The organism is Komagataeibacter diospyri, assembly GCF_043995075.1.
GTDB lineage: Bacteria > Pseudomonadota > Alphaproteobacteria > Acetobacterales > Acetobacteraceae > Komagataeibacter > Komagataeibacter diospyri.
In genome coordinates this window covers 2,089,069-2,146,739 of sequence record NZ_CP171836.1, presented here as the reverse complement: position 1 = coordinate 2,146,739, position 57,671 = coordinate 2,089,069, and the positions used below count along the sequence as shown (strand labels likewise).

The 57,671-nt window shown below is 62.3% G+C and carries 47 protein-coding genes, 3 tRNA genes and 1 pseudogene (2 of these 51 only partly in view); 29 read left to right on the top strand and 22 right to left on the bottom strand.

The window, feature by feature from the left end; all coding sequences use genetic code 11:
- The 3 genes from ACE2AA_RS10085 to ACE2AA_RS10075 all read left to right on the top strand — a co-directional run.
- Window positions 1-99, top strand: partial view of a Rieske 2Fe-2S domain-containing protein gene (locus ACE2AA_RS10085; protein ID WP_395369642.1) — the 3' portion only. The gene continues 567 nt to the left of window position 1, outside the view; the window shows 99 of its 666 coding nt (coding positions 568-666); its start codon lies beyond the left edge, outside the window; the stop codon is at window positions 97-99.
- A complete protein-coding gene (locus ACE2AA_RS10080; protein WP_141261253.1) occupies window positions 96-713 on the top strand; it encodes a glutathione S-transferase family protein in 618 nt (205 codons plus the stop codon). The genes ACE2AA_RS10085 and ACE2AA_RS10080 overlap by 4 nt, the downstream gene beginning before the upstream one ends.
- A 125-nt stretch (window positions 714-838) precedes the next feature.
- A complete protein-coding gene (locus ACE2AA_RS10075; protein ID WP_395369641.1) occupies window positions 839-1,444 on the top strand; it encodes a preprotein translocase subunit YajC in 606 nt (201 codons plus the stop codon).
- Here the strand turns inward: ACE2AA_RS10075 and ACE2AA_RS10070 are convergent.
- On the bottom strand, window positions 1,425-3,629 hold the full coding sequence (locus ACE2AA_RS10070; protein ID WP_395369639.1) for an FUSC family protein: 2,205 nt from the start codon (window positions 3,627-3,629) through the stop codon (window positions 1,425-1,427). The genes ACE2AA_RS10075 and ACE2AA_RS10070 overlap by 20 nt on opposite strands.
- Before the next feature lie 191 nt (window positions 3,630-3,820).
- Between ACE2AA_RS10070 and ACE2AA_RS10065 the strand changes: the two genes are divergently transcribed.
- On the top strand, window positions 3,821-4,312 hold the full coding sequence (locus ACE2AA_RS10065) for a MarR family winged helix-turn-helix transcriptional regulator (RefSeq protein WP_193557675.1): 492 nt from the start codon (window positions 3,821-3,823) through the stop codon (window positions 4,310-4,312).
- A 199-nt stretch (window positions 4,313-4,511) separates the two neighbouring features.
- Window positions 4,512-5,864 (top strand): gluconate:H+ symporter, encoded by a 1,353-nt coding sequence (locus ACE2AA_RS10060; RefSeq protein ID WP_395369636.1) that lies wholly within the window; start codon window positions 4,512-4,514, stop codon window positions 5,862-5,864.
- 94 nt (window positions 5,865-5,958) lie between these two features.
- Here ACE2AA_RS10060 and ACE2AA_RS10055 read toward each other — a convergent pair whose 3' ends face one another.
- Window positions 5,959-6,285, bottom strand: coding sequence for a hypothetical protein (locus ACE2AA_RS10055; RefSeq protein WP_395369635.1), 327 nt, complete (start codon window positions 6,283-6,285; stop codon window positions 5,959-5,961).
- Between the two features lie 312 nt (window positions 6,286-6,597).
- Window positions 6,598-6,672 (bottom strand) — tRNA-Thr (locus tag ACE2AA_RS10050).
- 95 nt (window positions 6,673-6,767) lie between these two features.
- Between ACE2AA_RS10050 and ACE2AA_RS10045 the strand changes: the two genes are divergently transcribed.
- Genes ACE2AA_RS10045 through ACE2AA_RS10035 form a run of 3 tightly spaced genes read left to right on the top strand, consistent with a single transcriptional unit; the run spans window position 6,768 to window position 10,568 of the window.
- On the top strand, window positions 6,768-8,261 hold the full coding sequence (locus ACE2AA_RS10045) for a paraquat-inducible protein A (protein ID WP_141261248.1): 1,494 nt from the start codon (window positions 6,768-6,770) through the stop codon (window positions 8,259-8,261).
- Window positions 8,258-9,922: an intermembrane transport protein PqiB gene (locus ACE2AA_RS10040; RefSeq protein WP_141301313.1), complete on the top strand. Its 1,665-nt coding sequence runs from the start codon at window positions 8,258-8,260 to the stop codon at window positions 9,920-9,922. The genes ACE2AA_RS10045 and ACE2AA_RS10040 overlap by 4 nt, the downstream gene beginning before the upstream one ends.
- A gap of 4 nt (window positions 9,923-9,926) precedes the next feature.
- Window positions 9,927-10,568, top strand: a complete 642-nt coding sequence (locus ACE2AA_RS10035) for a membrane integrity-associated transporter subunit PqiC (protein ID WP_141301311.1) — start codon at window positions 9,927-9,929, stop codon at window positions 10,566-10,568.
- Window positions 10,569-10,719: 151 nt separating this feature from the next.
- Here the strand turns inward: ACE2AA_RS10035 and nusG are convergent, their stop codons facing one another.
- The 3 genes from nusG to ACE2AA_RS10020 form a co-directional block, all read right to left on the bottom strand.
- Window positions 10,720-11,250: a transcription termination/antitermination protein NusG gene (gene nusG / locus ACE2AA_RS10030; protein ID WP_010508943.1), complete on the bottom strand. Its 531-nt coding sequence runs from the start codon at window positions 11,248-11,250 to the stop codon at window positions 10,720-10,722.
- A gap of 8 nt (window positions 11,251-11,258) precedes the next feature.
- Window positions 11,259-11,453 carry a preprotein translocase subunit SecE gene (secE, locus tag ACE2AA_RS10025; protein WP_007397644.1) on the bottom strand — a complete coding sequence of 65 codons (195 nt, stop codon included), beginning with the start codon at window positions 11,451-11,453 and terminating at the stop codon, window positions 11,259-11,261.
- Between the two features lie 134 nt (window positions 11,454-11,587).
- A tRNA-Trp gene (locus ACE2AA_RS10020) sits at window positions 11,588-11,664 on the bottom strand.
- Between the two features lie 226 nt (window positions 11,665-11,890).
- On the opposite strand from ACE2AA_RS10020, the gene ACE2AA_RS10015 reads away from it, so the two are divergent.
- From ACE2AA_RS10015 to atpC, 7 genes are all read left to right on the top strand, one after another.
- Window positions 11,891-11,964: transfer RNA gene (locus ACE2AA_RS10015), tRNA-Gly, on the top strand.
- A 99-nt stretch (window positions 11,965-12,063) separates the two neighbouring features.
- Window positions 12,064-13,488: an MFS transporter gene (locus ACE2AA_RS10010; RefSeq protein WP_395369631.1), complete on the top strand. Its 1,425-nt coding sequence runs from the start codon at window positions 12,064-12,066 to the stop codon at window positions 13,486-13,488.
- A gap of 304 nt (window positions 13,489-13,792) precedes the next feature.
- Window positions 13,793-14,389, top strand: a complete 597-nt coding sequence (locus ACE2AA_RS10005; protein WP_110557795.1) for a F0F1 ATP synthase subunit delta — start codon at window positions 13,793-13,795, stop codon at window positions 14,387-14,389.
- Entirely contained in the window at window positions 14,389-15,927 is a 1,539-nt protein-coding gene (atpA, locus tag ACE2AA_RS10000; protein ID WP_141261243.1) for a F0F1 ATP synthase subunit alpha, read from the top strand. Before ACE2AA_RS10005 ends, atpA begins: the two co-directional genes overlap by 1 nt.
- Before the next feature lie 16 nt (window positions 15,928-15,943).
- Window positions 15,944-16,825 (top strand): F0F1 ATP synthase subunit gamma, encoded by an 882-nt coding sequence (locus ACE2AA_RS09995; RefSeq protein ID WP_141301307.1) that lies wholly within the window; start codon window positions 15,944-15,946, stop codon window positions 16,823-16,825.
- Between the two features lie 32 nt (window positions 16,826-16,857).
- Window positions 16,858-18,333, top strand: a complete 1,476-nt coding sequence (gene atpD, locus ACE2AA_RS09990; protein WP_141261241.1) for a F0F1 ATP synthase subunit beta — start codon at window positions 16,858-16,860, stop codon at window positions 18,331-18,333.
- A gap of 32 nt (window positions 18,334-18,365) precedes the next feature.
- Entirely contained in the window at window positions 18,366-18,791 is a 426-nt protein-coding gene (gene atpC / locus ACE2AA_RS09985; RefSeq protein ID WP_141261240.1) for an ATP synthase F1 subunit epsilon, read from the top strand.
- A 364-nt stretch (window positions 18,792-19,155) separates the two neighbouring features.
- On the opposite strand, the gene queF is transcribed toward atpC, so the two are convergent.
- Entirely contained in the window at window positions 19,156-19,635 is a 480-nt protein-coding gene (queF, locus tag ACE2AA_RS09980) for a preQ(1) synthase (protein ID WP_141261239.1), read from the bottom strand.
- A gap of 138 nt (window positions 19,636-19,773) precedes the next feature.
- On the opposite strand from queF, the gene rnd reads away from it, so the two are divergent.
- On the top strand, window positions 19,774-20,961 hold the full coding sequence (gene rnd / locus ACE2AA_RS09975) for a ribonuclease D (RefSeq protein WP_395369629.1): 1,188 nt from the start codon (window positions 19,774-19,776) through the stop codon (window positions 20,959-20,961).
- Between the two features lie 144 nt (window positions 20,962-21,105).
- Window positions 21,106-21,732 carry a GcrA family cell cycle regulator gene (locus tag ACE2AA_RS09970; protein WP_395369628.1) on the top strand — a complete coding sequence of 209 codons (627 nt, stop codon included), beginning with the start codon at window positions 21,106-21,108 and terminating at the stop codon, window positions 21,730-21,732.
- Between the two features lie 160 nt (window positions 21,733-21,892).
- Here ACE2AA_RS09970 and ACE2AA_RS09965 read toward each other — a convergent pair whose 3' ends face one another.
- The gene (locus ACE2AA_RS09965; protein WP_141301302.1) at window positions 21,893-22,372 is read right to left on the bottom strand and encodes a polymer-forming cytoskeletal protein; all 480 of its coding nucleotides are present in this window, start codon (window positions 22,370-22,372) and stop codon (window positions 21,893-21,895) included.
- 429 nt (window positions 22,373-22,801) lie between these two features.
- Between ACE2AA_RS09965 and ACE2AA_RS09960 the strand changes: the two genes are divergently transcribed.
- The 3 genes from ACE2AA_RS09960 to ACE2AA_RS09950 all read left to right on the top strand — a co-directional run bounded on the left by ACE2AA_RS09960 (window position 22,802) and on the right by ACE2AA_RS09950 (window position 26,330).
- Window positions 22,802-23,812 carry an adenosine kinase gene (locus tag ACE2AA_RS09960; RefSeq protein WP_395372185.1) on the top strand — a complete coding sequence of 337 codons (1,011 nt, stop codon included), beginning with the start codon at window positions 22,802-22,804 and terminating at the stop codon, window positions 23,810-23,812.
- A 188-nt stretch (window positions 23,813-24,000) separates the two neighbouring features.
- The gene (gene typA, locus ACE2AA_RS09955; protein ID WP_395369626.1) at window positions 24,001-25,824 is read left to right on the top strand and encodes a translational GTPase TypA; all 1,824 of its coding nucleotides are present in this window, start codon (window positions 24,001-24,003) and stop codon (window positions 25,822-25,824) included.
- 227 nt (window positions 25,825-26,051) lie between these two features.
- Window positions 26,052-26,330 carry a hypothetical protein gene (locus ACE2AA_RS09950; protein WP_141261234.1) on the top strand — a complete coding sequence of 93 codons (279 nt, stop codon included), beginning with the start codon at window positions 26,052-26,054 and terminating at the stop codon, window positions 26,328-26,330.
- A 247-nt stretch (window positions 26,331-26,577) separates the two neighbouring features.
- Here the strand turns inward: ACE2AA_RS09950 and ACE2AA_RS09945 are convergent, their stop codons facing one another.
- Window positions 26,578-27,843 (bottom strand): D-amino acid dehydrogenase, encoded by a 1,266-nt coding sequence (locus ACE2AA_RS09945; protein WP_395369625.1) that lies wholly within the window; start codon window positions 27,841-27,843, stop codon window positions 26,578-26,580.
- 96 nt (window positions 27,844-27,939) lie between these two features.
- The gene (locus tag ACE2AA_RS09940; protein ID WP_141301300.1) at window positions 27,940-28,965 is read right to left on the bottom strand and encodes an NAD(P)/FAD-dependent oxidoreductase; all 1,026 of its coding nucleotides are present in this window, start codon (window positions 28,963-28,965) and stop codon (window positions 27,940-27,942) included.
- 191 nt (window positions 28,966-29,156) lie between these two features.
- Between ACE2AA_RS09940 and tsaE the strand changes: the two genes are divergently transcribed.
- The 5 genes from tsaE (at window position 29,157) to trxA (ending at window position 37,406) form a co-directional block, all read left to right on the top strand.
- Window positions 29,157-29,630, top strand: a complete 474-nt coding sequence (tsaE, locus tag ACE2AA_RS09935) for a tRNA (adenosine(37)-N6)-threonylcarbamoyltransferase complex ATPase subunit type 1 TsaE (protein WP_141261231.1) — start codon at window positions 29,157-29,159, stop codon at window positions 29,628-29,630.
- On the top strand, window positions 29,621-30,382 hold the full coding sequence (locus tag ACE2AA_RS09930; protein ID WP_141261230.1) for a nucleotidyltransferase family protein: 762 nt from the start codon (window positions 29,621-29,623) through the stop codon (window positions 30,380-30,382). The genes tsaE and ACE2AA_RS09930 overlap by 10 nt, the downstream gene beginning before the upstream one ends.
- Complete coding sequence (gene addB / locus ACE2AA_RS09925) at window positions 30,379-33,429, top strand: double-strand break repair protein AddB (RefSeq protein ID WP_395369624.1); 3,051 nt, start codon at window positions 30,379-30,381, stop codon at window positions 33,427-33,429. The genes ACE2AA_RS09930 and addB overlap by 4 nt, the downstream gene beginning before the upstream one ends.
- Window positions 33,426-37,007 (top strand): double-strand break repair helicase AddA, encoded by a 3,582-nt coding sequence (addA, locus tag ACE2AA_RS09920; protein WP_395369623.1) that lies wholly within the window; start codon window positions 33,426-33,428, stop codon window positions 37,005-37,007. Before addB ends, addA begins: the two co-directional genes overlap by 4 nt.
- Before the next feature lie 69 nt (window positions 37,008-37,076).
- Entirely contained in the window at window positions 37,077-37,406 is a 330-nt protein-coding gene (gene trxA / locus ACE2AA_RS09915; protein ID WP_141261227.1) for a thioredoxin TrxA, read from the top strand.
- 25 nt (window positions 37,407-37,431) lie between these two features.
- Here trxA and hpnK read toward each other — a convergent pair whose 3' ends face one another.
- From hpnK to dxs, 5 genes are all read right to left on the bottom strand, one after another.
- A complete protein-coding gene (hpnK, locus tag ACE2AA_RS09910) occupies window positions 37,432-38,286 on the bottom strand; it encodes a hopanoid biosynthesis-associated protein HpnK (protein ID WP_141261226.1) in 855 nt (284 codons plus the stop codon).
- Window positions 38,287-38,363: 77 nt separating this feature from the next.
- The gene (gene hpnJ / locus ACE2AA_RS09905) at window positions 38,364-39,788 is read right to left on the bottom strand and encodes a hopanoid biosynthesis associated radical SAM protein HpnJ (protein WP_141261225.1); all 1,425 of its coding nucleotides are present in this window, start codon (window positions 39,786-39,788) and stop codon (window positions 38,364-38,366) included.
- Between the two features lie 106 nt (window positions 39,789-39,894).
- The gene (hpnI, locus tag ACE2AA_RS09900) at window positions 39,895-41,073 is read right to left on the bottom strand and encodes a bacteriohopanetetrol glucosamine biosynthesis glycosyltransferase HpnI (protein WP_141261223.1); all 1,179 of its coding nucleotides are present in this window, start codon (window positions 41,071-41,073) and stop codon (window positions 39,895-39,897) included.
- A 64-nt stretch (window positions 41,074-41,137) separates the two neighbouring features.
- A complete protein-coding gene (locus ACE2AA_RS09895; protein ID WP_141261221.1) occupies window positions 41,138-41,800 on the bottom strand; it encodes an ABC transporter substrate-binding protein in 663 nt (220 codons plus the stop codon).
- The gene (gene dxs, locus ACE2AA_RS09890; RefSeq protein WP_395369622.1) at window positions 41,797-43,812 is read right to left on the bottom strand and encodes a 1-deoxy-D-xylulose-5-phosphate synthase; all 2,016 of its coding nucleotides are present in this window, start codon (window positions 43,810-43,812) and stop codon (window positions 41,797-41,799) included. Before dxs ends, ACE2AA_RS09895 begins: the two co-directional genes overlap by 4 nt.
- A gap of 451 nt (window positions 43,813-44,263) precedes the next feature.
- On the opposite strand from dxs, the gene hpnH reads away from it, so the two are divergent.
- Both hpnH and ACE2AA_RS09880 read left to right on the top strand, forming a co-directional pair.
- A complete protein-coding gene (gene hpnH, locus ACE2AA_RS09885; RefSeq protein WP_141261219.1) occupies window positions 44,264-45,445 on the top strand; it encodes an adenosyl-hopene transferase HpnH in 1,182 nt (393 codons plus the stop codon).
- Window positions 45,446-45,574: 129 nt separating this feature from the next.
- The gene (locus tag ACE2AA_RS09880) at window positions 45,575-46,864 is read left to right on the top strand and encodes a hemolysin family protein (protein WP_141261217.1); all 1,290 of its coding nucleotides are present in this window, start codon (window positions 45,575-45,577) and stop codon (window positions 46,862-46,864) included.
- Between the two features lie 35 nt (window positions 46,865-46,899).
- Here ACE2AA_RS09880 and ACE2AA_RS09875 read toward each other — a convergent pair.
- The 3 genes and pseudogenes from ACE2AA_RS09875 to ACE2AA_RS09865 form a co-directional block, all read right to left on the bottom strand.
- Window positions 46,900-47,651: pseudogene (locus ACE2AA_RS09875) on the bottom strand (IS5 family transposase).
- Window positions 47,652-47,872: 221 nt separating this feature from the next.
- The gene (locus tag ACE2AA_RS09870) at window positions 47,873-49,849 is read right to left on the bottom strand and encodes a lytic transglycosylase domain-containing protein (RefSeq protein WP_395369620.1); all 1,977 of its coding nucleotides are present in this window, start codon (window positions 49,847-49,849) and stop codon (window positions 47,873-47,875) included.
- Between the two features lie 183 nt (window positions 49,850-50,032).
- On the bottom strand, window positions 50,033-50,968 hold the full coding sequence (locus ACE2AA_RS09865; RefSeq protein ID WP_141261179.1) for a uracil-DNA glycosylase family protein: 936 nt from the start codon (window positions 50,966-50,968) through the stop codon (window positions 50,033-50,035).
- A gap of 42 nt (window positions 50,969-51,010) precedes the next feature.
- Between ACE2AA_RS09865 and ACE2AA_RS09860 the strand changes: the two genes are divergently transcribed.
- Both ACE2AA_RS09860 and ACE2AA_RS09855 read left to right on the top strand, forming a co-directional pair.
- Window positions 51,011-52,828, top strand: coding sequence for a tetratricopeptide repeat protein (locus tag ACE2AA_RS09860; protein ID WP_395372183.1), 1,818 nt, complete (start codon window positions 51,011-51,013; stop codon window positions 52,826-52,828).
- Window positions 52,828-53,754, top strand: a complete 927-nt coding sequence (locus tag ACE2AA_RS09855; RefSeq protein WP_395369618.1) for a 4-(cytidine 5'-diphospho)-2-C-methyl-D-erythritol kinase — start codon at window positions 52,828-52,830, stop codon at window positions 53,752-53,754. Before ACE2AA_RS09860 ends, ACE2AA_RS09855 begins: the two co-directional genes overlap by 1 nt.
- 91 nt (window positions 53,755-53,845) lie before the next feature.
- On the opposite strand, the gene ACE2AA_RS09850 is transcribed toward ACE2AA_RS09855, so the two are convergent.
- The 4 genes from ACE2AA_RS09850 to ACE2AA_RS09835 all read right to left on the bottom strand — a co-directional run.
- Window positions 53,846-54,850: an SDR family oxidoreductase gene (locus tag ACE2AA_RS09850; protein WP_395369616.1), complete on the bottom strand. Its 1,005-nt coding sequence runs from the start codon at window positions 54,848-54,850 to the stop codon at window positions 53,846-53,848.
- Between the two features lie 146 nt (window positions 54,851-54,996).
- Window positions 54,997-55,575, bottom strand: a complete 579-nt coding sequence (locus tag ACE2AA_RS09845; protein ID WP_141301270.1) for a YqaA family protein — start codon at window positions 55,573-55,575, stop codon at window positions 54,997-54,999.
- Window positions 55,576-55,614: 39 nt separating this feature from the next.
- Window positions 55,615-56,091, bottom strand: a complete 477-nt coding sequence (locus ACE2AA_RS09840; RefSeq protein WP_141261171.1) for an OsmC family protein — start codon at window positions 56,089-56,091, stop codon at window positions 55,615-55,617.
- Between the two features lie 40 nt (window positions 56,092-56,131).
- Window positions 56,132-57,671, bottom strand: partial view of an ATP-binding protein gene (locus tag ACE2AA_RS09835; protein ID WP_141261169.1) — the 3' portion only. It continues 56 nt past the right edge of the window; 1,540 of the gene's 1,596 nt are visible here — the last part of the coding sequence; its start codon lies off the right edge, out of view; its stop codon occupies window positions 56,132-56,134.

Here is a 57,671-nt window from a genome sequence, read left to right as displayed (position 1 = left end):
GCGCTGTCACGCTGGGCCGAACGGTTGCGTGACGCGGTGGAAAGCGGGGCTGTGACCGACCGCATCATGAACGAACTGGCTATGGGAGCACTGGCATGAGCGCTGGAGTGGTCCTGTATGACTGGACGCCGGATGTGCGCTGCTATGCCGTGCGCCTTGGCCTGTCGCTTATGAACATGACGTATGAGACGCGGGCGGCTGACATGGACCTGCCCATGGGCCAGCGCCCGGCGGGACTGCGGCCGGGTGAAAGGCCGCCGGTACTGGTGGCAGGCAGCGTGAGGCTGTCACGTCCGGGTGCGATCATGCAGTTTGTCGCCCGCCAGCCTGCGGTCGCGCGGGCATGGCTGGACCCGGCGCATGAATGGATGATCCTCGACTGGCTGGATTTCGGGGCCACGGCGCTTGATACAATGGCGGCGGCTCGGGATATTGCCTTCGGCACCACGCTGCCGGTCCTGCCGCCCATGGGCGCGCTGGTGGCTGCCCTGCGCCGGATGGAAGACCATATGACCGCCCGCGCGATGGAAGGGCACGACTGGTTCGCCTCCCCCGCTCCCAGCATTGCCGATGTGGTGCTGTTTGTCGTGTTCGCGCTGACGGTGGACCTTGGGGTGGAACGCGATACCTGCCCCGCCCTGCGGCGATGGGCACGCCGGATGCGCGGCCTGCCGGGCTTTATGGTCATGCCCGGCGTTCCGGACTATGCCTGATCATCATACATCTTTGGATACATGACTGCATTTAGGGGGTATGGAATATGACGAAGTCGGCCCGGGCGCAGGCCCGACCGGCAGGGATCCATACCCGTCAAGAGACTGAGGAAAGAACAAGAAACATGGACATGAAGCTGTTTGCACCCCGCCGCGTTGCGGCGGCACTGGCCATTACCATCACGGCAGGTACCGCCAGTCTGTGTGGCGGGTCGCATGCCGCCATGGCGCAGGCCGCCCCGGTTATCGTGGGCAACCAGACGGCGACCGCAATCGTCGAAAGCGTGGACCACGATGCGGGCATGGTGCTGCTGCGTGACAAGGCGGGCAACCTGGACACCGTGCGCGTCGATCCCGACCTGCGCGCCAAGCTGCCGACCCTTCATGCCGGTGACAAGATCGGCCTGCGTATCGTGCGCACCATTGACGCCGCTATCGCACCGCCGGGCGCGCCGATGCCGGAATCGACCGAGAGTGCCGCAGGCACGCGCACCGGACCGCACCCGCATGGTATGATGGTGTCCTTCAAGCGTGAACGCGTGAAGGTGACGGGCGTGGACACCACGCGCAATCAGGTTGTGTTTGTCGATCCTGATGACATTACCCGCGTCGTGCTGGTGCGTCAGAAGCCGATGCAGGAATTCCTGAAAACCCTGAAGCCGGGTGACGAAGTGGACACGACGGTCATGGATGCGGTGTCGTTCTCGGTGCTCAGCCGGATTCCGTCCTGACGGCCGCAAGCGGCGGACGGTGGGCGGCGGGATAATCCTCCGCCCATTGCAGCGGGCCGCGCTGGTCGAGGAAGCCGGGAATATCCTGTATGATCCGCGCCGCCTGTTCCAGACACGCCATGGCTTCCACCTGCGCGGGGGGACGTAGCGTGATCGCATCGGGCGGGCACAGCACATCTGCTGCCCGCCGCAGGCCCGCCGCCGTCAGCAGCGGGTTGTGCGCCAGTTCGGAAAACGTATCGAGCGCATCGTAAATGGCGACCTGCTGCGCCCCGGTTATGTCGGGGCTTGCGGCCAGCATCCGTATCCGTTCCACCAGTCGCCCCAGTGACAGCGTGGCAAGTGCGGCATCTATGTATTCATGAATCATGGCGGGCCGGGCGAAAAAGGACAGCCGCATCGCCAGACGCAGCACTTTCTGCAGTTGCAGGTTTTCCCATACCAGCCATTCCTTGCCCTGCCGGCGTCCCGACAGCGCCAGCCTGCGCAGGCTGCGGGTCAGTGACGTGACGAGGCGGGCGGCATCCAGCCTGTGGTTGGGCGGCAGGATGACCCGAAACGACAGCACCAGCATGATGCAGCCCATAAGCAGCGCCATCCACCCGTTAAGCAGGCTGACATCGTTATAGTAATGGATCGGGTTGTTGACCTGCAGCATCACGGTCGAGAACACGCCGTAACCAAACCCGCCAACCCCGAATTTCGGATGGAACTGCAGCCATATCCCCGGCAGCAGCATGATGCATAGCGAAAGCCACAGCAGCGGGTACCCGTCTATCTGTGGCAGCAGGTAGGTATGGCACAGAAGCCCTGCCGGAACCCCCAGCGCGGTCCCTGCCGCCATAAGCCCTGCCGCGCGTGATGCGGAAGGCAGGGTGGACAGCAGGCTGGCCGCCGCCACCACATACAGCATCATGGTCGGGGCCGCAGTCCAGTGCAGGACGTACCATATCAGGCAGGCCGACATGGTGATCAGCATGCCGCGCGCACCGTTGCGCAGCGCCGTCGGCCATTCCAGATAGGGTTGCAGCCGCAGCCTGCGCCCCGCGCTGCCCCGGCGCGAAAGATCCTGCAACGCGGTTTCGATCTGGCCCAGCAGGTCCTGTATGTCGTCAAGGAACAGCAGTGATTGCGGGGAATGCGTCTCCCGTGCCTGCGTGATCATAAGGTCGCGGGTATGGCGTATGCGCGCGCATCCTTCCATCCAACTGGCTTCCAGCGTCCGGTCCGCCGTCCTGTCCATGAGGAACTGCAGCATGGACACGATCTCGGTATGCACCACACGGTCCTGTTCGGTATCGGATGCGGTGATGGTGTGAGGATGGTAAGACGCCACGATACCCGACAGGCGCGCAAGCCCCGCGCGGATTTCGCGTTCGCGTACGCTTATGTCGTAATTATCGGTGGCCGCGTATTCCACCGCATCCGACAGCCGCCCTATCCGTGCCAGCATGGCCGCCCGGCTGTCATGAAAATTGGTGGGTAGCGTGCGGAACGTGCTGCCCGGCAGGGCGTCCGGATTCCGTGCCGGCACGTTGGTGTAGCCCTGATGAAAGGCCAGGATATAGCTGACCGTATCGCGGAACAGGTCATGAATCTGCACGAACAGCGTGTCTGACCGGCGCGGTGACGTGACCATGAATACCGCCGCCGTCGTCACGATTCCCACCACCACGGCGGAAAGCCGCGACATGGCGCTGAGGAAAATGCCATCCGGGTCGTCAAAGGCGGGGGCCGAGATGATGACGATGGTATAACCCGTCAGCACGGCGGCATATGCGCGGAACAGCCGCAGGAAGGTCGCCGCCATACACGCCAGCCCCACCGTGGCGGACAGCCCCATGAAATACAGGGCCGGCGACTGCACGAACACCGCCATCAGCCCCACGCTTATGGATGCGCCGATAATGGTCCCGATCACGCGCCATACGCTTTTGGACACCAGCGCGCCCACCGTCGGGTTGGCCACGATCATGACAGTGGTGACCGAACTCATGGGGGATTGCAGCTGGAAGCTGAACGCCAGGAACAGGGCTATGGCGACTGACAGAAGCGCCCGCCCGCTGAACGCCGCCGTGGTGCGTAGCGCGGCCCATTGGGCATCATCGGAAAAATGGCGCGTAAGGCTGGAAAACATGTGGGTGCCGACTCCCGGCTGCGGCGTCTGGGGCATCTGATAACGCATGCCGCAGGAAGATAAAGGGCCTGAAACGCAATTTATTGTATGACAATTAATGCCATGTCAATTATATCCGCCCTGTATATATCGGTGCCGCCGGGCAGCCATCGCATAAATGGGTCATGATCCGGCCATGCGGGCATGCTATCGGGCACGCAGAGGACTTCGGCGGGGTCTGACACCAGCAGGGGATGCGCATGGCTGACCGTTCACCATTGCCTGATATTGAGGGCGCGGGCTTTCAGGACATGAGGATGACGTTCCTGACCATGCGGCTGGCCAATACGTGGCGGCTGGGCCTGGACCGCGCCCTGCGGCCCGAAGGCATGAGCATGGCGATGATGCGCCCGCTGGCGTACCTCATGATGCTGCCCGACCGTGTCAGCCAGCGCACGCTGGCCCAGGCCATGAATACCGACAGCTCGGCGCTGGTGCGTGTGCTGGATCTGCTGGAGGAAGAAGGGCTGGTCGAACGCCACCCCGATCAGGAGGACAGGCGCGCCAAGAGCCTTGTGCTGACTGCGCGTGGCAGGTGTAAATGCGCGACCCTGCACCGCATCTGTGCCGACATGGAGGCCCGCGTGCTGGATGGCGTTCCCGCCAACAGGGTGCAGGACATGATGGATGTCCTGTCCCGTGTGTTGCGGCAGGCGGAGAATGTGATGATGGATTCCACCGTTACGCCGTAAACCATCAAAAAGCTTCAGGGAACGCTGCGTTTTGAAAAAAGACGGCACCCCAAAACGTTGATTGTTTTGAAATGCTTTCTGACTGACCCGTATCAGTTCTTCCTGTCCGGCCCTGATATAGTAAACACCATGTCCACGCCCGCTGGCTGATGCCATGACAGGCCACGCATCGGGACATGGAACTGGAGGATAGGCGTCAATGTCGGTCGGAATGGCCCTGTTACTGGCTGTTGTGGCCATTTGCGTTGTCGTTTTCCTGATTGAGCGGATCAAGCTCAACCCGTTCCTGGCCCTGCTGATCGCCTCCATGCTGCTGGGGTTCGCCGCGGGTATGCCTGCGGCACGGGTCGTGGCGTCGTTTGAAGGTGGCGCCGGGCAGGTGCTGGGGCAGATTGCTTCCGTCATCGCGCTGGGAACCATGCTGGGCAAGATGCTGGAAGTGTCAGGCGGCGCTGACCGCATCGCCATGACTGTGGTGGCTCTTGCGGGGCCACGGCGGCTGGACTGGGCCATGATGGTGATCGGCCTGCTGGTCGGGCTGTCGGTTTTCTTTACCGTGGGCTTCGTCATCCTTGTGCCGCTGGCGTTTTCCATCGCGCGGCAGACGGGGCGGCCTATCCTGCATGTGGCGTTGCCGGTCACTGCCGCCCTGTCGGTGGTGCAGGGGTATATGCCGCCCCATCCCGGCACCATGTTCGCCCTTGCAGCCTATCATGCCGATATCGGGCGCCTGATCTGGATGGGGGCTGTGGTCAGTGTGCCGGTCGCGATCATTTCCGGGCCGGTCTATACCCGTTTCATCGTCCCATACCTGCCGGCTGATGCAGGGGCCGGGGCGGAACACGCGCACGGGCATGACGCACTCCGCGCGCAGGCGGACCTGCCGGGATTCGGCATTACCCTGTTCACCATCCTTGCCCCCATGGTCCTGATGCTGGCGGGATCGACCACCCGTTTCATGGGGACGGCCGCCAGCAGTGGCTGGGCCATTGTCCTGCGGTTCGTGGGCGACCCGAATGTGGGGCTGGCGCTGGCGGCCCTGCTGTCGTTCTGGACGTTGGGACTGCGGCGGGGGATGACGCGTGAGAGAATACTGGCCTATTCCAACGAATGCCTCGGCCCGCTGGCCAGCCTGCTGCTGATGATCGGCGCGGGTGGCGGGTTTGGCGCAGAACTTATGGATAGCGGCATTTCCGATGCGATTGCCAGCGCCGCGGTGGGCATGCATGTGCCGCTGCTGGTTCTGGCATGGGGACTGGCGGCGGGCATGCGCGTGGCGGTGGGGTCCGCCACGGTCGCCATGAGTACCACGGCCGGAATCGTCGCCCCGATCATGGCGCATGGGTCGGGCGTCTCTCCCGAACTGCTGGTGCTGGCGACAGGGGCGGGGGCCGTCATGTTCGGACCGATGAATGACTCGGGGTTCTGGCAGGTGCGTGATGCACTGGGTCTTACGGTGCCGCAGACATTGCGCACATGGTCCGTGATCGAGACCCTGATCGGGGTGGCGGGGCTGGCCATGTGCGTGATGCTGGGCTGGTGCGGCCTGTAGGATGCGGCGGGAAGCACTGCGTGCAATGTTATGAAAACAAAGCCGCCTGTATAATATAGCGGGTGGATTTGTTATGTATATATGTTTCTATATTTTAATCATGTCTCATGAATAGTTTAATTTCCAGCCCTGTGCCTTTTCTTGATATTGTAACTTTTGGGTATAGATTAATATTTTTTGTTAGATAATCATCAAAATCAACAACATAAGAATCGCCGCCTATATGAAATACAAAGCCTTCACTTGTATTCAATATAGTCCTTTCTTCCTGTTCGTATAAAAAATTTTGTAAAATATCCAATTTATCCGGAATAATTTTTCCATCTTTTGTTATGGATATTTCATCAATAGATATTTTTTCTATATAAAATGTATCTTTGTAATTTCCGAAAAAGGAATTGAGGTTGTTTATTATCCCCATGGCAGGTGCTCCTTTATATGATGCATTTAAAATACAACAAACACCCTATTGTAATTACAATTTATTATAAATAAGATATATTCTGTAAATATTGTAATGCCAATGATTGAACAGGCTGATATCCGACATGATGAGGGTTTGCGGACTGGCCAGATGATCATGATCAGGGGAGGGGGCCGAATGGCATGGCGGTTTTGTCCATGCGGAGGCACCAGCCAGACGGGACAGGCTTACCCACGCGTTGCCCTATGGAATCACGGGAACGGTTTATGAATGGGGTAAGTTTTGAAATCTTGAAAAACTGGGGGAAGGTGGTGCCGACACTCGGAATTGAACCGAGGGCCTACTGATTACGAATCAGTTGCTCTACCCCTGAGCTATGTCGGCAAACCTGTGGCGTCTGATAAACGATGGTCTGGCATGATGCAATATCTCAAATGCGGCATTCCCCATTTTAATTTGGTCTATATGCTGTGTCCGGTATGAACACGTCTTCTTCTTCCCCGCGCCTACGTTGTGATGATGTGGAACCAGGTCCCATCCGCCACGTGCGTGTTATTGGCGGGTTGTCGGAATGCCCCGGCTGCGGCCTGTACCAGCGCCTGCCGGATCTGGAGCCGGGGCAGCAGGCGTCTTGCGTGCGCTGCGGGCAGAAACTGGCGCGCAGGCGGCGCACCGCCCCACTGGCGACGCCACTTGCGTTCTGCATAAGCTCGGCTGCGTTCTATCTGGCGGCACTTGCATCATCGCTCATGACACTGGATGTGTATGGCAGGCAGCGCACCGTGGACCTGCTGACCGGGCCGATGGAACTCATGCACGAAGGGTGGGGAGAAGCCGGTGTGCTGGTCGGCGCGGTCACGATCCTGGCCCCGGCTGTAGCCATCGGGTTCATGTTTGCCATTCTGTACGCCGCGTCATCCCGGCAACTGCCCGACTGGGCGCCACGTGTCCTCGTCTGGTATGACAAGCTGCGACCGTGGTCGATGGTCGAGGTCTATATCCTCGGCATTTTCGTTGCCTATACCAAGCTGACCGACATGGCCCATGTCGATGTCGGACCTGCCGTGTATCTGATCGGCGCGTTGATGCTGACCATGGCTGCCACGGATTCGACGCTGGATACCGAAATGATCTGGCGGCATCGCCGCATCGATTCCCTGACCCGTGCCGAAGGGGATCAGGCGGTCGAGGTGGATTACGTGCATGTGGACGATGTCGGCATGCCGCCGGTGGACCATCTGGTGGCCTGCACGTCGTGCGGGCTGGTGGGAGAACTGGCGCACCCGGTATCCAACCTGACCTGCGTGGGGATCTGCCCGCGCTGCGAGCACAAGGTCTGGCGCCGTCTGCCGCAGTCACTGACACGCACCACCGCCTTCCTGATCGCGGCCATCGTTTTCTATATTCCCGCCAACCTGTACCCGGTCATGACCTTCATGCGCATGGGTGGTGGGGGTGGCCATACCATTGTCGAAGGCGCGATCGAATTGTGGGTGGACGGCATGATTCCGCTGTCACTTCTGGTGTTCTTTGCCTCCATCACTGTTCCGATGCTCAAGATCGCAAGCCTTGGCTGGATGGTCTGGCAGACATGGCATGGTGCGCGCGGGCATCTTGTGGCCCGGACCCGGCTGTTCCGGGTGGTGGATATGGTGGGCAGGTGGTCCATGATCGACGTGTTCATGATTTCAATCCTTGTAGCGGTGGTCCGTTTCAACGCCATGGCCAGTGTCACCGCCAATGCGGGCATGGTGGCCTTTGCCGCTGTCGTAGTGCTGACCCTGCTGGGGGCATGGAGCTTTGATCCGCGCATCATGTGGGATGCGGCGGGACGCAATGGGCGGGTGGTGGATGGCCTGCCCCCGTCCGTGCTGCGTGCGCAGGCCGCACGGGATCCCGGACAGATGCCCCCTTCACCTTCCCTTTCCCCGGTCGGCACCGGACCGGCCAGCATGGAGCCAGATCAGGCGTGAATGACGATTTCCTTTCCAATGACCCGCAGGGGGACGTGCCACAGGCCCGTGCGCGGCGGTACCGTTTCTCCGTGGTCTGGCTTGTGCCGATTGTCGCCATCCTGATCGCAGGTTACCTGGGCTGGCGCGGCCTGACCGAGCGTGGGCCGCTGATCGTCATAAGCTTCGATACGGCTGATGGCCTGACCAGCGGCCAGACCGAGGTCAAGAACAAGTCGGTACCGCTGGGCACGGTCGATTCGATCCGGCTGAGCGATGATCTGCACCATGTCGAGGTCGCCGTGCGCATGACATCATCGGCAGCCCGCACGCTGACCGATCATGCCCGTTTCTGGGTCGTGCGGCCACGTATCAACGGTGCCAGCGTGACCGGACTGGAAACTGTCATGTCCGGCGCTTACATTGCCATGGATGCGGGGGAGCCGGGCGGTCATTACACCACGCATTTCAAGGGGCTGGAATCGCCGCCGGGCGTGCGTTCGGACCAGCCGGGGCATACCTATACGCTGATTACGCAGTCCCTTGGCTCGCTCGGTCAGGGCGCGCCGATCTTCTTCCGCGACGTGGTGGTGGGCGAAGTGCTGGGTTACACCATGCCGCCCGAAGGCCGCGGACCGATCAAGGTGCAAATTTTCGTGCAGGCCCCGTATGACAGCTACCTGCGCACCACTACGCGTTTCTGGAACGTGTCGGGGGTGCAGGTGGGGCTTGGCCCGGGTGGGCTGAAGGTCAAGCTGCAGTCACTGCAGGCGCTGCTGTCCGGTGGGGTCGCGTTCGACCCGCCCGATGCGCGTAACGAGAAGAATACCCTGCCCAGCACCGCCGGGGAGGATACCACTTTCCTGCTGTATGACAGCGCGGAAGAGGCGAATAGCGCGGGCTACCGTGAACGCATTCCCCTTGTCACCTACCTGACCAGTTCGGTTTCCGGCCTGACGAAGGGGGGGCGCCTGACCATGTTCGGCATTCAGGTCGGCATGATCGACGATGTAAAGCTGGAGGTTGATCCCGCCACCGGCAAGGCGCATGTACGCGTGGCCATGGAACTGCAGCCCGAACGCGTGCTGGATAACCAGCAGGTTCCGCCCGATGCCATGACCGGACTGCTGCGTACGCAGGTGGCGGATGGGCTGCGCGCATCGGTGCAGAGCACCAGCATGTTGACCGGCGAATCCGAAATCGCGCTGACCTTCGTCAAGAACGCGAAGCCCGAGCAGATCACGATGGAAGGCGACGCCATGGTCCTGCCGGGTCAGGCGGGTGGCATGGCGGGCATCATGGATTCGTTGTCCGTCATTGGCGACAAGATCGCCGCGATGCCGCTGACCCAGATGGGCGACAATCTGACCAGCCTGCTGGCCCACGCCGATGCGCGGATCAACAGCCCCGATACGAAGCAGGCGCTGACCGCGCTGCGCAGTTCGCTACAGAACCTGCAGGTCATTTCGCGTGACGCCCGCAGCGAAATGCCGCAACTGCTGACCGGCATGGACAAGACGCTGAAAAACGCGAACTCGGTCCTGTCCAGCTATGGCGGCGATACCGACTTCCAGCGCAATCTGCAGCAGATGATGCAGCAGCTTAACGATGCCGCACGTTCGCTGCGCTTCCTGTCGGACTTCCTGACCCACCATCCCTCGGCACTGATTACGGGACGATAAGACCATGCGACGCCCCTTCTTCACACATTCCGCGCGGCGGGCCATGGCCGTGACTGCTGCCATGGCGGGAACGCTTATGCTGGTTGGGTGCGGGTCATCCGACCCGACGCTGTATTCACTGGCCCCGGTGGCCAGCACGCAGCCTGCCGTCGTCGGGTCGCAGGTTCCCGCCGTGATCGAAGTCCGCACCCCTGGTGTTCCGTCCACACTGGACCGGCAGACCATTGTGGGCGTGCAGGATGATTACAGTGTGACACCGCTGACGGGGGCTGCATGGAGCGAGCCGCTGGCCCTGATGCTGGGGCATGTGCTGTCCACTGACCTGCAGCAGCGCCTGCCGGGCCGGACCGTTTTTGCCCAGAATGATGCGACCACCATACCGGCGGAGGGTGCTGTCGAGGTCGAGATCACCCGCTTCGCGCGCGATTCGGCGGGGCTGGTACACCTCGCCGGCAGTCTGTCCGTGCATAGGGTAGGAGATGCGGATCACGGTCTGTCCGTGCCGCTTGACCTGAGTGCGTCACCCACCGGCACCGGCACGCGGGCCATGGTGGCGGCGTTGAGCCAGTTGACGGGACAGGTGGCGGATATGGCGGCTGAACGGTTGCAGGCGTTGCCTGTGGCGCCAGCGGCGCATCACTCCTGAACGGTAAATAAAGGTTTCTGGGTGCCACCTTTTTTCAAAAAGGCGGCATTCTTCAAAGCCTTTTGAAAAAGCTTCACCAAAAAAATTGTCAATTTCCAGTATGCAATAAAAAAGGCGCCCGAAGGCGCCTTTATCGTCGGAGGGGGAAGGATCAGACCTTCTCCACCTGATTGTATTCCAGATCCACCGGCGTGGACCGGCCGAAGATGGACACACTGACCTTCAGGCGGCCGCGTTCCTCGTCCACTTCCTCAATGGTGCCATTGAAGGAGGTAAAGGGACCATCGGCCACGCGGATCTGCTCGCCGATCTCGAAGGTGACGGACGGACGGACGCGTTCCACGCCTTCCTGCGCCTGCTTCATGATCCGTTCGGCCTCGACCTTGGGAATGGGCGAAGGACGGGTCTTGCTGCCAAGGAAGCCGGTGACCTTGGGTGTGTCCTTGACCAGATGCCATGCCTCATCGGTCAGTTCCATGTTGACCAGCACGTAACCTGGGAAGAACTTGCGTTCCGAATTGACCTTCTGGCCCCGGCGCACTTCCGTCACTTCTTCCGAGGGAACAAGGATTTCACCGAAATGATCGGCCAGGCCCTTCTGGGCGGCCTGTTCCGTGATGTGCTGGGCTATCTTTTTCTCGAAGCCCGAATAGACGTGGATCACATACCACCGCTTGGCCATGGCTGAACTCAGCCTCCCAGTCCGAAGAGTTTCCGTACGGCAAGGCCGATCACCTCGTCGACGAGGAAGAAGAAAACCGATGCAAGGCCGGCCATCGCCAGGACCGCACCCGTTGTCATCAGGGTGGCGCGTCGTGTTGGCCATGTGACCTTGCGGGCCTCGGCACGAACATCTTCAACAAATTTCGCGGGACTGACCGACACGAAATACCCTTCCTGCAACGCCACGGCGCACCAACCGGACCATTCCAGCCAGTGCGGGGCCTAAGAACCGGTGCGGACCATTGTGGCCCGACCCATCGGGTGCCAGGCCGGAAGGGTAATGCCCGACCGGAAAATGGCAGGGGTGGAGGGTCTCGAACCCGCAACCTCCGGTTTTGGAGACCGGCGCTCTAGCCAATTGAGCTACACCCCTGCAAAGCCGCCTGCATCAACCCGAAACATCATGGCGTGGCGACTGCCGCGCCGTTTCGGGCCATCCATGCGAACCCGGCACAGGAAGCGGAAAAAAGTATGACTCGCGTCGAAAGTCAAGGGGGTAGGGCATAAAAATGAAAGTTTTACCTGTTTGTCCGCCGGCATGGGTTTATGGGCTTGCCACGTGCGGGGCAGGAACGGTATAGGTTCAGCCAACCTTATGAGCGGGCGTAGCATAGTGGTAATGCAGTAGCCTTCCAAGCTTCTGAGGAGGGTTCGATTCCCTTCGCCCGCTCCATACTCCCCTTGAAATAACCAGATATTCCCGGACAGGATGCCGGATTCGTGGCCGTACGGGCTACGCTGTCGGCAGGGGGAGGGGTGACCTTACATGACAATGACCGGTTCTTCCGCGGTTCACCCGCGTATCGTGCTGGGCACGTGCTGTCTCAGCCTGCTGCTGGTCATGATGGACGTGACGGTCGTCAATGTTGTGCTGCCATCCATCCGCGCGGAAATGCATGGCAGTTTTTCCACCCTGCAATGGGTGGTGGATGCCTATACGCTGATGGTCGCCAGCCTCATGCTGCTGGTGGGGTCGCTTGCGGACCGGTTCGGGCGGCGGCGGATGTTCCTGCTGGGGATCGGGCTGTTCTGTGGCGGGTCAGCCCTGTGCGGTATGGCCCGCAGTGTCGACATGCTGGTCATGGCGCGCGCGCTACAGGGCATTGGCGGATCCATGCTCAACCCCGTTGCCCTGTCGATCCTGACCAATGTGTATGTGGAACCACGCGCCCGCGCGCAGGCGATCGGCATATGGGGTGCGACATCCGGCGTGGCGCTGGCGCTGGGGCCGGTCGTGGGTGGCATATTGGTGCACTGGGTGGGATGGCAGGCGGTTTTCTGGGTCAATGTGCCCATTGGCCTGATCGCGATCGTGCTGACATTGCGTTTCGTGCCCGAATCCCGTGGCGGGCGTGGGCGAAGCATTGACGCGCCTGGACAGTTGCTGGCCATCGTGGCGCTGGCCATGATTACGTCCGGACTGATCGAGGCCCATAATTACGGCTGGTCTTCGCCCACCATCTCCGGATTCCTCGGTTTCGGGGCGCTGTCCGTCCTGGGCTTTATCATCGTGGAACGGCGGGCGGCAATCCCCCTGATCGACCTGCGGTTTTTCCGGGCATGGCCCTTTTCCGGCGCGATCGTGACGGCGGTGCTGGCCTTTGCCATTTTTAGCGCGTTCCTGTTTCTCAATACCCTCTACCTGCAGGATGTACGTGGCCTGCCCGCGTTGCAGGCGGGTCTGTGCACGTTGCCCTTCGCCTTTGGTAGCATGACATGCGCGCCATTGTCGGGACGCCTGACAGGTCGGTACGGTGCGCGGCTGCCGCTGCTGATATCGGCTGTCGGATTCGGGATCAGCGCGCTGCTGCTGACCGGGCTGGACGCGCATACGCCGCTATGGCTGCTGCTGGTGTCCTACGGGCTGTGTGGATGCGGGTTCGGGATGTGCAATGCGCCCATTACCAATTCCGCCATTTCGGGCATGCCGCGCACGCAGGCGGGGGTGGCGGCGGCCATCGCGTCCACCAGCCGGCAGGTGGGCGCGCTGCTGGGCATAGCACTTGGCGGCGCGCTGAGTGCAGGTAGCGTGCATGCCGGGGGCGTGCAGTGGGACGAATTCCCCCAGGCCACGCATGTCGTGTGGTGGTGCATGGCCATTGCGGCGGTCGGGATTGCCGGTCTGGGGCTGGTTTCAACCGGAATCCGGGCGAAGGAAAGTGCGCGACAGGTCGCGGCGCTGCTCGATTCAAACTGACGCATTATTGATATGCGTTTAATGCATATCATTGCCTGAATGATCCTGCCGCACGGGGCGCGCCGGGGCGCAACAAAATCTCGGGTTTGCTGTTTCCGAAATGGTGTCCTGCATGTATGATCCCGCCAACCTGTAGCGGGGGCGTTCACGTGCGCGGGCAAACGGGCGGTTCAGCGGTATCTGACGATGCCAACAGGCTGCCTGATCTGTTGCGTGCGCTTACGCTGCGTGCTAGAGCCGCGCCAGCAGCGCACGGGGCCAAGGTTTCCGGGTAGGCGGCTTGTGTTTGAATCAAGATTCTGGATTGGAAAAGCGGACAGTGGATTCGGGTGGAACGACCTCAATACCGATCGCCTCCATTGCCAATGGCCTTCCCGGTCGTTATGCGACGGCGCTCTATGAGCTTGCGGCTGACCGCAAGCAGCTTGACCCTGTTCTGGAGCAGGCATCCAGCCTTGCCGGACTGATTGACGGCAATGCCGACCTGCGCACCGTTCTGACGGATCGCACGCTCGATATCCGCGACAGCCGGAAGGCGGTCGATGCCGTGCTGGAGGCTGAAGGTTTCAGCCCCCTTATGCGTGATTTTGTTGGCGTGGTGGCGAATAACCGCCGCTTTCCGCGCCTGCGTGAAATTCTTGCCGCGCTGGCGGCTATCGCTGCGGCCCGGCGCGGGGAAGTTGTGGCGGATGTCGTGTCCGCCCATCCCCTGACCGATCTGCAGCGTGTCCAGCTTCGCAGCCGCCTTGCCGAGGCCGGCTATTCCAAAGTCAATATCCAGGAGCGTGTTGACGCGGCCCTGCTGGGCGGTCTGGTCGTGCGCATTGGCGCCCGCCTGTATGATACCAGCCTCAGATCCCGCCTTACCCGCCTGCACCATGCCATGAAGGGAGCCGCGTGATGGAAATCCGCCCCTCCGAGATTTCGGATATCCTCAAGCAGCAGATCGCTACGTTCGACAAGGCCGTTGACGTTGCCGAGACAGGTACCATCCTGTCGGTGGGTGACGGCATTGCCCGTGTCTACGGCCTGCAGAATGTTGAAGCTGGCGAAATGCTGGACTTCCCCGCCAGCGGCCAGAAGGGCATGGCCCTGAACCTTGAAAATGACAACGTCGGTGTTGTCATTTTCGGTGACGACACCGCCATGCGTGAAGGCGATACCGTCGCCCGCACCGGCAAGGTCGTGGAAATTCCGACCGGCAAGGCCCTGCTGGGCCGCGTGGTCGATGGTCTTGGCAACCCGATTGACGGCAAGGGGCCGCTGGTTGGTGAAGTCATCAGCAGGCGCGCGGAAATCAAGGCTCCCGGCATCATGCCGCGTCAGTCCGTCAGCGAACCGATGCAGACCGGCATCAAGGCCATTGACGCGCTCGTGCCCATCGGGCGTGGCCAGCGTGAGCTGATCATCGGTGACCGTCAGACCGGCAAGACCGCGATCCTGATTGACACCATCGTCAACCAGAAGAGCGTCAATGCCCTGGGTGATGACAAGAAGTCGCTGTACTGCATCTATGTTGCCATCGGGCAGAAGCGTTCGACGGTTGCGCAGCTGGTGCGCACACTGGAAGAAACCGGTGCGATGGAATATTCCATCGTCGTGGCCGCCACCGCGTCCGACCCGGCCCCGATGCAGTACCTGGCACCGTATGCCGCCTGTTCCATGGGCGAATACTTCCGTGATAACGGCATGCACGCCCTGATCGTGTATGATGACCTGTCCAAGCAGGCCGTCGCATACCGTCAGATGTCGCTGCTGCTGCGTCGTCCGCCGGGACGTGAAGCGTATCCGGGTGACGTGTTCTACCTGCATTCGCGCCTGCTGGAACGCGCAGCGAAGATGTCCGACAAGTTTGGTGCGGGCTCCCTGACCGCCCTGCCGGTGATCGAGACACAGTCTGGCGACGTATCCGCCTACATCCCGACCAACGTGATTTCCATCACCGACGGTCAGGTCTTCCTTGAAACCGACCTGTTCTACCGTGGCATCCGCCCCGCCGTGAACGTCGGTGGGTCCGTGTCCCGTGTTGGTTCGGCGGCACAGATTAAGGCGATGAAGCAGGTTGCAGGCAAGATCAAGCTGGAACTGGCGCAGTATCGTGAAATGGCGGCGTTCTCGCAGTTCGCGTCCGACCTGGACCCTGCGACGCAGAAGCAGCTGGCCCGTGGCGCGCGTCTGGTCGAACTGCTGAAGCAGCCCGAAACCTCGCCCCTGTCGGTTGAGGAACAGGTGGTTGTCCTGTACGCTGGCACGCGTGGCTATATCGATGCCGTGCCGGTCGATCAGGTGACGACCTATGAAAAGCGCCTGCTGGACGATGTCCGCACGTCGGGCAAGGACATTCTGGAATCGATCCGCACCCAGCGTCAGCTGACCAAGGATATCGAAAGCCGTCTGAATGATTTCCTGACGACGTTCGGCCGTCAGTTCGCCAACTGAGGAAGATCGGGCAACCATGGCTTCCCTGAAGGAACTGCGCGCACGGATCGGCAGCGTCAAATCGACGCGAAAGATCACCAGCGCGATGAAGATGGTGGCGGCGGCAAAGCTGCGTCGGGCGGAAGCCCGCGCGGCGGCCGCACGGCCCTACGCTGATGCAATGCGCCGCATGCTGGCCGAAGTGGGCCGCAGCGTGGCGGGCGAAGGCGGGCAGCCGGCACTGCTGACCGGAACGGGTCAGGACAGGGTGCATCTGATTGTCCCCATGTCCAGCGACCGTGGTCTGGCCGGTGCATTCAACTCCAACATCAACCGTACGACCCGTAACCTGGTGCTCAGGCTCCAGGGGGAAGGCAAGACGGTCAAGATCCTGCCGGTCGGGCGCAAGACGTACGAATTCCTTTCGCGCGACTTCGCCGATCTGATCATCGGCCACCGTCATCTGTCTGCCAGCAAGGAAATCCCCTTTTCGTCCGCGACGGAACTGGGTGAACAGATTGCATCCCTGCTGGAAAAGGGTGAATTCGACGTCTGCACGCTGGTGTACAACCAGTTCCGCAACGTCATGACCCAGACGCCGACGGAAATGCAGCTTGTGCCGCTGGCGCTGCCGGAAAATGACAATACGGACAATGCCGACGTCGCCAGCTACGAGTTCGAGCCGGACGAGGGCACGATGCTGGCCAGCCTTCTGCCACGCAATCTGCAGGTCCAGCTGTATGCGACCATGCTGGAAACGGCGGCGGGCGAAAACGGCGCACGGATGACCGCGATGGATAACGCCACCCGTAATGCTGGCAAGGCCATCGACCGCCTGACCCTGACCTACAACCGTACGCGTCAGACCAATATTACCAATGAACTGATCGAGATCATCTCGGGCGCCCAGGCTGTCTGAGGATCGATCTTCACGCTCACAGGAGCTGTCCCATGTCGGAAACCACAACTCAAGAGGCTCCTGTCTCCACGCAGGCGCAGAAAAGCAATGTCGTTGGTCGCGTGACGCAGGTCCGCGGCGCCGTTGTTGACGTTCAGTTCGAGGGTACGCTTCCGCATATCCTCGAGGCACTGCACGTTCAGCTGAACGGCCAGACCTTGGTGCTGGAAGTGGCGCAGGAAATCGGCGAACATGAAGTCCGCTGCATTGCCATGGATACCACTGATGGCCTGAGCCGCGGCGCGGAAGTCTCCGCCACCGGCAGCCAGATCACCGTGCCGGTCGGCCCGGGCACGCTGGGTCGTATCCTGAACGTGATCGGTGAACCGATTGATGACCGTGGCCCGGTTCAGTGCAAGGGGCGCGCACCCATCCACCGCGCTGCACCGGCTTTTGATGAACAGGCTGCCGCAACCGAAATCCTGCCCACGGGCATCAAGGTGGTTGATCTGCTGTGCCCGTACCTGAAGGGCGGTAAGGTTGGTCTGTTTGGCGGCGCCGGCGTGGGCAAGACCGTCATCATTCAGGAACTGATCAACAACATTGCCAAGGCGCATGGCGGCGTGTCGGTCTTTGCCGGTGTCGGTGAACGTACCCGTGAGGGTAACGACCTGTATTACGAAATGCAGGATGCGGGCGTCATCAAGCTTGATGGCGATTCGACCGAAGGGTCCAAGGTGGCGCTGGTCTATGGCCAGATGAACGAGCCGCCGGGCGCGCGTGCCCGTGTCGCCCTGTCCGGTGTGACTGTTGCGGAATACTTCCGTGATGTCGAAGGTCAGGACGTGCTGTTCTTTGTCGATAACATCTTCCGTTTCACGCAGGCTGGCGCTGAAGTGTCCGCGCTGCTGGGCCGTATTCCCTCCGCCGTGGGCTACCAGCCGACACTGGCAACGGAAATGGGCGCACTGCAGGAACGTATCACCTCGACCAAGAAGGGTTCGATCACCTCGGTACAGGCCGTTTACGTTCCTGCCGATGACCTGACCGATCCGGCGCCTGCCGCGACCTTCGCCCATCTTGATGCGACCACGGTGCTGAACCGTTCCATCGCGGAAATGGGTATCTACCCGGCCGTTGACCCGCTGGATTCCACGTCCCGCTCGCTTGATCCGAAAATTGTTGGTGACGAGCACTATCAGGTGGCGCGTGACGTGCAGCGTATCCTGCAGACCTACAAGTCCCTGCAGGACATCATCGCCATCCTGGGCATGGATGAACTCTCGGAAGATGACAAGCTGATCGTGGCGCGCGCGCGCCGTATCCAGCGCTTCCTGTCCCAGCCGTTCCACGTGGCCGAAGTGTTCACGGGTGCGCCGGGCAAGCTGGTTTCGCTGGAAGACACGGTGCGTTCGTTCAAGGCGATCGTGGCTGGTGAATATGACCACCTGCCCGAAGGTGCTTTCTACATGGTCGGTGCGATCGAGGAAGCGGTGGCCAAGGCCGAGAAAATGAAGGAATCGGCCTGAACCCCGACCCACTGACGCAAGGAAGATAGACCATGTCCATTAAGGTCAAGATTGTCAGTCCGGAGAAGGTGCTGTTCGCGCATGACGCCGATATGGTCGTCATGCCGGGGTCGGAAGGTGACATCGCGGCAATGCCGGAACATGCGCCGCTCATGCTGACCCTGCGCGGTGGCGTGGTTGATGTGTATGAAGGTGATGTGGTGATGCATCGCTTTTTCGTGGCGGGTGGGTTTGCTGATATTGCACCGACCCACTGCACCATCCTTGCCGACCGGGCGCTGAAGGTGGAAGACGTATCGGTTGACGATGCGGAAGCACGTCTTGCCGCGCTGGAAAAATCTTATGAGGAAGCGGACAAGATGAACGTGCCCGCGCTTGATATCCTCATGGACAAAATCCAGTCGGCCCGTGCCGAGATCGAGGCCGGACAGTCCTCCATTCCGTCCATGTCCATCTAATGATTCATTTCGCCCTGTAACCGGGGCGGAATCATGATGGATCTGCGAAGAAGCGCCCCTGTACGGGGCGCTTTTTTTGTGCCTGTCTTTCAGGGATATTTGGAAACAATCCCTTGATAAAAATACAGGCGTGTTCGGGTATCGCTTGTTGATAAAGGCAACGTTTTCCGGAACCCCGTGAAAAAAAGCATTGCCGGAAAACGTTTTCGGGATCTGCGGGCTGTTTCATAAGAAGCTGTTTAAAAAGCCTGCCTACAAAACATTCTGAAAATTAAAGACGCTCCTGGTGAAGCTTTTTCAAAAAAGCTTCAGGGAATACCGTCTTTTTGCACAAAGGCGGCACCCCAAGGCTTTTTGTCTTTTATCAGCCGCGACCGCGATAGCCAGGCACGTCCTGTGCCGGGATCCACACGCCTGCAGGCGGTGCGCCGGTCTGCCAGAACACATCGATAGGCATGCCACCACGCGGATACCAGTAAGCGCCGATCCGCAGCCATACAGGCTTCAGCAACTCCACCAGTGTCGTTGCGATCTGCACGGAGCATTTTTCATGGAAGGCGCCATGGTTGCGGAAGCTGGTCAGGAACAGCTTGAGCGATTTGCTTTCCACAATCCATTCATCGGGAATGTAGTCGATGACGATATGCGCGAAATCCGGCTGTCCGGTCACGGGGCAGAGCGACGTGAATTCCGGCGCGGTAAAACGTACGACGTAATTCCGTCCGCGTTCGGGTGCGGGCACGCGTTCCAGCCGGGCTTCTTCCGGACTGTTGGGCTGGCGGGTATTCTGGCCCAGCTGCGTCAGGAACTGGCTGCCATCATCAGGGGTAGGGCGGGTGTTCATTTGGCGGTCCGTCAGGAATAGGGAAGGGATGTGTGGCTGATGCCGGAAGGGACAGGGCACCGTCAACGGAAATGCAGGGGGGCGGCATGCAGTTTTCCCCGCTTTCGCAACAGGGCACAGGCATGATAACTGCACCGGATGGCACGTGTATCCCGACCCGAATTTCCTGCCCCTGTGCTGGTGACCACCACAGCGGAGCTTGAGGCTGTAACCGCGCGACTGCGGCATGAGCCATTTGTGACGATCGACACCGAATTCGTGCGCGAACGTACTTACTGGCCTGAGCTGTGTCTGGTGCAGCTGGCCGGGGAAAAGGACGTGGTGGTGATCGATACGACCGCACCGGGCATCGACCTGTCTTCCCTGGGTGTGCTGCTGGATGATGCCAGCGTGGTCAAGGTATTCCATGCCGCACGGCAGGATCTGGAAATCTTCCTGCATCTGTTTGACCATCTGCCGGCCGCCCTGTTCGATACGCAGGTCGCAGCCATGGTGGCGGGGTATGGTGACCAGGTGGGCTATGACAACCTCGTCTCCTCCCTGCTGGGTGTGCAGATTGACAAGTCACACCGTTTTTCCGACTGGGCGGCGCGTCCGCTTTCCCCGGCCCAGATCGGATACGCGGCGGCGGATGTCACTTATCTGCGGCTGGTTTATGAAAAACTGCTGGTCCAGCTGGAACGCGAAGGACGTCTGGACTGGGTCGCAGCCGAACTGGATATCCTGAACAATCCCGCCACGTTCCGTCCTGACCCGCTGACATTGTGGGAAAAGATGCGCCCGCGCACCAACAACCGCCGGATGCTGGGCATATTGCGCGCCGTCACCGCATGGCGTGAAGGTGAGGCCCAGCGCGTCAATGTGCCGCGCCAGAGGTTGCTCAAGGACGAAAGCCTGATGGAAATCGCGGCGACCGCGCCTGGTACGGTTGATGCGCTGGCCCGCGTGCGTGGCGTCTCACGCGGTTTTGCCGAAGGGCGCAGTGGTCAGGCGCTGCTGGAAACCGTAGCGCAGGCGGTCATGGAACCGGAAGCGGCCCTGCCGCGCTTACCCAAGGGGCGGGCAAAGGATGCGCAGCGTCCGTCACCGGCACTGATTGCGCTGCTCAAGGTACTGCTGGCCACCTGTTGCGAGACGCATCGTGTCGCTCCCAGGCTGGTGGCTTCGTCCGAGGACCTTGACCGTTTTGCGCTGGATGACGCGGCCGACATCCCCGCCTTTCATGGCTGGCGGAACGAGGTGTTTGGTAAACTGGCGCGTGAACTCAAGGCAGGCCACCTGACCATGGGGGTCGAAGGTGGGAAGGTCAGGCTGATCCACGACTGACCCGGTTTATGGCTCCGGTTGCGTTTTACCGGGGTTGCAAACAGGTTATGCGCAGAACTGTCCACAAGATTCTGTGCCATGGCAGTTGAGCCGGGCACAGTATAAGCCTAATTTCCCACCATTCCGCGTAAGGAGTGCAGAACGATGGCGATGGAATGGACCGAGGAGACGATCGCGCGCCTGCGTGATCTGTGGCAGCAGGGCTTATCGACCGCGGAAATCGGCCGTCAGCTATCTGTTACAAAGAACGCGGTGGTTGGCAAGGCGCACCGTCTGGGCCTCAAGCCGCGTCCATCGCCCATCCGGCGTGCGGCGAAGGTGGTCCCTGCGCCCGCCGCGGCAGCAGTGGAAACCACGGCGTCATCCGCCGCCACGGAAAGCACGCCTGCTCCCCCAAAATCCGAAGTTACGGCAGCTCCGGTGGCGACAGCGACTCCGGTACCGGAAAAGGCCCCCGCAAAAGCGCAGGCGGCCCCTGCGCCGGCACAGCAGGCCAAGCCCGTGGCAGCCGCCCCGGCGGTGGCAGAGGATGGGCCCCCGGCACCCCGCGCCACCCGCGCACAGCCCCGTGCCACGGCGAAATCCGCCCTGCGTCCGGTCAGTGAACCACGGCGGCGCAGCAGCCAGTCCTGCTGCTGGCCGTTGGGTGATCCGGGTACGCCAGGCTTCCATTTCTGTGGTGCCACGCCGTTGCCGGGCAAACCGTACTGTGCGGAACATGCGCAGCTTGCCTATGTCAAACTGCGCGATCGCCGCGATAACGTGGCCTGATTCGTTTTCGCTTTAGGGAATGCCTGAAACTTCCTTATGGATGGATTTTCCAGTCCGCCTTTTCAGGCAACCCGACAGGGATTGCATTAAAAAACGCCAGGGCATCACTGCCGCTGGCGTTTTTCGTATGCGTCCGACAGGTGTGGACGGACCGGATCCCTTATTCCGCAGCCGGACGCGGTGGCGCGGCGGGGGCTGTCGCCGGGGCCGCCGGTGCGCCGGGGGTGGTGATCATTTCAAGCTGACCGGTGACCTGGCCGCCATCTTCCACCTTCAGGCGACGACACTTGGCCTTGCCCAGCAGGCGACCGGTCGAACGGATGGTCAGGCTGCCACGCACCGTTAGCGTGCCATCGATCGTGCCAGCCAGTTCAGCGTCCTCAACCTCGACTTCACCCTTGAATACGCCGCCCTGCGCGATCTGCAGCTCGGATGCATTGATCAGGGAGGATTCAACCGTTCCTTCCACAACCAGACGCTCGGCGTCCTGAATGGTCCCCTGCACGCTGATGCCACGGCCCACAACCAGGGTGCGGCGGTCATTTTCCTTTTTGGCGGCCGTGGCACCCGGTGCACCGGGACGTGCCCCGCCAGGTGCGGGAGGGGCGTTGGGCGTGGGCGGGAAGGGGGGACGGGCCATGGATGTATTTTCCTTGCTGGCAGGTGTGGTTGAGGGAGAGGCGCCACCGCCTGAGGCTGGTCGGCCCGGCTGCTGCACGGGGGGCGTAGTCGGGGCGGCTGGCTGGGTTTCTGCTGGCTTGCGTCTTCTAAACAATATTACCCCGCTTGGTTATGCTGCATCGGGACATGATGTGTCCCGGAAACTGGAAGATACGCTGTCGGGCTGGTTGCAGGCCGCAGCCCCCTTTAAACGGTTATACGCCCCCCCGTCATGCCGACAAGGGGCGTTAAGGGGAACAGGAGCGCATAAAAAACATCATGCATTGCGCCTCTTACCCGCCAATGATAGCGATGGGCCACATCAAGCGGGAAAAAATGGGTTATTTCGTGGCGTAGGCACGCCATACCCGCGGATATGACTGATTAATGACGGGTAATGGGACAGACGATGGAAAATTCGGGACAGGCGGCGGAATGCCGGTTTGATCTGCTGGGTATCGGCAATGCGATTGTTGATGTCCTGGCGCCGGTGGACGCGGCCTTCCCGCAGAATAACGGCATGACGCCCGGCAGCATGACGCTGATCGATGCCAACCGCGCCAAGGCGCTGTATGGCCAGATCAGGCGTGAAAAGGAAATGGGTGGCGGGTCCGCCGCCAATACCTGCGTCGTGGCGTCCAACATGGGTGCGCGTGTGGCCTATCTGGGCAAGGTGGCGGCGGATGCGCCGGGACAGGCCTTTGGCGCGGACATGCAGGCGGCGGGGGTGTATTTCCCGTCTTCCCCGCTGCAGGGTGATGCGGGGGAAAACCATCCTACCGCGCGCTGCATCATTCTGGTCACGCCCGATGGCCAGCGCACCATGAACACCTATCTGGGTGCATGTGTCACCTTCAGCCCCGAAGACGTGCTGGCGGATGTCGTGCGTGCGTCCAAGGTCGTGTACATGGAAGGCTACCTGTTCGATCCGCCGGATGCGCAGGAAGCTTTCCGCACCGCCGCCCGTATCGCGCATGACGCGGGGCGCAAGGTCGCCCTTTCGCTGTCCGACCGTTTCTGCGTGGACCGTCATCGTCATGCATTCCATGAACTCGTGCGCGGGCATATCGACATCCTGTTCGCCAACGAGGACGAGATCTGCGCCCTGTACCAGACCGATGACTTTGACGAAGCTGCCCGCCTTGTCTCGGCCGATACGCATTTCGCCGTCCTGACCCGTTCCGAACGTGGCAGCGTCATCATACAGGACCAGCAGCGCATCGTGATCGACAGCGTGCGCACGCAGGTGGTCGACACCACGGGTGCTGGCGACGCCTATGCCGCAGGCTTCCTGGCTGGCTGGACATCGGACCGGACACTGGCCGAATGCGGCCGTCTGGGCAGTGTCGCGGCGTCTGAAGTGATCTCGCATTACGGGGCGCGTCCGCTCATGAACATGCGTCAGGACATGGATTTCTGATCCACGGCGGCATTCTGCCGGGCGTGTGATGGGTGCGGGCGCGAAGTTTCGCGTGCAATCCGCGCCCTTCCGCTTTATCTACGCAGGCAGCAGCCACTCATTCCGCCGCCGCACGCACGGGTGCCCCCCGCATGTGCCGCTGCGCACCCTTATGGCGTCAGCCAAGGAAAGTCAGGTCAAGAGCACTTATGGATATCCGCAATATCGCCATTATCGCGCACGTCGATCATGGCAAGACAACACTGGTCGACCAGCTTCTTAAACAGTCCGGTTCCTTCCGTGACAACCAGCACGTTGCCGAACGTGCCATGGACAGCAATGACCTGGAGCGTGAGCGTGGCATCACGATCCTGGCCAAGTGTACGTCGGTTGTGTGGAAAGATACCCGCATCAACATCATCGACACCCCGGGCCATGCCGATTTCGGTGGTGAGGTCGAGCGTATCCTGAGCATGGTTGACGGCGCGGTCGTGCTGGTCGACTCCGCCGAAGGGGCCCTGCCGCAGACGAAGTTCGTGGTAGGCAAGGCGCTGGCGCGCGGCCTGAAGCCGATCGTGGTCGTCAACAAGATCGACCGCGGCGACGCCCGTCCTGACGAAGTCCATAACGAGATCTTTGACCTGTTCGCGGCCCTGGGCGCCAATGACGAGCAGCTTGATTTCCCCATGCTGTACGCATCGGGCCGTCAGGGCTGGGCCGATACCGAGATTGATGGTCCGCGCAAGGACCTCTCTCCCATGTTCGACCTGATCCTGCGCCATGTGCCGCCGCCGCAGGTGAACAAGGACGCGCCGTTCGCGATGGTCGCCACCATCCTTGAAAACGACAACTTCCTTGGTCGCGTGCTGACCGGCCGTGTCGAGCAGGGCGTAGCGAAGATGAACATGCCGGTGCATGTGCTGCGTCCCGATGGTTCGGTTGTGGAAACCGGTCGCCTGACCAAGCTGCTGTCCTTCCGTGGGCTGGACCGCGTGCCGGTTGAGGAAGTGGAAGCTGGTGACATCGTGGCCGTGGCCGGTCTGTCGGAAGCGACGATTCCCGAAACGATCGCAGCCCTTGAGGTCAAGGAACCGCTGCCCTCCACCCCGGTTGATCCGCCGACGCTGTCCATGACCTTCCGCCTCAACGACGGCCCGCTGGGTGGCCGTGAGGGCAAGAAGGTCACGTCGCGCCAGATCCGTGACCGCCTGTTCAAGGAAACGGAAGGCAACATTGCCATTCGCGTATCCGAAAGCCCCGAGAGCGAGGCCTTCGAGGTCGCGGGCCGTGGCGAACTGCAGCTTGGCGTCCTGATCGAGCAGATGCGTCGTGAAGGGTTTGAGCTGACCATCGGTCGTCCCCGCGTGCTGTTCGGCACCAACGAGGAAACCGGTGAACGCGAAGAGCCGTTCGAGGAAGTCCTGATCGACGTGGACGAGCCGTATTCGGGCGTCGTGGTCGAAAAAATGGCGCTGCGTAAGGGCATCATGCAGGACATGCAGCCTTCTGGCGGCGGCAAGGTGCGCCTGAGCTTCCTGATCCCGTCACGTGGCCTGATCGGCTACCATGGCGAATTCCTGACTGATACGCGTGGTTCGGGCATCATGAACCGCCTGTTCCATGGCTATCAGCCCTATGTCGGTCCGATCGCCGGCCGTCGTAACGGTTCGCTGATTTCGTCCGAAGATGGCGCGACCACGCAGTATTCGCTGTTTTCGCTGCAGGATCGTGGCACGCTGTTCGTTGACGCGGGCGAAAAGGTCTATGTCGGCATGATCATCGGCGAGCATTCACGTGAGAATGATCTGGAAGTAAACCCGGTCCGTGAAAAGAAGCTGACCAACATCCGTGCCGCAGGCAAGGACGAGGCCCTGCTGCTGATACCGCCGCGCAAGATGAACCTGGAACAGGCCATCGCCTATATTGAAGATGATGAACTGGTTGAGGTCACACCGTCTGCCGTGCGTATCCGCAAGCGCTACCTTGACCCGCACGAACGCAAGAAGCGCGAACGTTCGGGTGCGGTTGACTGATCTGGCTGCCTGCCACGGTGGTGGCTGCAATCTTTAGTTACGTTTCAGTTCTTGAGATTGCGGTCACCATGGGGCAGAATTAAGACATTACTAACAAATTTAAGAATTTTAATTCGAGACGGCTTTCCTGCGGCATGTTACAGCAGGGAAGTCAGCTCGGGTGTGTCGATTCGTCACCAGTTTGACGCATTGGGATCCGAATTCCTGATTTGTTGGAGTATTTTTATATGATCGTTTTCCCCCGTCGTTTCGTCGCAGCCCTGTCCGCTGTTGCCGTTATGGGCGTTGCCGCCCCTGTCATGGCCCAGACCGCCGAGCCGACCACCCCGGCCGTTTCCGCACCGGAACACGTTCCCGATGCATCTGAAGGTGCTGCTCCGGCTGAAGCTGGCGCCAAGAAGGCAACCAAGCATCACAGTGGTCATCATCACGGTGGGCACCATCATGGTGCGAAGAAGGCGGCTGAATCCACGGATGCAGCGCCTGCAGCTCCGGCCGCGCAGTAATATCTGTCGCGTCCCTTACCGAGGTCCATGTGACCGGAGTAAGGGCAGCCAAAGGAAAAGCCCGGTCTCGGACCGGGCTTTTTTTTATGCTCTGGCCCTCGGTGGGCTGACAGCCTGCCCAAGGAATACCGGGTCGATCATCATGAAGTTTCTGATGAAGCCTTTTTCAAAAGGCTGGAGCGAATGCCGCCTTTTTAAAAAAAAAGGCGGCACCCAAAAACTTTTTATTTTTATCAGACAGTTATTTTCAGACCGTGGTGTAACGGTCTAGCGATAGGTCCAGGCAGGGGATTTCGGTACGCTTGCCACTCATCCGGTCGGCCAGCACACGGCCCGATCCGCATGCCATGGTCCAGCCCAGAGTGCCATGGCCAGTATTGAGCCACAGGTTGGAAAAACGCCCGGCTGGCCCGATGACGGGTGTGCCATCGGGGGTGCTGGGACGCAGGCCGGTCCAGTACGCCCCTTGTGACAGGTCGGCACTGGCGCCGAACAGTTCAGAAAAGGACAGTTCCAGCAGTTTCCGCCGGTCGCGACGCAGGCGCAGGTTGTAGCCAGCCAGTTCCGCCGTGCCGCCAATACGGATACGGTCGCCCAGGCGGGTGATGGACACCTTGTACGTCGCGTCATTGACGGTGGAAACCGGTGCGCGTGCCGCATCGGTTACCGGCAGCGTCAGGGAATACCCCTTGGTGGGATAGACCGGCAGGTGCAGCCCAAGCGGGCGCAGCAGCAGCGGCGAATAGCTGCCCATGGACACGACATAAGTATCGGCTGTCATGCGACCGGCCGATGTGCGCACGCCCAAAATATCCGTGGCCGAGGCATCCAGCGCCTCGATCGTGGTTTCATAATGGAAGGTAACGCCCAGTTCCTCTTCCGCTTTCTGTGCCAGGCGCCGGGTGAACATGTGACAGTCGCCCGACTCGTCACCCGGCAGGCGCAGGCCACCCTTGAACAGGTGCCGGTTTTCCATAAGGCCCGGTTCGTGTTTGGCTATTTCATCGGGGCTGAGGAATTCGTGGGCAATGCCCGCCTGATCCAGCAGGGACATGTCGCGTGCGGCATGGTCAACCTGCTTCTGCGTGCGGAAAAGCTGGATCAGGCCACGCTGTTCATCATCATAGGTAATGCCGGTGTCGCGGCGCAGGGCATCAAGGCAGTCACGGCTGTATTCCGCAATGCGCAGCATACGGGACTTGTTGATGTCGTAGTCATGCGCGTTGCAGTTGGCCAGAAGCTGCTCGATCCAGCGCATCATGGCAAAATCGATACGCGGGCGGATCACGATGGGCGCATGGCGGCTGGCCATCCACCGCAGTACCTTCAGCGGCAGGGCCGGTTCAGCCCATGGCGCGGAAAAACCCGGTGAAATCTGTCCCGCATTGGCAAAGGAGGTTTCCAATGCGGCAGCAGGCTGGCGGTCCACGACCGTGACTTCATGTCCGGCCCTGGCCAGATACCATGCCGCTGTGACACCCACGACGCCAGCGCCCAGAACGATCACTTTCACAGCTTCATCCTTACTTCCATCATCGACACACCGGGGATGCGCCACGGCGGAAGAATGGTCAACCGTTTCTGTTATGACAGGATGGGATGGCTGAAATCAGCCCGCGGGCACGCCCTTGCTGGTCGAGTATTCAAAATGCAGCGCCGTATCGGGATGCACGATGGGGTGGATGGCGTGGGCGGCCATGGCCCCTTCGGTAAAGCCCTGCAGGATCAGTTTCAGCTTGCCGGGATAGGTCGCGACATCACCCACGGCGAAAATGCCGGGCAGGCTGCTTTCACAGGTGGACGGAGTGACGGGAATGGTGCCGCGTATGGTGTCCAGCCCCCACTGCGCGATCGGGCCAAGGTCGGTCGCCAGCCCGAAGAAGGGCAGCAGGTGATCGCATGTCACATGCCGCACCGTGCCATCCAGTGTCGCAAGGTCCACACCGGTCAGCTGCCCCTGCGCGCCATGCAGGCCATGCAGCTGGTAGCCGATGATCTTTTCCACCTGACCTAGTGCCACGGCGTCATCCAGCTGGCGCAGGCTTTCAGGGGCGGCGCGGAAGCGGTCGCGGCGGTGCACCAGCTTCACGCTGCGCGCCACGTCGCGCAGGGCCAGCGCCCAGTCCACAGCGGAATCGCCACCGCCTGCGATCAGAACGTCCCTGTCCGCGAAATCGGCGCGGCGGCGGACGAAATACTGCACGCCGCCGGTCTGCTCGAACGCTTCCAGCCCGTCGAGCGGGGGGCGGTTGGGGCCGAATGCGCCAGCCCCTGCCGCGATGATGACCGCGCGGGCCGCAATGACATCCCCGCTGGACGTGCCCAGTACGAAACTGCCACGCGTGCCATCCAGCCGTTCCACCCGGCGGCCCAGCAGGCGGGGCACGTCAAAGGGAGCGATCTGGCGGTCAAGGGCTTCGATCAGCGCGCCACCCTCGATCGCCGGGTGGGCGGGAATGTCATAAATCGGCTTTTCGGGATACAGCGCTGTGCACTGTCCCCCGATTTCATCCAGCGCATCGATGATGATGCAGCCAAGCTTGAGCATCCCGCATTCAAACGCGGCAAACAGCCCGGCGGGGCCTGCGCCGATAATGGCGACATCGGTGGTGTGGGTGGGGGAGGGCATGGTCATGTCCGGCTCTGGTGTTCCGCAGTCCGTGGTCTGGTTCATAGGCATATGTCACGTGCGGTTTTGCGTTGTTGCGGGCGCTGGCGCAAGCGCTTTGGCGCATCCTTTCCATCGCCCCTTGTGCGTGGGCGGTATGGGGGGGCACAATCGGTTCATGAGATATAATCGTGCAAAAGCAGGGGATGGGACCGCCAATGCGTGAAATTTCCCTGCCTGATACACAGGCCACGACAGCCCTTGGCCATGCGCTGGCCAGCGTGCTGCGCGCAGGCGACTGCGTGCTGCTGGAAGGAGATCTGGGGGCGGGCAAGACCACGCTGGCGCGCGCCCTGCTGCGCGCCCTGTGCGACGATGCGGACATGGAGGTGCCAAGCCCGTCCTACACCCTGGTGCAGGTCTATGACGCGCCGGTGGGTGAGGTCGCGCATTTCGACCTGTGGCGTCTTGATGGACCGGAAGGGGTGCATGAACTGGGCTGGGATGACGCGCGTGAGGGGGTTGTCCTTGTGGAATGGCCGCAGCGTCTGGGCACGCTTGCCCCACCTGATGCGTTGCGTATTACCCTTGCGCCCGATGCGACGGGCGGCCGGATCGCCCGGCTGGAGGGGTGGGATACGCGGCTGGCGCAATCAGCAGTTTTCGGGACAGGAGATGCATCATGGGCGTGAACATGCCCCATACCGCCATGGTTTTCGCAGCAGGTCTGGGGCGGCGGATGCGGCCGCTGAGCGAATCGATGCCCAAGCCGCTGCTGCGCGTGGCGGGACAGCCCATTCTGGATCACGTGCTGGACCGGCTGGAGGCCTGTGGCGTGCAGCAGGTGGTGGTCAACGCCCACTGGCGGCCCGATGACATCCACGCAGCCCTTGCCGCGCGGAAGGCCGCCCGGCGCGGGCCGGTAACGATTGAACAGCCCGAACCCACCCTGCTGGAAACCGGGGGCAGTGCGGCTGCTGCCCTGCGGGTGGGACGACTGGGGCCGGGGCCGTTTTTCCTGCTCAATGGTGATGCCATGTGGCTCAACGGGCCGGTGCCCGCGCTGCGCAGGCTGGCTGCGGCATTCGATCCCGAACGTATGGACGCCATGCTGCTGCTGGGGGCCATGACGCGCGCGGTGGGTGAAGTCGGGCACGGAGATTTCGCGGTGAACGCGCATGGCGTGCCGCGCCGCCCCCGTACCGGGGAAATCACGCCCTATGTTTTTACGGGCGTGCAGATCGTCTCCCCCTCCCTGTTCGATGGCGCGCCGGAAGGCGGGTTCAGCATGAACCGGCTATGGGACCGCGCGATGGAGGCGGGCAGGCTGGGCGTGATCGTACACGATTCGCTGTGGTTCCACCTGTCCCGTCCCGCCGATATCGATGCGGCGGAACGCGTGCTGCATTCCGCCCTGAATCCGGATTCGGATAACGATATATGACCGACGCCACGACCGCCTGCGTGTTGGGGCGTGCGGCGGTCGTGCCGCCGCATGTGCCATTTGTTGACCAGATTGCCGCCCGCTGGCTGGAACAGGCGGACCATGACCCGCAGGCCTGCGGCAACGGCGTGATCCTGCTGCCCAGCCGCCGTGCGGCCCGTGCGCTGACCGAAGCCTTCGTGCGCCAGGTGGATGGGCGTCCCATCCTGTTGCCCCGTATCGCGCCCATCGCCGCACTGGATGAGGCATCGCTGGCGCTGTCGGGATGCAACGCGCTGGAACTGCCGCCCGCGGTTGATCCTGTCCGGCGGCTGGCGACGCTGACGCTGCTGGTCATGCAGGCGGGCAAGGCGTTTGGCGATGTGCAGGGTGTGGATCAGGCATGGCCGCTGGCGCGTGCGCTGGCGGACCTGATGGATGAGGCGGAATGGGCGGAATGCGACCTGTGTGAACGCCTGCCCCATGCGGCGGATGGTGATTTCGCCCAGCACTGGCACCAGACGCTGAAATTCCTGTCCATTGTCACCAGCGTGTGGCCGGCGTGGCTTGCGGAACAGGGCGTGATGAACCCCGTCGCCCGTCAGACCGCCCTGCTGCATGCGCAGGCCGCGCGATGGATGGAGACACCGCCGCCATCGGGTTATCCCATCTGGGCCGCCGGTTTTTCCGATGCAGTGCCTTCCACCATCGCCATGCTGCGTGCCGTGCTGTCCCTGCCGGACGGGATGCTGGTGCTGCCCGGTGTGGATATGGACTGCGATGATGATGTCTGGCAGCGCCTGCCGCCTGACCACCCGCAGGCAGGCACGGCGCATATGCTGGCCAGGCTGGGCATTGAACGCGCGTGCATGGAACAGTGGGACACCCTGAGTGATGGTGGCGTGGCCAGCAGCCCCGTCTCCCGCGCCAGCCTGCTGGCCCGCGCGCTGCTGCCCGCCCACGCGCTGGACCGCTGGCGCGCGCCGGATGCCCCGGTCGTGGCCGAGGGCCTGTCGGTCCTGCGCAGCGCCGACCAGCAGGAAGAAGCCGCCGCCATTGCCATGGTGCTGCGGCAGGTTATCGAACAGCCAGGCAGGCGCGCGGCCCTTGTCACCCCCGACCGGGCGCTGGCCGGGCGTGTAGCGACGGAGCTGGTGCGCTGGGGCGTCATTGCCGATGACAGTGCGGGCGAAAGCCTGCTGACCGTGCCGCAGACCGCTTTCCTGCGGCTGATCGTGCAGGCAGTGGATGGCGGGCTGTCGCCGGTCGCCCTTCTGTCCGTCATCAAGCATCCGCTTGCGGCATGTGGGCTGTCACCGGGTAACTGCCGCGCCAGCGCGCGACAGCTTGAACGCCTTGTCCTGCGTGGTCCGGCCCCGCCGCCGGGTATCGCGGGCCTGCGCAGCGCACTGGCGCGCGCGGCCGATGACCCGCATGGCGCGCTGGCCGATGCGCCGGACGCGCCGGAGGAAATCAACGCCTTCCTCGACCGTCTGGAAACAGCCTTCGGCCCGCTGCTGGCCCTGCCGGGCAGCACGATGGTGCCGGTGTCCATCCTGTTGTCCGCACTGGTGGAAACCGCGCAGGCGCTGGCCACGACCGATATGATGGATGGGGCAGAGCGGCTGTGGGCAGGTGAGGAAGGCAATGCGCTGGGCCAGCATATGAGTGCGATGCTGGCATGGTGCGACGTGCTGCCCGATGCACGTGCTGGCGCGCTGGATGGGCTGCTGGCGTCCTCCCTTGCCGGCATGACGGTGCAGGGACGGCGTGCCGTGCGGGGGCGCGAGGGTACGGCGGTGCATCCGCGCGTATTCATATGGGGCCTGTTGGAAGCCCGGCTGCAGACGGCGGATACCATTGTGCTGGGCGGCCTGGTTGAAACCGTCTGGCCACCCGCGACCGATCCGGGGCCGTGGATGAGCCGCCCCATGCGTACGCGCGTCGGCCTGCCATCCCCCGAATGGGCGATCGGGCAGGCGGCGCATGATTTCGTGTCCTGCGCATGCGCGGCACCCCACGTGGTGCTGTCGCTGGCTGCCCGCCGGCAGGGTGCGCCGACGGTGCCCGCGCGATGGCTGGTGCGGCTGGACGCGTATCTGGCGGGGCATGGCCATGGCCTGCCGGGACATCCGGCGCTGCGCTGGCTGGACAGCCTTGATCGACCACAGGGTGCTGCCGTGCCGGTTGCCCCACCACAGCCACGGCCTGCGGTGGGCCTGCGCCCGCGCAGCCTGTCGGTGACGGAAATCGAGACATGGATGCGCGACCCCTACGCCATTTACGCACGGCGTATCCTCCGGCTGCGTCCACTGGCGGATCTGGAGGAACTGGCCGATGCCGCCGATTACGGGCAGATCGTGCATGCAGCGCTGGATCGCTGGTTCCGCGCCCATCCTGCCGACTGGCCCCATGACGGTGCGGCCCGTCTGCGCGACGTATTCGCCGATGTATTGCGGGAGGCCGACCTGCGTCCCGCCCTTGCCGCATGGTGGGCGCCCCGGCTGGAACGTATCGCGGCATGGTGCGCCCAGGCCGAGGAAACACGTCGCGCCACTGGCGGCCCCCGCACCGTGCTGACGGAACTGGGGGGCACGATGCGGCTGGAGGACCTGCCGGGTGGCCCCTTCACCCTGCGGGGACGCGCGGACCGGATTGATCTGCATGGCGATGCCAGTCTGAGCCTGTTTGACTACAAGACCGGCACGCTGCCCACCCGGCGCAGCGTGATGGAAGGATGGCAGTCGCAGCTGGTGCTGGAGGCGGCGATGATCGAATGCGGCGGCTTCCCGCCCCCGGTCGCGGGCACGGTTGCGGAACTGGTGTACTGGCGGCTGACCGGCGGCCATGTCCCGGCACAGGTGCTGGATGTGGCGCGGGGGGAAGAACTGGCGGACCTGATCGCGGGGTGTCGGGCCGGGCTGCGCGCGCTGGTTGAGGCCTATGACAATCCTGACCAGCCTTACCTGTCCCATCCCTTTCCGGGGGAGGAACCACGTTTTGCCGATTATGCGCATCTGGCCCGTGTCGCGGAATGGAGTGCCGCGCGTGAGGAGAATGGCGGATGAACAGGGTCATGACGAAGGGTGACGGCATGGCGTCTGCCATCGACATCGCCAATCGCAGCCAGGCGGAAGCCTCTGACCCGCAGGCGTCGGTGTTCGTTTCCGCATCGGCGGGCAGTGGCAAGACCAAGCTGCTGATCGACCGGCTGCTGCGCCTCATGCTGCCGCGTGACGTGCCCGACCGTGATGGCGTCATGACCCGCGTGCCCGGCAGCGATCCCGGCCGTATCCTGTGCCTGACCTTTACCAAGGCGGCGGCGGCGGAAATGTCCATCCGCCTGCAGAACCGTCTGGGCCAGTGGGTCATGCTGCCTGATGCGGATCTGGACCGGGAACTGGACCGCCTGTCCGTTCCCACGGGGGAAGAAACCCGTCGCGTGGCGCGCGAACTGTTCGCCCGCGTGCTGGACCTGCCCGGCGGCATGCGCATCGGCACTATCCATGCCTTCTGCCAGTCGCTGCTGCGGCGATTCCCGGTCGAGGCCGCGATCAGCCCGCATTTCACCCTGATTGAGGAAACCGATGCCCGTCTGGCCCAGCGCGCGGCGGTGGAGGATGTGGTGGGACAGAATGGTCCCGCCGTCGCCATGCTGGCAGGGCAGATCGGGGTAGGGGATTTCACCGTGCTGATTGCCCGGCTGCAGGCCCAGTCGCGTCGTATGCTGCCGGTGGCGCGCCGGTGGATGGTGGACCGCGCGGGCGTGGAATCGGCCCTCATGCGCCTGCTGGGCATAAGCGGGCGCAGCGTGGACGAGGTGCTGCGCGCTGCCTGCGCCACGATCCCGGACGAGGACGCCCTGCGTGACGGCCTGCGGTACGTGGCGCAGGAAGGATCGCCCAAGGTGCGGGTGCAGGCGGAAACCATGCTGGGCTGGCTGGCGCAGGACACGGCTGCCCGCGCGGCGGACTGGTCCACATGGCGCAGTGGCCTGCTGACGCAGAAGGGTGAACCCCGTCAGCGTGGTGGCCTGAACGCTAGGCTGGCTGCCGACTGCTCCAGTCTTGTTGACCAGCTTCTGGCTGAAGCCGCGCGGGTCATTGGCATCGACCAGCAGTTGCGCGCCATCACGGTGTTCGAACTGACCTGTGCCCTGCTCTCCGTGGCCCAGCCGGTGCTGGAACGCTACGCCACGCGCAAGAACGCGCAGGGCATGGTCGATTATGATGACCTGATCGACAGGACGCTGGACCTGCTGCGCGATCCGGGGGCGGCATGGGTGCTGTACAAGCTTGATGGCGGCATCGACCACCTGCTGCTTGATGAGGTGCAGGACACATCCCCCGACCAGTGGGCCATTGCCGGTGGCCTTACGGCGGAATTCTTCGCGGGCGAAGGCACGCATGATGATGATGGCTGCCCCCGCACAATTTTCGCGGTGGGGGATTACAAGCAGTCGATCTATTCATTCCAGGGGGCCGATCCGGAGGCCTTTCGTGCGTGGCGGCAGCGATTCCGCCGCAGCGCTGCCGCCGCCCGCGCCATATGGCGCGAACCGGCGCTGACGGTTTCCTTCCGTTCAACGGCACCGGTGCTGAAACTGGTGGACAGCGTGTTCGCCAATCCCGCTGCCGCGCGTGGCGTGGTGGAGCCCGACGGCACCATTCCCGCCCATGTCACCGCCCGGCCGGGGCAGGGCGGATGCGTGGAAATCTGGCCCCCCGTGCCGGTGGAACCTGATGAGACGGACATAAGCCCCTGGATGGCCCCGACCCGTAACGCCGGGCAGTCCACGGCGCAGCAGCGTCTGGCCGACACGCTGGCGGGCTGGATCTCCCGGCAGTTGCGTACGTCCCCCCCGGCAGGCGAAGCGCCGCTGGTGCCCGGTGACGTGCTGATTCTTGTGCCCCGTCGTTCCGCCTTCGCGCGCGCATTGATCCGGGCGCTGAAAAGCAATGACGTGCCGGTGGCGACACTGGTGCGCACCGTGCTGACCGACCAGCTTGCGGTACAGGATCTTATGGCGCTGTGTGCGGCCCTGCTGCTGCCGCAGGATGACCTGACGCTGGCCTGCGTGCTGACCTCCCCCATCGGCGGGCTGGATGACGGCTCGCTCATGCATCTGGCGACGGGGCGTGATGGGCAGCCGCTCTGGGCAGTGCTGCGGGCGCGTCATGCGGAACGGCCCGACTGGTCGGCGGCGTGGCATATCCTCAATACCCTGTTCCGTCAGGTCGATTACGCCACGCCCTACCAGCTTCTGGCCGAAGCCCTTGGCCCGCTGGGTGGTCGTGCCCGGCTGCTGGCCCGCCTTGGAGCTGAAGCGGTGGAACCTGTGGACGAACTGCTGTCCGCTGCCCTGCGGTTTGAGGAAACGCACGCCATTTCCCTGCAGGGTTTCCTGCACTGGCTCAATGCATCGGATGAAACCGTGCGGCATGAACCCGATGCATCGGCCAACATGGTGCGTGTCATGACCGCGCATGGGGCGAAGGGGTTGCAGGCGCGCCTTGTCATCCTGCCCGATACGATCGCAACGCCCCGTTCCGATACCAATATATTGTGGGAAACCGACACGGCCACGGAACTCGACATTCCGATATGGGTGCCCCGGCGGGAACTGGCCACCGATGTGACGGCCGCCGTGCAGGAGAAGATACGCCGTGAAGCGGCGGAGGAATATAACCGCCTGCTGTATGTCGCCCTGACCCGCGCCAGTGACCGGCTGGTGATCTGTGGGTGGGAACCCCGGCGCGGCGTGCCTGATGGCTGCTGGTATGATCTGTGCAGACAGGGATTCGAAAGTGCCGGTGCCACGGCCCGGCCCTTTGATCTTGGCTGGGAAGGTGAAAGCCTTGTGCTGGAAGAAGCGCGTACGGTCCTGCCCGCTCGGGCGTCCCGTACCGATAACGGCTCCGTTGCACAGGAAACGGCACCTGCCCTGCCGGCATGGATGGGCCATGCCCCGCTATGGCAGCCCGTCATGCCGGTCATGGAGGGGCCACTGGCCCGTCCGCTGGCCCCCAGCCGTCCCGATGACATAGCCCTTGGCCCACAGCCCGCCGTGCGGTCGCCACTGGTATCTGCCAGCACCATGCGGAGCCGCGCTGACCAGACCGGCCAGCGCGCCCGTGCCCTGCAACGCGGGCAACTGGTGCATGCCCTGCTGCAATATCTGCCGGACTGTCCTGAGGATGAACGGGCGGAGCTTGCGTGGTCGTGGCTGTCGCGCCCGGCGGCGGGACTGGACCCTGCGCAGTGCGAGTCACTGGTGGCGCAGGTGCTTGCGGTCATGGACATGCCGCGCCTTGCCGCCCTGTTTGCCCCTGGCAGCCGGGCTGAACAGCCGCTGGCCGGTATCGTGGGCCAGCAGGTGATCGTAGGGCAGGTGGACCGCATGGCGGTCAGTACGGATACGGTGACGGTGTGCGATTTCAAGACAAACCGCACACCACCGGCAGACGTTGACAGAACGCCGGTGCTGTACCTGCGGCAGATGGCGGCTTACCGTGCCCTGCTGCATGGGGTCTATCCCGGCAGGCAGGTAGTGTGTGTGCTGGTCTGGACGGAGGGCGTGCGCGTTGACATTCTGCCTGCTACGCTACTGGACCGGTATGCGCCGGATATGGCCGCTGCGACTTGACCGCATGCGTCGGCATGGCCATGTCAGCAGGACAGGGCGGTGTTGGCCGCCATAAAGGAGTTTTGAGTGATGAGTGAAAACACGATTGCCGTAAGCGACGACCAGTTCAAGACGCAGGTTCTGGAATCCAAGGAACCCGTTCTGGTCGATTTCTGGGCGGAATGGTGTGGCCCGTGCAAGATGATCGCACCGGCACTGGATGAAATCGGGGCTGAATTCAAGGGCAAGATGACCGTCGCCAAGGTCAATATCGATGACAACCCCAACACGCCCAACAATTACGCCGTGCGCGGCATTCCGACGCTGATCCTGTTCAAGGATGGTGCGCCGGTTGCCAGCAAGACCGGTGCCCTGCCCAAAAGCCAGCTCAAGGAATGGGTCAAGAGCAATCTCGGCTGATTGTCCAGCCGTCAGGAGTGGCCCGTCAGGATGCGCGGGCCACATCCGTCCATGTGGTGGGCACTGTCCCTGAATGGGCCAGGCCGGATCGGAAACCGGGCGCGCATAGCGTGCGGAATTCGGCTTCATGCTCGTATGTGGGCATGAGCTTCTGCAGCAGTTTGTTCTTGGCCGTGGCCGGGTGGAAATAGATTTCCGACAGGCCGTCCGGCAGGTGGGCTGCAAGGGCCGATACCCGGTTGGTTGTCATATGCCCGCTCCACGCCAGCCCGAAACACCAGTCATTCGTCACCAGTCCCGCCTTGTGCGCCTGATGGCGCAGCAGGCCGGTCCAGCGGCGTAAGGCTGCATCCCCCAATGTATCGGTATAGGTGCCCGCGGCATAAAGCGGCTCGGGTGGTTCCAGCGGCACGCGGATCGCACGCAGTCCGTGGCGCAGTCCGCTTTCGATCATGTACCGCCCCACTGTGGGGTGCAGATGCATGTGCTTGTGTGCATTGGCGTGGTCCAGCGCCAGCCCCGTCGCGGCAAAGGCGCGGAACTGGGCCTCGATCTCGGCAGCCAGTTCACGACGCACGGCGGGGCGGAAGAAATATTCAACCCCCAGTTTCAGCTGGTCGGAAGGGAACTGCCCGTCCTGCGGTACCAGCAGCGGGATATCGGCAGGCGGCAGGGTTGCCGGTCCCTCGATCGCGACAAGGTGCAATCCTACACGCAGGTCTGGCAGTTTCCGGGCCCGGCGCACGGCGTCGGCTGCGGCAGGGCCGGATACCATAAGGCTTGCAGTCGACAGCAATCCATCCCGATGGGCGATCTCGATCGCCTCGTTGACTTCTTCGGACAGGCCGAAATCATCGGCGGATATGATGACGCGCTTCATGATGGAAAACCGGGTGACATGACAAAAGAAATGCCGGAACCCGAAGGTCCCGGCATGGGATAATCGCAGAAAGCCGATCAGGCGGCGCGGCGTTCGCGCAGGAACTGGAAGAACTCCACCCCTTCGCGCAGGCGGCGCTTCATCATCTGCGGGCTGCGGACCATCTCGTTCACGATAGAGGCGATCTTGGGCGCACGGAAATAGAACTTCCGGTAGAATTCTTCCACGCTCTGGAAGATTTCCGTGTGCGACAGGTGCGGGTAGTGCAGCGGTGCGATCTGCACACCGTTATCATCAATCAACTCGGCGTTCTTTTCATCCAGCCAGCCATTCTCGGTCGCCTGCTTGTGCAGGAACGTGCCGGGATACGGCGCTGCCAGCGAGACCTGCAGCGTGTGCGGGTTGATTTCGGTGGCGAACTTGATGGTTTCCTGGATGGTTTCCTTCGTCTCGCCCGGCAGGCCGAGGATGAAGGTACCATGGATCTTGATACCCAGTTCGTGGCAGTTCTTAGTGAATTCACGCGCCGTCTCGACGCGCATGCCCTTCTTGATGTTGTGCAGGATCTGCTGGTTGCCGCTTTCGTAACCGACCAGCAGCAGGCGCAGGCCGTTGGCCTTGAGTACTTCCAGCGTCTTGCGGGGCACATTGGCCTTCGCGTTGCACGACCACGTCACACCCAGCTTGCCCAGTTCCTTGGCGATCGCTTCAGCGCGCGGCAGGTCATCGGTGAAGGTGTCGTCGTCGAAGAAGAATTCCTTGACCTGGGGGAAATACTGCTTCGCCAGACGGATTTCGGCGGCCACGTGTTCGGGGCTGCGGGTGCGGTAGTGGTGGCCACCCACCGTCTGCGGCCACAGGCAGAAGGTGCAGCGCGACTTGCAGCCACGGCCGGTATAGATCGAGATATACGGGTGCATGAGGTACCCGATGAAGTAATCCTCGATCTTCAGGTCACGCTTGTACACTTCGGTCACGAACGGCAGGCTGTCCATGTCCTCGATCATCGCACGGTCGCGGTTATGGACGATCTTGCCATCAGCATCGCGCCAGGAGATGCCATCGACATCCTTCCAGTCGCGACCTTCCGCCATTTCCTTGATGGTGAAGTCGAATTCGTTGCGCGCCACGAAATCGACCGGCGGGGCGTTCAGCAGGCTTTCCTCGGGCTGGACGGCAACCTTTGCGCCGACCATGCCGATTTTCACCTTCGGGTTTGCGTCCTTGAGCATCTGGGCGACGCGCACATCGGATGCAAAGGACGGGGTGGAGGTGTGCATGATGACCAGGTCACGGTTGCGCACGTCTTCCAGGATCGGCTCCATGCCCATGCGCGCGGGTGGTGCATCAATCAGGCGGCTGCCTTCCACCATGGCGGCAGGCTGCGCCAGCCACGTCGGATACCAGAACGACTTGATTTCCCGCTTGGCCTGATAGCGGGAGCCGGCCCCACCGTCGAATCCGTCAAACGAAGGCGGCTGGAGAAACAGGGTTTTCATCATGCTACGCATATCCTCGGGCTCTGGCGGGGAATGGGGTTCCCTTAATACCCGTTCTTATTGACTACAGGGGTGGAATTCTCAAGCAGTTCAGCCTGCGGGCGGCGGGTCAGTCACCGGGGGAAGCCGGTTGCGATCGTGGTGTCATGACCGAATGGGGCGTGACATGCATTGTCTGGCCACGCCATGCAACCCGTGTGCCCGTGACACTGCCCACCATGACTGCAGCCGAAATCCAGTCGCGTAATGGCAGAAGCAGTAACGGCAGCAGGCTGCGTTGTGCCAGCGTCCGGTCCAGGATGAAGGAGCATACGGCCCGCCATCCCCATGCACCAAGAAAGAAGAACCATGCCCAGGCCGCATGCGGTGCGGCAAGCACGGCAACAGTGGCCCAGAACAGGGGAAGCTGGATGGTGGACGCGGCGTAACCTGCCGGCTCCAGCGTCTTGACGGTCCGGCCCCAGCGCAGTTCATGCGCCAGCACCTCGCGCATCGAGGTTTCGCCCACGGTGGTCCATGTCATGCATGCGGCAATGGCGATATCCTTGCCACGGTCACGTACGTAGCGGCCCAGTATCGCATCATCGGCCACATGTGGCACGAGTGCTTCCAGCCCGCCGATTTCGTCCAGCATGGAACGCCGCAGCGCCATCGTCGCGCCAAGGCAGTCCTGCCGCCCGAGATAGCGTGACAGCATCACGCCGGGCAGGAAATTGTGGTTGATCTGGCATGCGGCCAGCAGGCGTGGCACGGTGGGGGAAGCCGGCAGTCCCGCGTACAGCGTCGTGACCAGGCCTACATTGTCGGGCACCATGGCACCCACCACATGCCGCAGGTAATCAGGGGCAACGTGGATATCCGAGTCGGAAATGACCAGGACATCATGCTTCACACGCGCCATAATGTTGATCAGGTTGCCGATCTTGCGGTTGACCCCGTGAAAGGTGGGATCAATCACCAGTTCCATCTGCACGTCCGGGTGACGTTCCATCAACCGGCGTACGATCGGGATCGCCGCATCGTCTTCAGCCTGTACGCCGAAGACAATCTGCATCTGCGGGTAATCCTGCGTGCAGAAGCTTTCAAGCGCTTCCTCCAGCAGCGGTTCATCGCCGTGGAGGGGCTTGAGCACGGAGACCGGAGGCATGGGCACCGCCCGGTCCACGCGTTTTTCCTGCCATCGGAAACGCGAGACCAGAAAAGTGCCAAGCGCTGCCTGCATGCACCCGGCGGCCGCAACGGTCGCGGCCAGTCCGGCGGGTGAAACAAGAGCGTTGAAAACAGACATTATCTTTCCGGCAAGGTCCCGCGTATGGAGCTGAATTAGAAAACGACGTCAGGGGAGTGTAATATCACTCTTCCGAGAACGTTTTGATCTTTTTCTGTAGCAGATTCGTCAGTTTCTGCACATTCCCGCCCGACAGTGCGGAGCTGAAGTCCGCCCGCTGGGCCGCGACCTGGCTGATATGGGCATTGAGCAGCACGTCAACGATCCGCCAGCCCTTGGCACCCGAACGCATGACGTAGTTGATTTCGGTCCCGCTCGGGTCATCGGACGAGCCGATATGTGTTACAACAATACGGTCATTGCCAACGGGAGAAGGGGTGACGGTCGGGTCGATGGTGAAGCGGGCGTCGCTGCCGGGCTTGAAGCTGGAAACATAGCGGGCGATCGTGAACTGACGGAATGTGGTCAGCAGGGTCTGCTTCTGATCATCGCTCAGGCCGGCGTAACGCGGTCCGATGGAGGATGCGAGCACGGCCTCGATATCATAGGCATGGTCGATCGCCGGGGCCAGCATCTGTGAACGCTGCTCGAACGAACCGCTGCCCTTGGCCTGCACGCGCTCCAGCGCGGCATACAGGCTCTTGATCGGCTCCTGCACCTGCGCATCGGCTGCGCTGGCCGCATGGGCTGCATGAAGGGGGAGGACGGCAGGGACGACCGGTGCCGCCATCAGTCCGGCGCACAGCGCCAGCGAGGTGGTTTTCAGGACATGTTTCATAATGTTCATGATTTCGGTCCGTTTGCTGTCTTTAGCAAGGGCTGCGTCATGCTGATTCCGACACCCAGCGCCTCAAGGGCGGTATTGGTGATGGCCACCGCATCCAGCCCGGCCTCATGATACTGTGCGGCCTGGGTATTATGATCGATGAAGCGGTCGGGCAGGGTCATGGGGCGGAAGCGCACGCGGTCCAGCAGGCCGGTTCTGGCCAGATGGGTCATGACAAAGCTTGCGAATCCACCAACCGATCCTTCCTCGACAGTGATCAGCACGGCGTGGTTGCGCGCGAGCTGCTCGATCAGTGCGGTGTCGATCGGCTTGGCGAAGCGGGCGTCGGCTACGGTGGGGGACAGGCCCTGGGCTGCCAGCATGTCGGCGGCCTTCAGCGCATCGGCCAGCCTCGGCCCAAGCGACAGGATGGCGATGCCGCCCTGTTCCGGCCCGGACTGGCGGGTCATTTCGCGCACGATTCGCCCACGCCCGATTTCAAGGATCTGGCCGGCTTCCGGCAGTTCCAGCCCGAGCCCCGGGCCACGCGGGTAACGCAGGCCAAGCGGGCCTTCGTCAAATGCGATGGCGGTCGCGGTCATGTGCTGCAGTTCCAGCTCGGTGCTGGGCGCCATCAGCGTGATGCCCGGCAGGCAGCCAAGGTAGGCGATGTCGAACGAACCCGCATGCGTCGCACCATCGGCCCCCACCAGCCCCGCGCGATCGATGGCGAAGCGCACCGGCAGCTTCTGCAGCACCACGTCATGCATCACCTGGTCATAGGCGCGCTGCAGGAAGGAGGAATAGATGGCGCAGAACGGGCGCAGCCCCTCGGTCGCCATGCCGGCGGCAAACGTCACGGCATGCTGTTCGGCAATGCCCACGTCAAAGAAGCGGTCGGGATAGAGCCTGGCGAACTTGTCCAGCCCCGTGCCCGAGGGCATGGCGGCGGTAATCGTGACGATCCTGTCGTCGGTCGCGGCCTGACGGACCAGTTCCTTCGAAAAGACCGAAGTGTAGCTGGGCGGGCCGGACGGGCCCTTCTTCTGCTCACCGGTCACGACATTGAATTTCGAGACCGCGTGATACTTGTCACCCGCCGATTCGGCCGGGCTGTAGCCATGGCCCTTTTCGGTAATCACATGCAGCAGCACGGGGCCGACATCCTCGGCGTCGCGCAGGTTGCGCAGGATGTGGACCAGCTGGTTCATGTCATGGCCGTCAACGGGGCCGACATAATAGAAGCCCAGTTCCTCGAACAGCGTGCCGCCGGTCATGATGCCGCGCGCGTATTCATCCGCCTTCTTCGCCGTGCGTTCCAGGCGGCCGGGCAGGCGCTTGGCCATCTTGGCGGCGAGTTCGCGTAAGGACAGGAACTTGCGCGAGGACATGAGGCGCGAGAGGTAGTTCGACATCGCGCCCACGGGGGGCGCGATCGACATTTCGTTATCGTTCAGCACCACGATCAGGCGTTCGGCGCCCGGGCCGCAATGCGACGCATTGTTCATGGCCTCGTACGCCATGCCCGCCGAGATCGAGCCATCGCCGATCACCGCGATCACGTTGCGCTCGCGGTAGGAAGGATCTTCCTCCGCGCGCAGGTGATGGGCGACGGCCATGCCGAGGCCGGCGGAAATGGAGGTCGAGGAGTGCGCCGCGCCAAACGGGTCGTATTCGCTCTCGCTACGCCGCGTAAAGCCCGAAAGGCCGCCCGGCTGGCGCAGGGTGCGGATACGGTCGCGCCGCCCGGTCAGGATCTTGTGCGGATAGGCCTGGTGGCCCACATCCCAGATCACCCGGTCATCGGGTGTGTCGAACACGGCATGGAGCGCGACGGTCAGTTCAACCACGCCCAGCGACGCGCCAAGGTGCCCGCCGGTGGTGGACACGGCATCGATCGTCTCGGACCGCAGTTCATCCGCCAGCTGCTTCAGCTGCTCCACCGAAAGGTTGCGCATGTCATGCGGCGCGCGCACCCGGTCAAGCTGGGGGTAACGCCCAAGGGTCGGAATCGCGGGCTTGGTCTGATCCATGATGTTCGCGTCCATTGTTCTGCGCTGGCCCTTGCCCCATTTTCAGGGGAGGAACCAACCCGGGTTTCGGTTTGGCCCGTCGGCCCCGCGATCGGGGCCGGAAACAGGCTGCTCCGGCGGCGATGAATGGCGGCTCATGGCACGAAAACCATGGCGACCGTAGCGTAATCGCGATGTGTTACTCCGGTTAAGGCTGTAAATACAGTCTCTAATTCTATGACTGTTGTTAATTGGCCACACCAAAGCTGATAGCAATTGAATACAGGATGGTTTCTGTCCTATACCCTCGCGAAAGGCTTCATGTGTCGTACAAGTCCGCAACCTCGGCATGCTTTAAATGCACGGCTGGGCGATGTTGGGCTTGTTTTCTCGTAGGTGGATGTGACCATATCCGACCTACCAGACTTGAAATATGAGACCGGCGTTGGGCCGGTGCAGGAGCAGAGGTTTCATGGCCGTTCCTATTATGCAGGCAGTCCGCGTCGGCGCCTATGTTGTCAAGCAGCATGTCACGCGGCGCAAACGTTATCCGCTCGTGCTTATGCTCGAGCCCTTGTTCCGCTGTAACCTGGCGTGCGCCGGGTGCGGGAAGATCGACTATCCCGCCCAGATCCTGAACCAGCGCATGACCCTTCAGGAATGCCTGGATGCGGATACCGAAGCGGGCGCGCCGGTCATTGCCGTGGCCGGTGGTGAGCCGCTGCTGCACAAGGAAATGCCCGATATCATCCGCGGGCTGATCGCACGCAAGAAGTATGTGTATCTGTGCACGAATGCCCTTCTTCTGGAAAAGAAGATGGACGATTACGAGCCGAACCCCTTCTTTTCGTGGGATGTCCATCTGGATGGCGACCCGGCGATGCATGACGCATCGGTGTGTCAGGACGGCGTGTACGAACGCGCGGTCGCTGCCATCAAGAAGGCGAAGGCCCGTGGTTTCCGCGTGTCGATCAACTGCACACTGTTCGATGGCGCTGATCCCAAGCGCGTTGCCGCCTTCTTTGACGAAGTGATGGCGATGGGCGTTGACGGCATCATGACCGCGCCGGGTTACGCCTACGAACGCGCACCGGATCAGGAGCACTTCCTGAACCGTCACAAGACGAAGCAGCTGTTCCGTGACATCTTCCGTCTGGGCAAGGGCAAGAAGTGGCGCTTCACGCAGTCGCCGCTGTTCCTGAACTTTCTGGCCGGTAACGAACAGTACCACTGCACCCCGTGGGGCAAGCCGCTGCGTAATGTCTTTGGCTGGCAGCGCCCGTGCTACCTGCTGGGTGAAGGCTACGCCAAGAGCTTTGAAGAGCTTATGGCCGACACCGACTGGGATGCATACGGCACCGGCAATTACGAAAAATGCGCCGACTGCATGGTCCATTCCGGATACGAATCGACTGCCGTCATGGATGCCGTCCGCAGGCCCTGGCACATTGCCAAGGTCGCCCTGTTCGGGCCCGAGACGGAAAAGCCGATGGCGCCGGAAATCTCGCTGGCCAACCAGCGTCCGGCCGAATACGTGTTTACACAGCATGTTGACGCCAAGATGGCCGAACTGGCCGCCCGCAAGAAGCCTGCGGCACCGCCGCGCGTAAGCAAGGTGGCGGCCCCGGCTGAAACGGCCGACGCGGCTGACTGATCGCGCGGTTCGCGCTTTCATGCATTACGTTTGGGAAAGGCGGGGCATATGTCCCGCCTTTTTCTTTTTTGTGTGTGTATTTTCAGGCATGTGCCCGTGTGCATGATTATGCTGTAGGATCGCGGGATCATGGTTGTTTCACTGATTGTCATATTATGCCTTGTCCTGCTCAACGGGCTGTTTGCCATGGGCGAACTGGCCCTGATTTCCGCCCGCCGCGCACGACTGGCCATTCTTGCGCGTGATGGCATCAAGGGCGCGGACCGTGCCCTGAAACTGGCGGGTGACCCGCAGAGCTTCCTGCCTACCGTCCAGATCGGCATGACCCTTGTCTCGATTCTGGAAGGCACCTTTGGCGGCAACAGTATCGAGGCTGGCGTCAGCCGCTGGCTGGCCCATATTCCCGCCCTGCATTCCATTGCTGATGAGCTGGCCATGTTCCTGGTGGTCAGTGCCATTACCGCTGTCATGCTGGTGCTGGGAGAACTGGTGCCCAAGCAGATCGCGCTGCGTCAGCCCGAACAGATCGCGGCACGCCTGTCGCTGCTGCTGGAATGGATGGCATGGCTGACGCGACCCATTGTCTGGCTGCTGGGGCGGTCATCCGAACTGGTGCTGAAGCTTATGGGAATCGGCGGGGCGATACGGCAGTCCGTCTCGGTCGAGGAACTGCGGGCCTATATCGCCGAAGGGGCGCAGGCTGGCGTGCTGGAGCAGGAGGAGCGCGATATGATCGAACGCCTGCTGCGTCTGGCCGAACGGCCTGTCCGCGCCATCATGACCCCACGTAACGAACTGTGCTGGGTGGAACGGCACGTGCCGCGCGCGCAACTGCTGCAGGTGCTGCGTTCAACTACCTATTCGCGCATCGTGGTGTGTGAAGGGGGCGTGGACAACCCGGTGGGCGTGATCCTGGCCAAGGACATGCTGGACCGGTTTCTGGACGGTAAGAGCCCATCGGTCGAAATTGGGCTGCGTCATCCCATTTCGGTGCCTGATACGCTGTCGGCTTTTGACATGCTGGAACGTATGCGTGACTCCCCGCTGGGTCTTGCGCTGGTACTGGATGAATATGGTTCGTTTGAGGGAATCGTGACCTCATCCGATCTGTTCGGTGCGATCGTGGGTGAGCAGCATGAACCGGGCAACACTCCGCCCCAGCGACTGGCCCATGACAATGTGCTGGTGCTGGATGGTTCCATGCCCGCTGATGAGGTCAAGGATCGGCTTGGTCTGTCCGACCTGCCAGCCGAAGGCAGCTATCACACCCTTGCCGGGCTGATACTTGCCCTTTTGCGGCGCGTGCCCGCCAGGGGGGACAAGGTCGTGTTTTCCGGCTGGCTGTTTGAGGTGCTGGAAATGGAAGGTCGCCGCGTCGTGCGCGTTCAGGCCAGTCGGCAGCTGCTGGCAGAAAACTGATAAATATTATCTAATTATTTGGGGCCTGTTGGGAATTATCTTGAATTGATGATTGCGCCAACGAGATAGATCATGGCTTCGAATGATCTGTCTGTTTTTTCGCTGCGCATGGCGATGCGCTTGAACTCCTTGAGCTTGCAGAAGAAGTTCTCAATGAGATGGCGTGCTTTGAACAGGGCCCCATCGAACGGGCGTCTGTCGAGGCGGTTTTTGCGCTGGGGAATGACCACACAGGCCCCTTGCGCGTGTAGGGCGTCCACGATCCAGTGGACGTCAAACGCTTTGTCAGCGAGAATCCCCTTGAAATCCGCCGGTTCGAGAAGGGGGGCAACCCCGACCGTGTCGTAATGCTGGCCAGGAATAAGCGTGAAGCGGACCAGATTGCCCAGGGCGTCGGTCATGGCGATGATCTTGGTCGACCACCCCGTCACACTGCGTCCTATCGCCTGATTCCGGGTCCCCCTTTTGCGCCCTGGCCGTGGCGATGAACCCGGACCACCGTACCGTCAATCATCGCGTATTCCATATCGGCATCGTCAGAGACAGCGTCAAAAAGCCGTTTGAAAACACCGGCTTTCATCCAGTCACTGTAGCGCGAGTAAACCGAGTTCCAATGTCCGAAATACGTCGGCAGATCCCGCCACGGACTGCCGGTCCGCGCTATCTATAAAACCGCTTCGATAAAGAGGCGGTTATCCTTCCCGCTGCGACCTCGATCCGTCTTCCTGCCAAGGCACAGCGGTTCCATTTTCGCCCATTGGGCATCCGTCAGTATGAAGCGATCCATATGGTCTTTGAAACACATCATGGCCCTTTAGAAAACTCAATTCCCAACAGCCCCTGATAAAAGAAAAAAGTTTCTGGGTGCCGTCTTTTTTGAAAGGGTGGCCTGCTTTTAAGTTATTTGGAAAAAGCGCCACGCGGAGACGTCTTGCAGGCAGTCCAGCATAAAAAAGGGGCATCCCGTTGCCGGGGATGCCCCTTTTTTCAATGAATGTAACAGACCTGTTAGTGAATGGTGTGGCCGGCATGGCCTGTCATGGCGATTTCTGCGTCGAAACCGGGCCATTCATTGCGCGCCAGTGTTTCCAGTGAAGGCGCTGCAATCCCCAGCCTGTCAGCATAGATCCACAGGAAGGTGAAGGCCCGTCGGACGTAATCACGTGTTTCGGCATTGGGCAGGCTTTCGATATACAGCAGCGGGTCTTCCCCTTCGTCCATCGTGGCGTTGTGGCGTGAAATGGCGGACGGTCCCGCATTGTAACTGGCCAGCATGCGGATCATGTCGCCACCCGGGGGTACGTGCTTCCCGCCACTCTGTGTGGACCGCTGGGCCAGGTACAGCACGTAGTTCTGCCCGATATCAAGGTTGGTCGCAGGGTCATGCAGGTCTGCGGGACGACGGATGAAACGGTCCTTGTCGTGCGTGATGAAGGAGGCCGTCACGGGCATAAGCTGCATGAGGCCGCGCGCGCCAGCCCCGGAAACCACGGTGCTGTCAAAATTGGATTCCAGCCGTGTCAGCGCATAGACCAGTGCCGGGTCCATGCGGAAACCATGTGCGGGCTGCAGCGGCGGCAGGGGAAAGCGGGAGGCATAGGTGCTGTGCTCGCTCTCGTTCGTGTCGATCAGCATGAGCATCTGGGCCGACAGGTCCTTCATGTTCATGGCGTCGGCCACCATCTGGGTGGAATGGCACAGGGCGGCGTCGTTCTGGATATCGGGCCACATGCGGCGCAGGGTGGCTTCCGCCCGGTCTCGCTCGCCAACCTGCAGCAGGGCGAAGGCACGACGTCCTGCCGGTGTGGCGGCGACCGCCTCGATATCGATTTCACCCAGCACACGGTTGCCCGCGTGGATGGTCTGCTGTTCGGCCGCCAGTGTCATGGCGGCGTTCGGGCCGATGGTATTGGGTGTACGGGTGGATTTTGGGGCTGGCGTGCGCAGGCCAAGGATCTGTGACGCCAGCATGCCATAGAATGTATGCGGGGCTGCGGCCGCGCGGTGCAGCCACGGTTGGTAAGCCGCCACGTCACCCGTCGCCTGATGGGCGCGTGCGGCCCAGTAGGCGGCGCCGGCGCGGATGCTGCCCGGTGTCAGGCTGGCGCGCGATGCGGCCTCGAACAGGGGTTCGGCCACGTCGGGCCGTCCCTGACGCCATGCGGCCAGACCGGCCACATAGCCTGCAAGCCCCAGCCGTTGGCCGGAGCTTTCAAATGCGTTGCGTGCAATCGTCATGGCCAGCCGGTTTTCACCGCTGCTGAACATGGTCATGGCGATTTCCGCCTGAAGGTGCGCGGCATACAGGTCGTTCATGCCCGGCGTCACCGCAATCAGGTGCAGGGCGCTGCGTGCCCCCTTCACCCCCTGTGCGGCGCGATCGCGCACCGTATGATCCAGCAGGCTGTTGCGGGTGAACACGCGCAGGGAGGGATCATCCTCCTCGGGCAGGTGGATATGCTGTGGCGGGTGGCTGCTGTCCAGCGCGTTATGGGCGGGCGCCGGGGGCAGGGGGCCACCCCGGTTGGGCATGGACGACAGCAGCGAATAGATCGCGGGCGAATCAGCCAGGCCGGAGAACGTGCGCAGCCACAGCCGCAGCTGTCCCGGGCTGGCGTGGTAGGCCGGGTTCAGGTAACGCGCGGCCAGGATGTCACCCAGCAGGGTATCATCGTGGATGGTGGCCGTTTCACGGATGGCGGCATCGAACTTGCCATCAGCCTGCAGCCGGAACACCCGGCGGATACGGCTTACGTCATCGGGCGTGAGGGGACGCGGCAGCCCGGCGCTGCCATGTGCGGGCAGGCGCGGAAGGGCAAGCGCCGTTTCCTCGTTATGGTCACCGTGGGGGGTAGGATCCTGATCCGCCCTGCCGGCTTCCACTGTTTGGGCACGAAGCGGCGCGAACGCTGCCCCTGCCAGAAATGCGGCGCCAGCCAGAAAGGCCGTCACCGCGTGATGGGGGGTATTGATTGTCCCTCGCATAGCGGAGCCGGATGTAAGCCCTGCGCGAATGGAAAGCAATAGATATCGTATTGAAGGGCGGTAAATAAGTTTTCAGAACAGATGCGGGAACTATATGTAAACAGTGAAAAACATATACTTGATGTGCAATGAATATCTGTTTTGTTCCAAGCTAATGTCCTGGAACGATTATGATAATACATTTTATGATCTTAAAGGAATATTGCCGATTTCTTCGCGGATCAGAAGCATATCTTTCCATGCGTCACGGCGGGCTGTGGCGCTGGCGCGCAACTGCAGTGGATGGCGCATGCACAACGCCTGCAGCATGGGCTGGGTTGCCCCCTTATCCGCACTTTCGGCAGGCAGGGGCAGGTCACGCCACCGGCCACGCATGCGTGCCGCCGTGGTGCGCTGGTCCAGCAGGACCGACACCGGCAGATTGCCCATAAGGACCACGCGCGCGGGGCGCGCCAGCACGATCGCGCGCTGGATGAAGGGCAGGCATATCCGCGCTTCGGCGGCGGAAGGCGGCCTGCCCCCTGGGGGCCGCCACGGAATGACCGGTGCGCGCAGCAGGCTGGCCTGTTCAATACCGATACTGGCGAACATGGTGCTGACCAGCGCCCCGCTTTCCCCCGCGAAGGGGTGGCCGCTGCGATCTTCATCCGCATCGGGGGCTTCGCCAATCAGCATGAGCGGGGCTTCTGCCGGCCCTTCGACAAATACGCTGTTGGTTGCGGTGTCGCGCAGGCTGCATTCCCCGAAATCGCGGATGGCGGCGTGCAGTTCCGCCAGCGTGCGCGCGGCCTGTGCCGCCGCCCGCGCCGTTGTCACGGCCTGATCGATCAGGGTGGCGGACCCGCGTGGCGGGGGCGGCGTCGGGCGGTGTTTTTTATGTCCATTCCCCGCATCTGGCTGTATGGGGGGGGGCTGTGTCGGTCGGGAACGGTCGTCTATTGTGGGCGCGGATGCCAACCGGTCATGTGGGCAGGGGTCCAATGCGTCATCGGCGCCCCATTCGACATACAGGCGCAACAGGGACAGGGAATCAGTCATCGGATGGATATATCCCGCACAGGCAACGCATGCACGCGCCGTCCTGCCCTCATGCGCAGGGTTTGGCAGCGGACGCCGCACGCGGTAGATTCTGGCGTCATGCTCTTACCTCGTCTGTCACGCATGGTCGTGGCCTCCCTTGTTGTACCGCTCATCGTCGGGATTCCCAACCGCGAAATACACGCAGCAACCCTGGATGAAGCCATCATCCACGCGGGACAGCAGGACCTGGCCACCAGCCTGCTTGTCGGCAGCGTTGCCTCCAGCGAGGGTGATAACGCCAGCGCGGCGCAGGCTTTTGGCAATGCTGCGCGGCTGGCCCCCGCATATCACCTGTTCAGCGAACGCGCGTTTTATTACAGCATCCTTGCGGGCCGCCCGGAGGCCGCAATCCTGGCGCGTACCCAGACACCCGGCGTGATGTCCGCGCTGGTGCTGGGAAATGCCGCGGCCCTGGCGGGAAAATGGGATGAGGCGCTGACAAGCTACCAGGGTGCGCCTGCCGACCAGATCATGACCCTGCTGCGCCCGCTGCTGCGCGCATGGGCATTGCAGGGCGCGGGCCGGACGGATGAAGCGCTGGCCGCCCTTGATACCGCCCGGCAGGATCGTACGCTGGGGGGATATTATACCCTCCATGCCGCGCTGGTCGCCCAGCTGTCGGGCCAGAAGATGCGGGCGGATGCACTGTTCCGGCAGGCTGGCGGCATGACGGGCGGGGACCTGTTTACCTCGCTGGTCATGGCGCGGTGGCTGGTGACGCAGGGGCACGAGGCCGATGCGCAGTCGCTGGTCAATCAGCGTATCGCGGGCATGCCGGTGCTGGAAGCGGCGCGCGCCAACATCATGGCCATGATCCAGCGCCCGGTGGTGACCCATGCAACGCAGGGGCTGGCGCAGGCATACGGGCTGGTCGCCCTGCTGATCGACCAGCAGCTTTATACACATGATGGCCCGGATGATGATCACCAGCCGCCCGATATGGCGATGGAGATCGGCACCCTGCGCGGCACCGAGCAGATGATGCTGCGCATGGCGCTGATGCTGGACCCGGCGGATTCGGAAGCCCGGTTGCTGCTGTCCTCCATGCTGCATCTGCGCAAACAGGACCGGCAGGCGCGTGAGGCGCTGGATGGCGCGCCGGCGGACGACCCGTTGCTGCCGGTCTACCGTACCGAACAGGCCGACCTTGATGTCGTGATGGGGCATAAGGAACAGGCGGCGCAGGAACTGCGCGACCTGCTGCGGCAGTCTCCTGATGACCGCATGTTGTGGTCCAGCCTTGGTGATGCGCTGCTGGACCAGCAGAAATGGGCGGAAGCGCTGGATGCCTACCAGCATGCCGTGACCCTGACCCCCCACCAGCTGGAAGGTGATGACTGGCGGCTGCTGTTCGGTCAGGCCATAGCGCAGGAGCGGCAGAACCACTGGCCACAGGCACGCGCGCTGCTGCTGCATGCCCTCCAGCTTTCGCCGAACGAGGCTGAACTGCTGAACTACCTCGGATATTCCATGGTTGAACATGGCGGAGATCCCGTTCAGGCGGAAACCTACCTGCGGCGTGCGCTGGCGCTGGCCCCGTCCGATAACCAGATCCGCGACAGCGTGGGCTGGGTGCTCATGCGGCTTGGCCACGTGGCCGAAGGCCTGCCGCTGCTGGAACAGTCCGCCGAGCAGATGCCACAGGACCCGGCCATCAATTACCACCTTGGCGTTGCGTACTGGATGGCGGGTCGCAGGCTGGAAGCGGTAAATGAATGGCAGAACGCCATCCAGTTCCAGCCCGATCCCATGGACCGGCGCAAGATCACGGCGGCCCTGACCTATGCCAAGGCATGGCAGGCCAATGCGGCCCGTCCCGGCATAGCACTTCCGGCTGATCTGCGGCCCGCGCTTTCTCCCGCATCTTCCCCTTCACAGGCAAATGGAACCCACCACTGATGTCCCCGCTACGCGAACTGGCCCATGCAAAGATCAACCTGTACCTGCATGTCACGGGACGGCGCGATGACGGCTATCACCTGCTGGACAGCCTTGCCGTGTTCGCAGGTGCGGCTGATGAACTGCGGCTGGAACAGGGGACTGGACGCGGGGGCAGGGTTGATCTGCGGATCGAGGGGACGTTCGCCCCGGGGTTGCAGGATGACTGCGCCGATAACCTGATCGTACGCGCGGGCGCGCTGCTGCGCGCGCATGTGGGGCCGGATGTGGCGTGTCATCTGCCGGATGTGGAGATCGTGCTGCGCAAGGAACTGCCCGTGGCATCTGGCATTGGCGGGGGGTCGGCTGATGCGGCGGCGGCGCTGCGGCTGTTGCTGAAGGCATGGGACCTGTCCATCTCCCGTGCCGATCTCATGGTGCTGGCGACCCGTCTGGGAGCTGATGTACCGGTGTGCCTGGACCAGATACCTGCCCGCATGGAAGGAATCGGGGAAGAACTGACCCCGGCCCCCGGATTGCCCCCCTGTGGTATGATGCTGGTCAATTGCGGGCAGAGCGTGTCCACCCCGCAGGTCTTCAGGTCACGTGCGCCCGGCTTCACGCCGCGTGCCGGCCTGCCCGCGCAGTGGAAGACACTGGCGGACATGGTGCGTGATCTGTCCGCGCAGACCAATGACCTGCAGGATGCGGCCTGCGCCATCTGCCCTGAAATCGTGACCGTGCTGGATGCCCTGCGTGCGGCCCCTGGCTGTCGCCTTGCGCGGATGAGCGGGTCGGGCGCGACCTGTTTCGCCCTGTTTGACAGCCCGGAGGCAGCAAAGGCCGCCGAATCCGCGGTGTGTCAGAAAAAATGGTGGGTCTGGGCAGGCGATCTGTGCCGCACGGGGGCACGCCTGGAACCCTGCACCGATTCGCTGCCTGCGTGATACTTACAATGACAGGTGAAATATCCTGCAAATCATAAAAGCTTTAAAGAATGCCGCCTTTTTGAAAAAAGGCGGCGCCCAAAAACGTTTATTACTTTCCGGGTGTGCCCTGGCCCTGCCTGCGGCGCAGCGCCAGTAGCACAATACCCATAAGCCCCGTCACGGTGGCCAGTTGCGCATGGCGGCTGGTCAGCAGCAGGGGCATGCCCTTGCGGGTAATCATGTCAAAACGGCCATGGGCGGCATAGGCCCCCGGAACGGTTTCATACAGGTCATCAGGTTCGTTGCCCGCGACCGGTGTCTTTTCCATCTGCTTTGCATAGCCCCTGCCCGACAGCCAGCGGTCGGACAGGCCAGGCAGGAAGGTGGCCAGTGCCCAGTTGCGCACGCCCGACAGGCCAACCCAGATGTCACGTTCACGCCCGAAGGCGGCGCGGCAGATCGCCTCGGCGGCGATTTCGGGTTCGTATACCGGACCCATCGGTTTCAGGCGCTTGCCGGTATGGTTGCGCGTCCATGAAAAGCGCGGCGTGTTGATGGAGGGCAGATGGACCAGCGCGATATGGATACGGTCGCCATCATGCAGGATTTCGGGGCGGATGCTTTCGGAAAAAGCGCGCACGGCGGCCCGTGCACCGTTTTCCACGGCTTGCAGCGGTGGCGGACGCAGGCTGGCCAGACGGTCAAGGTTGACGATCGTGCCATGTCCGCGCCTGCGCATCCGCGCCAGTGCGGACCGGGTGCCGTTGACGGTGCCAAGATAGGTCACTTCGGTCGCGCGCCGGATTTCATCGGCATCAAGGGCCGCGACCTGTCCGGTCACGCTGGCGCCGGCACAGTTGATCCACAAGGTGATGGCGCCCAGTGTTTCCTCGATTTCCTCGGCAGCCTGCTCGACAGCCTTCGCGTTGGCCACATCGACGCAGACGATATGGGTGCGCACATTGAGTTCACGCAGTTCGGCCGCCGCATCATTCAGCCGGTCACGGTTACGGCCCAGCAGGGCGACATCGCACCCCGCGCGACCCAGCGTGCGTGCTGTGGCGCGGCCGATGCCTGCGCCCGCTCCGGTAATGACGGCAACCTGCTGCGGCATGAATATGCTCCCCACCCGTTGGAATATAGGCCCGCGCGGCTGGTGCTGGCGGCGCGGGGACAAAAATCACGATAAATCCGTCATATCACGCTCCGTCAGGCCCGAACACCGCCATGCGGGTGGAAGGAGTGACGACAGATCGCGCGTCAGATGTATTTCATCGCCACGATACCACCCACCAGCGCCAGCGCGAATATCCCTGCCACCAGCGGCAGGCGGCGTTCGATGAAGGCCTGTATCGGTGCGCCAAACCGACGCAGCAGGGCTGCCAGCAGGAAGAACCGGGCCCCACGCGTCACCGCGCAGGCCAGCAGGAATGGGACAAGGGAAAGATGGGCCGCCCCGCTGGCGATGGTGACGAATTTGAACGGGATGGGGGTTAGCCCCTTGATTAGGATGATCCACACCCCCCATTCGCGGAAGCGCTCCTGCAGGGTAAGCAATGTGTTCTGTGCATGATAGAAACGCACAATGGGCATCGCGAGGTATTCCAGCAGGAACGTCCCGATGACCCACCCCAGCATGGCCCCGCATACGCTGGCGGCCGTACAGATGGCTGCAAGGCGGAAGGCGCGCGCCCGGCAGGCCAGCACCATTGGCACCAGCATGATATCGGGCGGCAGCGGAAAGACGCTGGCCTCGGCAAAGGCAATGACAGCCAGCCATATGACGGCATGTCGGCTGGCGGCCAGGGCGATGATGCGGGCATACAGGCGATCAAGCATTATCGGGCAATGCCATTCCACCCGGTCTGCGGCAAGGACTTATTGCGCGCTGGTGACGCGGGGCTCACACAATACCGGGAAACTGACCGAACGTGCGATGCAGCTGCGCATGGCGGCGTCCTGATGCAGGTCGATCACGGACTGTATTTCATGTGGGGTGGACAGGGCGGCGTGGGGGCGCAGGATAACCTGCGTAATGGAAAAGGAACCGTCCTCATATTCATCCAGCATGGCTTCGGCATGGTCGGCATAGGAAAGGATGCCGATTCCCATGGCGGTGCACAGGTGGATGAACCATAGCTGATGGTCGGCGCATAAGGCCCCCAGCAGCAGTTTTTCGGGATTCCACTTCTGGGGGTCCCCACGGAAGGCGGGGGAGGCGGAGCCGTCAATGACCGGTCGCCCCGTGCAGTGCAGTTCGTAATCACGATGATGGGCCTGCCGGGAAGCCCCGTCATTTCCGCCGTTTCCGGTCCATAGAAGCGAGACCTGATAGCGGTGTGTTCTGTCCGGCATTGAACGTTATATCCTGAATTGTCCATACGGGAATCGGACCTTAGCAGACAAGTGTGACTGTCACACGCAATCCGTGTGGCTGCCGGTTGCCAAGGCGGATGTCACCACCCAGCCCCCATATGATATTGCGCGAAATCGACAGCCCAAGTCCCGTTCCGCCCGTTTCGCGGTTACGGCTCTGTTCGGCGCGGACAAAGGGGTCAAACATGCGTTCAAGGTCTTCGGTCGGCAGGCCGGGGCCTTCATCCTCGATCAGGATGGTGACCTTGTATTCCTCGGCATCCTCTCCGTTCCCCTTGTGGGGATGCAGCAGGGTTATCCTGGCCCCCCCGCCATATTTCACGGCATTGGTCACCAGGTTGTTCAGCGCGCGCTTGAGCGCCATGGGTCGCGCGCGCACCAGCACATCGGGCATGTTTTCCGACACGAACATGATTTTGTCCGCGGCGTCGATATGGGTTTCGGCAGCTTCATCCGCGATGGTCTGCAGCATGGCGGTCAGGTTAATCTGACCCATCGGTTCGCGTTGCGAGGCATCGCGACCAAAGGCCAGGGTGGCGGCAACCATGGCTTCAAGCTCATCAAGGTCATTGAGCATCTTGGTGCGCATTTCATCGTCTTCAACGAATTCGGCGCGCAGCTTCAATCGCGTGATGGGCGTGCGCAGGTCATGGCCGATCGCGGTCAGCATGAGCGTGCGGTCCATAAGATAGCGGCGGATGCGGTGGGCCATGGTGTTGAAGGCATGGGCGGCACGGGCGACTTCGCGCGGGCCGTTTTCTGGCATGGGGGGAGCATTCATGTTGCGCCCCAGTTCCTCGGCTGCGGCAGCCAGCGTGCTGACCGGCGCGATCAGCCGGCGCACGCCCCACAGGATCAGCAGCCCGCCAGTGAATGTCATGATGAGAAAAGCGATGGGAAAGGTGGGAGAACGGAACGGGCTGGGCTGGGGCAGGATGTAATGGATGGTGACCCAGCGCCGCTCGTCAGGCAGCAGGAAGGCCACGGCCCGCCTGCGTCCCGATGTGGGGGAGATCAGAACCTGCTCGGGTCGCATGGAGGGGGGCAGGGGGCCCATGCCCCCGTCATTTTCAGGTCCGAAACCATGGGACCCTCCCGGTCCGTGCGGGCCACCGCCCGTCCCGTCGGGGCCATCCCTGTGGTCATGCTGCCCACCGGTCCATGGGCCGAAGAAGGGGACGGCGCCCATGTCATCGGGCCTGTGGCCGTTCCATTCACCGGCACGGCCCGGCGGACGCGGGAGGGCGCGGGCGTTGATCATGTCCGGCTCGGGACCGGGGGTCAGGGTAATGTGCACGTTTTCGGGGAGTGGCAGGGCGGCAAGTTCCCTGTCACGGTCCGATGGGGCGGTTTCCACGATCGCGCGGTAATAGCTGAACATCTTGCTGCGCGTGCGTTCGTAGATCATGCGCTGGTCAAAATCGAACCGGTCCATCGCATGGATGGTCAGGCCGATGATCTGGATGACTCCCAGCCCGCCAATCAGCAGCAGGGTGGTCCGCGCCGCCAGTGACTGTGGCAGCAGCCGCCTGCGCAGCTTCTGCCCCCAGCCGGGTGCG

Coding starts and splice junctions, on each gene's coding strand:
- ACE2AA_RS10080 (WP_141261253.1), top strand. CDS start 96: ATGAGCGCTGGAGTGGTCCTGTATGACTGGACGCCGGATGTGCGCTGC.
- ACE2AA_RS10075 (WP_395369641.1), top strand. CDS start 839: ATGGACATGAAGCTGTTTGCACCCCGCCGCGTTGCGGCGGCACTGGCC.
- ACE2AA_RS10070 (WP_395369639.1), bottom strand. CDS start 3,629: ATGCGTTATCAGATGCCCCAGACGCCGCAGCCGGGAGTCGGCACCCAC.
- ACE2AA_RS10065 (WP_193557675.1), top strand. CDS start 3,821: ATGGCTGACCGTTCACCATTGCCTGATATTGAGGGCGCGGGCTTTCAG.
- ACE2AA_RS10060 (WP_395369636.1), top strand. CDS start 4,512: ATGTCGGTCGGAATGGCCCTGTTACTGGCTGTTGTGGCCATTTGCGTT.
- ACE2AA_RS10055 (WP_395369635.1), bottom strand. CDS start 6,285: ATGGGGATAATAAACAACCTCAATTCCTTTTTCGGAAATTACAAAGAT.
- ACE2AA_RS10045 (WP_141261248.1), top strand. CDS start 6,768: ATGAACACGTCTTCTTCTTCCCCGCGCCTACGTTGTGATGATGTGGAA.
- ACE2AA_RS10035 (WP_141301311.1), top strand. CDS start 9,927: ATGCGACGCCCCTTCTTCACACATTCCGCGCGGCGGGCCATGGCCGTG.
- nusG (WP_010508943.1), bottom strand. CDS start 11,250: ATGGCCAAGCGGTGGTATGTGATCCACGTCTATTCGGGCTTCGAGAAA.
- ACE2AA_RS10010 (WP_395369631.1), top strand. CDS start 12,064: ATGACCGGTTCTTCCGCGGTTCACCCGCGTATCGTGCTGGGCACGTGC.
- atpA (WP_141261243.1), top strand. CDS start 14,389: ATGGAAATCCGCCCCTCCGAGATTTCGGATATCCTCAAGCAGCAGATC.
- ACE2AA_RS09995 (WP_141301307.1), top strand. CDS start 15,944: ATGGCTTCCCTGAAGGAACTGCGCGCACGGATCGGCAGCGTCAAATCG.
- atpD (WP_141261241.1), top strand. CDS start 16,858: ATGTCGGAAACCACAACTCAAGAGGCTCCTGTCTCCACGCAGGCGCAG.
- atpC (WP_141261240.1), top strand. CDS start 18,366: ATGTCCATTAAGGTCAAGATTGTCAGTCCGGAGAAGGTGCTGTTCGCG.
- queF (WP_141261239.1), bottom strand. CDS start 19,635: ATGAACACCCGCCCTACCCCTGATGATGGCAGCCAGTTCCTGACGCAG.
- rnd (WP_395369629.1), top strand. CDS start 19,774: ATGGCACGTGTATCCCGACCCGAATTTCCTGCCCCTGTGCTGGTGACC.
- ACE2AA_RS09970 (WP_395369628.1), top strand. CDS start 21,106: ATGGCGATGGAATGGACCGAGGAGACGATCGCGCGCCTGCGTGATCTG.
- ACE2AA_RS09965 (WP_141301302.1), bottom strand. CDS start 22,372: ATGGCCCGTCCCCCCTTCCCGCCCACGCCCAACGCCCCTCCCGCACCT.
- ACE2AA_RS09960 (WP_395372185.1), top strand. CDS start 22,802: ATGGAAAATTCGGGACAGGCGGCGGAATGCCGGTTTGATCTGCTGGGT.
- typA (WP_395369626.1), top strand. CDS start 24,001: ATGGATATCCGCAATATCGCCATTATCGCGCACGTCGATCATGGCAAG.
- ACE2AA_RS09950 (WP_141261234.1), top strand. CDS start 26,052: ATGATCGTTTTCCCCCGTCGTTTCGTCGCAGCCCTGTCCGCTGTTGCC.
- ACE2AA_RS09940 (WP_141301300.1), bottom strand. CDS start 28,965: ATGACCATGCCCTCCCCCACCCACACCACCGATGTCGCCATTATCGGC.
- tsaE (WP_141261231.1), top strand. CDS start 29,157: ATGCGTGAAATTTCCCTGCCTGATACACAGGCCACGACAGCCCTTGGC.
- ACE2AA_RS09930 (WP_141261230.1), top strand. CDS start 29,621: ATGGGCGTGAACATGCCCCATACCGCCATGGTTTTCGCAGCAGGTCTG.
- addB (WP_395369624.1), top strand. CDS start 30,379: ATGACCGACGCCACGACCGCCTGCGTGTTGGGGCGTGCGGCGGTCGTG.
- addA (WP_395369623.1), top strand. CDS start 33,426: ATGAACAGGGTCATGACGAAGGGTGACGGCATGGCGTCTGCCATCGAC.
- trxA (WP_141261227.1), top strand. CDS start 37,077: ATGAGTGAAAACACGATTGCCGTAAGCGACGACCAGTTCAAGACGCAG.
- hpnK (WP_141261226.1), bottom strand. CDS start 38,286: ATGAAGCGCGTCATCATATCCGCCGATGATTTCGGCCTGTCCGAAGAA.
- hpnJ (WP_141261225.1), bottom strand. CDS start 39,788: ATGATGAAAACCCTGTTTCTCCAGCCGCCTTCGTTTGACGGATTCGAC.
- hpnI (WP_141261223.1), bottom strand. CDS start 41,073: ATGTCTGTTTTCAACGCTCTTGTTTCACCCGCCGGACTGGCCGCGACC.
- ACE2AA_RS09895 (WP_141261221.1), bottom strand. CDS start 41,800: ATGAACATTATGAAACATGTCCTGAAAACCACCTCGCTGGCGCTGTGC.
- dxs (WP_395369622.1), bottom strand. CDS start 43,812: ATGGATCAGACCAAGCCCGCGATTCCGACCCTTGGGCGTTACCCCCAG.
- hpnH (WP_141261219.1), top strand. CDS start 44,264: ATGGCCGTTCCTATTATGCAGGCAGTCCGCGTCGGCGCCTATGTTGTC.
- ACE2AA_RS09880 (WP_141261217.1), top strand. CDS start 45,575: ATGGTTGTTTCACTGATTGTCATATTATGCCTTGTCCTGCTCAACGGG.
- ACE2AA_RS09870 (WP_395369620.1), bottom strand. CDS start 49,849: ATGCGAGGGACAATCAATACCCCCCATCACGCGGTGACGGCCTTTCTG.
- ACE2AA_RS09860 (WP_395372183.1), top strand. CDS start 51,011: ATGGTCGTGGCCTCCCTTGTTGTACCGCTCATCGTCGGGATTCCCAAC.
- ACE2AA_RS09855 (WP_395369618.1), top strand. CDS start 52,828: ATGTCCCCGCTACGCGAACTGGCCCATGCAAAGATCAACCTGTACCTG.
- ACE2AA_RS09850 (WP_395369616.1), bottom strand. CDS start 54,850: ATGCCGCAGCAGGTTGCCGTCATTACCGGAGCGGGCGCAGGCATCGGC.
- ACE2AA_RS09845 (WP_141301270.1), bottom strand. CDS start 55,575: ATGCTTGATCGCCTGTATGCCCGCATCATCGCCCTGGCCGCCAGCCGA.
- ACE2AA_RS09840 (WP_141261171.1), bottom strand. CDS start 56,091: ATGCCGGACAGAACACACCGCTATCAGGTCTCGCTTCTATGGACCGGA.